43 protein-coding genes, 6 tRNA genes and 1 pseudogene are annotated in these 51402 nt (G+C 41.6%); 29 read left to right on the top strand and 21 right to left on the bottom strand.

Translation table 11 applies throughout. The annotated features are described in order from the left end of the window. Nucleotides 1-10 precede the first annotated feature (10 nt). From QNK26_RS08885 to hemB, 13 genes are all read left to right on the top strand, one after another. Nucleotides 11-87 (top strand) — tRNA-Asp (locus QNK26_RS08885). Nucleotides 88-619: 532 nt separating this feature from the next. Then, a complete protein-coding gene (gene codB, locus QNK26_RS08880; protein ID WP_319222311.1) occupies nucleotides 620-1894 on the top strand; it encodes a cytosine permease in 1275 nt (424 codons plus the stop codon). Continuing rightward, on the top strand, nucleotides 1894-3168 hold the full coding sequence (locus QNK26_RS08875; RefSeq protein ID WP_319222310.1) for a cytosine deaminase: 1275 nt from the start codon (nucleotides 1894-1896) through the stop codon (nucleotides 3166-3168). The genes codB and QNK26_RS08875 overlap by 1 nt, the downstream gene beginning before the upstream one ends. Before the next feature lie 140 nt (nucleotides 3169-3308). Then, nucleotides 3309-4064, top strand: a complete 756-nt coding sequence (gene ubiE, locus QNK26_RS08870; protein WP_319222309.1) for a bifunctional demethylmenaquinone methyltransferase/2-methoxy-6-polyprenyl-1,4-benzoquinol methylase UbiE — start codon at nucleotides 3309-3311, stop codon at nucleotides 4062-4064. A gap of 9 nt (nucleotides 4065-4073) precedes the next feature. Continuing rightward, nucleotides 4074-4685 carry an SCP2 domain-containing protein gene (locus tag QNK26_RS08865; protein ID WP_319222307.1) on the top strand — a complete coding sequence of 204 codons (612 nt, stop codon included), beginning with the start codon at nucleotides 4074-4076 and terminating at the stop codon, nucleotides 4683-4685. Continuing rightward, complete coding sequence (gene ubiB / locus QNK26_RS08860) at nucleotides 4686-6326, top strand: ubiquinone biosynthesis regulatory protein kinase UbiB (RefSeq protein WP_319222306.1); 1641 nt, start codon at nucleotides 4686-4688, stop codon at nucleotides 6324-6326. A 122-nt stretch (nucleotides 6327-6448) separates the two neighbouring features. Further along, a complete protein-coding gene (tatA, locus tag QNK26_RS08855; protein ID WP_319222305.1) occupies nucleotides 6449-6694 on the top strand; it encodes a twin-arginine translocase TatA/TatE family subunit in 246 nt (81 codons plus the stop codon). Between the two features lie 3 nt (nucleotides 6695-6697). After that, nucleotides 6698-7078 carry a Sec-independent protein translocase protein TatB gene (gene tatB / locus QNK26_RS08850; RefSeq protein WP_319222304.1) on the top strand — a complete coding sequence of 127 codons (381 nt, stop codon included), beginning with the start codon at nucleotides 6698-6700 and terminating at the stop codon, nucleotides 7076-7078. Further along, nucleotides 7079-7834 carry a twin-arginine translocase subunit TatC gene (gene tatC, locus QNK26_RS08845; protein WP_319222303.1) on the top strand — a complete coding sequence of 252 codons (756 nt, stop codon included), beginning with the start codon at nucleotides 7079-7081 and terminating at the stop codon, nucleotides 7832-7834. It begins immediately after the preceding gene. Next, nucleotides 7812-8615 (top strand): TatD family hydrolase, encoded by an 804-nt coding sequence (locus tag QNK26_RS08840; RefSeq protein ID WP_319222302.1) that lies wholly within the window; start codon nucleotides 7812-7814, stop codon nucleotides 8613-8615. Before tatC ends, QNK26_RS08840 begins: the two co-directional genes overlap by 23 nt. A 109-nt stretch (nucleotides 8616-8724) precedes the next feature. Further along, entirely contained in the window at nucleotides 8725-10173 is a 1449-nt protein-coding gene (locus QNK26_RS08835) for a coniferyl aldehyde dehydrogenase (protein WP_319222301.1), read from the top strand. 1 nt (nucleotide 10174) lies between these two features. Beyond that, nucleotides 10175-10753, top strand: coding sequence for a TetR/AcrR family transcriptional regulator (locus tag QNK26_RS08830; protein WP_319222300.1), 579 nt, complete (start codon nucleotides 10175-10177; stop codon nucleotides 10751-10753). A gap of 83 nt (nucleotides 10754-10836) precedes the next feature. Further along, entirely contained in the window at nucleotides 10837-11853 is a 1017-nt protein-coding gene (gene hemB, locus QNK26_RS08825; RefSeq protein WP_319222299.1) for a porphobilinogen synthase, read from the top strand. Between the two features lie 72 nt (nucleotides 11854-11925). Here the strand turns inward: hemB and gppA are convergent, their stop codons facing one another. Together gppA and rhlB are read right to left on the bottom strand one after the other, a co-directional pair. After that, nucleotides 11926-13434, bottom strand: coding sequence for a guanosine-5'-triphosphate,3'-diphosphate diphosphatase (gene gppA / locus QNK26_RS08820; protein ID WP_319222298.1), 1509 nt, complete (start codon nucleotides 13432-13434; stop codon nucleotides 11926-11928). Nucleotides 13435-13467: 33 nt separating this feature from the next. After that, nucleotides 13468-14763, bottom strand: coding sequence for an ATP-dependent RNA helicase RhlB (rhlB, locus tag QNK26_RS08815; protein WP_319222297.1), 1296 nt, complete (start codon nucleotides 14761-14763; stop codon nucleotides 13468-13470). Nucleotides 14764-14872: 109 nt separating this feature from the next. On the opposite strand from rhlB, the gene trxA reads away from it, so the two are divergent. From trxA to fre, 4 genes are all read left to right on the top strand, one after another. Next, on the top strand, nucleotides 14873-15199 hold the full coding sequence (gene trxA / locus QNK26_RS08810) for a thioredoxin TrxA (protein WP_319222295.1): 327 nt from the start codon (nucleotides 14873-14875) through the stop codon (nucleotides 15197-15199). 273 nt (nucleotides 15200-15472) lie between these two features. After that, nucleotides 15473-16738 carry a transcription termination factor Rho gene (gene rho / locus QNK26_RS08805; RefSeq protein ID WP_319222294.1) on the top strand — a complete coding sequence of 422 codons (1266 nt, stop codon included), beginning with the start codon at nucleotides 15473-15475 and terminating at the stop codon, nucleotides 16736-16738. Nucleotides 16739-16846: 108 nt separating this feature from the next. Then, entirely contained in the window at nucleotides 16847-18313 is a 1467-nt protein-coding gene (gene ubiD / locus QNK26_RS08800) for a 4-hydroxy-3-polyprenylbenzoate decarboxylase (protein ID WP_319222293.1), read from the top strand. 61 nt (nucleotides 18314-18374) lie between these two features. Beyond that, nucleotides 18375-19064, top strand: coding sequence for an NAD(P)H-flavin reductase (gene fre, locus QNK26_RS08795; protein WP_319222291.1), 690 nt, complete (start codon nucleotides 18375-18377; stop codon nucleotides 19062-19064). A gap of 81 nt (nucleotides 19065-19145) precedes the next feature. Here the strand turns inward: fre and QNK26_RS08790 are convergent, their stop codons facing one another. The 13 genes and pseudogenes from QNK26_RS08790 to QNK26_RS08730 all read right to left on the bottom strand — a co-directional run bounded on the left by QNK26_RS08790 (nucleotide 19146) and on the right by QNK26_RS08730 (nucleotide 31039). Next, nucleotides 19146-20318 (bottom strand): heme biosynthesis HemY N-terminal domain-containing protein, encoded by a 1173-nt coding sequence (locus QNK26_RS08790; protein ID WP_319222289.1) that lies wholly within the window; start codon nucleotides 20316-20318, stop codon nucleotides 19146-19148. A gap of 15 nt (nucleotides 20319-20333) precedes the next feature. Further along, nucleotides 20334-21473 (bottom strand): uroporphyrinogen-III C-methyltransferase, encoded by a 1140-nt coding sequence (locus QNK26_RS08785; protein ID WP_319222288.1) that lies wholly within the window; start codon nucleotides 21471-21473, stop codon nucleotides 20334-20336. Next, nucleotides 21474-22241, bottom strand: a complete 768-nt coding sequence (locus QNK26_RS08780) for a uroporphyrinogen-III synthase (RefSeq protein ID WP_319222286.1) — start codon at nucleotides 22239-22241, stop codon at nucleotides 21474-21476. Further along, nucleotides 22238-23176, bottom strand: a complete 939-nt coding sequence (gene hemC, locus QNK26_RS08775) for a hydroxymethylbilane synthase (protein WP_319222284.1) — start codon at nucleotides 23174-23176, stop codon at nucleotides 22238-22240. Before hemC ends, QNK26_RS08780 begins: the two co-directional genes overlap by 4 nt. Nucleotides 23177-23429: 253 nt before the next feature. Further along, nucleotides 23430-23963 carry a copper resistance protein CopA gene (locus tag QNK26_RS08770; protein WP_319222283.1) on the bottom strand — a complete coding sequence of 178 codons (534 nt, stop codon included), beginning with the start codon at nucleotides 23961-23963 and terminating at the stop codon, nucleotides 23430-23432. Between the two features lie 28 nt (nucleotides 23964-23991). Further along, nucleotides 23992-27137 (bottom strand): annotated as a pseudogene (locus QNK26_RS08765) (efflux RND transporter permease subunit). After that, nucleotides 27137-28624: an efflux RND transporter periplasmic adaptor subunit gene (locus QNK26_RS08760; protein WP_319222281.1), complete on the bottom strand. Its 1488-nt coding sequence runs from the start codon at nucleotides 28622-28624 to the stop codon at nucleotides 27137-27139. The pseudogene QNK26_RS08765 and the gene QNK26_RS08760 overlap by 1 nt, the downstream one beginning before the upstream one ends. A gap of 8 nt (nucleotides 28625-28632) precedes the next feature. Continuing rightward, nucleotides 28633-29889 carry a TolC family protein gene (locus QNK26_RS08755; RefSeq protein WP_319222279.1) on the bottom strand — a complete coding sequence of 419 codons (1257 nt, stop codon included), beginning with the start codon at nucleotides 29887-29889 and terminating at the stop codon, nucleotides 28633-28635. A 592-nt stretch (nucleotides 29890-30481) separates the two neighbouring features. After that, nucleotides 30482-30557, bottom strand: a tRNA-Lys gene (locus QNK26_RS08750). Nucleotides 30558-30606: 49 nt separating this feature from the next. Next, nucleotides 30607-30682 (bottom strand) — tRNA-Val (locus QNK26_RS08745). 39 nt (nucleotides 30683-30721) lie between these two features. After that, a tRNA-Met gene (locus tag QNK26_RS08740) sits at nucleotides 30722-30798 on the bottom strand. Between the two features lie 23 nt (nucleotides 30799-30821). Beyond that, nucleotides 30822-30897: transfer RNA gene (locus QNK26_RS08735), tRNA-Lys, on the bottom strand. Nucleotides 30898-30963: 66 nt separating this feature from the next. Next, nucleotides 30964-31039, bottom strand: a tRNA-Val gene (locus tag QNK26_RS08730). 430 nt (nucleotides 31040-31469) lie between these two features. On the opposite strand from QNK26_RS08730, the gene QNK26_RS08725 reads away from it, so the two are divergent. Continuing rightward, a complete protein-coding gene (locus QNK26_RS08725; protein WP_319222278.1) occupies nucleotides 31470-33956 on the top strand; it encodes a class I adenylate cyclase in 2487 nt (828 codons plus the stop codon). Nucleotides 33957-34892: 936 nt separating this feature from the next. Continuing rightward, nucleotides 34893-35549 carry a Qnr family pentapeptide repeat protein gene (locus QNK26_RS08720; RefSeq protein ID WP_319222277.1) on the top strand — a complete coding sequence of 219 codons (657 nt, stop codon included), beginning with the start codon at nucleotides 34893-34895 and terminating at the stop codon, nucleotides 35547-35549. 703 nt (nucleotides 35550-36252) lie between these two features. On the opposite strand, the gene cyaY is transcribed toward QNK26_RS08720, so the two are convergent. Continuing rightward, complete coding sequence (cyaY, locus tag QNK26_RS08715) at nucleotides 36253-36564, bottom strand: iron donor protein CyaY (RefSeq protein ID WP_319222276.1); 312 nt, start codon at nucleotides 36562-36564, stop codon at nucleotides 36253-36255. 76 nt (nucleotides 36565-36640) lie between these two features. On the opposite strand from cyaY, the gene lptM reads away from it, so the two are divergent. From lptM to QNK26_RS08675, 8 genes are all read left to right on the top strand, one after another. After that, the gene (gene lptM / locus QNK26_RS08710; protein WP_319222275.1) at nucleotides 36641-36850 is read left to right on the top strand and encodes an LPS translocon maturation chaperone LptM; all 210 of its coding nucleotides are present in this window, start codon (nucleotides 36641-36643) and stop codon (nucleotides 36848-36850) included. A 66-nt stretch (nucleotides 36851-36916) separates the two neighbouring features. Then, nucleotides 36917-38173, top strand: a complete 1257-nt coding sequence (lysA, locus tag QNK26_RS08705) for a diaminopimelate decarboxylase (protein WP_319222274.1) — start codon at nucleotides 36917-36919, stop codon at nucleotides 38171-38173. 39 nt (nucleotides 38174-38212) lie between these two features. After that, nucleotides 38213-39043 (top strand): diaminopimelate epimerase, encoded by an 831-nt coding sequence (gene dapF / locus QNK26_RS08700; protein WP_319222272.1) that lies wholly within the window; start codon nucleotides 38213-38215, stop codon nucleotides 39041-39043. Further along, nucleotides 39040-39765 (top strand): DUF484 family protein, encoded by a 726-nt coding sequence (locus QNK26_RS08695; RefSeq protein ID WP_319222271.1) that lies wholly within the window; start codon nucleotides 39040-39042, stop codon nucleotides 39763-39765. The genes dapF and QNK26_RS08695 overlap by 4 nt, the downstream gene beginning before the upstream one ends. Before the next feature lie 37 nt (nucleotides 39766-39802). Continuing rightward, the gene (gene xerC, locus QNK26_RS08690) at nucleotides 39803-40732 is read left to right on the top strand and encodes a tyrosine recombinase XerC (RefSeq protein ID WP_319222312.1); all 930 of its coding nucleotides are present in this window, start codon (nucleotides 39803-39805) and stop codon (nucleotides 40730-40732) included. Further along, a complete protein-coding gene (gene yigB / locus QNK26_RS08685) occupies nucleotides 40732-41448 on the top strand; it encodes a 5-amino-6-(5-phospho-D-ribitylamino)uracil phosphatase YigB (RefSeq protein ID WP_319222270.1) in 717 nt (238 codons plus the stop codon). Before xerC ends, yigB begins: the two co-directional genes overlap by 1 nt. Nucleotides 41449-41494: 46 nt before the next feature. Continuing rightward, nucleotides 41495-43663: a DNA helicase II gene (gene uvrD, locus QNK26_RS08680; protein ID WP_319222269.1), complete on the top strand. Its 2169-nt coding sequence runs from the start codon at nucleotides 41495-41497 to the stop codon at nucleotides 43661-43663. A 110-nt stretch (nucleotides 43664-43773) separates the two neighbouring features. Then, nucleotides 43774-44415 carry a chromophore lyase CpcT/CpeT gene (locus QNK26_RS08675; protein ID WP_319222267.1) on the top strand — a complete coding sequence of 214 codons (642 nt, stop codon included), beginning with the start codon at nucleotides 43774-43776 and terminating at the stop codon, nucleotides 44413-44415. Nucleotides 44416-44483: 68 nt separating this feature from the next. Here the strand turns inward: QNK26_RS08675 and rarD are convergent, their stop codons facing one another. The 3 genes from rarD to QNK26_RS08660 all read right to left on the bottom strand — a co-directional run bounded on the left by rarD (nucleotide 44484) and on the right by QNK26_RS08660 (nucleotide 48279). Next, nucleotides 44484-45389, bottom strand: a complete 906-nt coding sequence (gene rarD / locus QNK26_RS08670; protein ID WP_319222265.1) for an EamA family transporter RarD — start codon at nucleotides 45387-45389, stop codon at nucleotides 44484-44486. Nucleotides 45390-45485: 96 nt separating this feature from the next. Further along, complete coding sequence (locus QNK26_RS08665; RefSeq protein ID WP_319222263.1) at nucleotides 45486-45980, bottom strand: thioesterase family protein; 495 nt, start codon at nucleotides 45978-45980, stop codon at nucleotides 45486-45488. Between the two features lie 106 nt (nucleotides 45981-46086). Beyond that, nucleotides 46087-48279, bottom strand: coding sequence for a hypothetical protein (locus QNK26_RS08660; RefSeq protein ID WP_319222261.1), 2193 nt, complete (start codon nucleotides 48277-48279; stop codon nucleotides 46087-46089). A 208-nt stretch (nucleotides 48280-48487) separates the two neighbouring features. Between QNK26_RS08660 and recQ the strand changes: the two genes are divergently transcribed. Both recQ and QNK26_RS08650 read left to right on the top strand, forming a co-directional pair. After that, the gene (gene recQ, locus QNK26_RS08655) at nucleotides 48488-50308 is read left to right on the top strand and encodes a DNA helicase RecQ (protein WP_319222259.1); all 1821 of its coding nucleotides are present in this window, start codon (nucleotides 48488-48490) and stop codon (nucleotides 50306-50308) included. Nucleotides 50309-50341: 33 nt separating this feature from the next. Continuing rightward, on the top strand, nucleotides 50342-50635 hold the full coding sequence (locus tag QNK26_RS08650) for a DUF3630 family protein (protein ID WP_319222258.1): 294 nt from the start codon (nucleotides 50342-50344) through the stop codon (nucleotides 50633-50635). 13 nt (nucleotides 50636-50648) lie between these two features. Here QNK26_RS08650 and QNK26_RS08645 read toward each other — a convergent pair whose 3' ends face one another. Together QNK26_RS08645 and QNK26_RS08640 are read right to left on the bottom strand one after the other, a co-directional pair. Continuing rightward, on the bottom strand, nucleotides 50649-51014 hold the full coding sequence (locus QNK26_RS08645; RefSeq protein WP_319222257.1) for an STAS/SEC14 domain-containing protein: 366 nt from the start codon (nucleotides 51012-51014) through the stop codon (nucleotides 50649-50651). Between the two features lie 146 nt (nucleotides 51015-51160). Continuing rightward, nucleotides 51161-51292, bottom strand: coding sequence for a DUF3149 domain-containing protein (locus tag QNK26_RS08640; protein WP_101061649.1), 132 nt, complete (start codon nucleotides 51290-51292; stop codon nucleotides 51161-51163). Nucleotides 51293-51402: the final 110 nt, after the last annotated feature.

Raw genomic sequence — 51402 nt, 5'->3', positions numbered from 1 at the left:
CAGATTGTGCGGAGCGGTAGTTCAGTTGGTTAGAATACCGGCCTGTCACGCCGGGGGTCGCGGGTTCGAGTCCCGTCCGCTCCGCCAACAAACAACGAAAGCCTGAATCGAAAGATTCAGGCTTTTTTTGTGCCTGAAATTTAGAGGTTAAGTGCTATAGAGATTGTGCGGCGCAGTATTTCTAATGAATCGTATTCAGTTGGTGCTGAAAATATTGCCTAGATTTCTCAGCTCTTTGACCTCCCATTGCGGTGTCGACTCTCAATAAAAGGATTGGATATTACTATTCAGGCTTTTTTATACCTGAAATGCACTCTTAGTTTGGTGATAATATCGATGGAAATTTGTTCTTCTTATTACTGAAACATAATGGTCATGAAAATTCACTATTTGTTTTTAGGTAGTTAAATCCACCTTGCTCGTTTCTTTTGTTCTCTTGTTTTACTACTAAGCTGTTGAACTTGTTGTTGAATAATTTTGACTATAAAAATACATATTATTATCGATAGCACTCTCATACTCGTCTGTATTGTCTATGTTGCTATTTTATATTGACTTAAATATTTTGATCATTAGAATACCGCGCAATTTGTCAATAAAAAAATAAATTGGAGAGTTCGTGGCTGCACATAATGACTATTCATTAGGACCCGTTCCTAAATCAGAAAGAAAAGGTTTCATCGCGTTATCATTGGTTATGCTGGGGCTAACTTTTTTCTCTGCAAGTATGTGGACCGGCGGGACGCTGGGCACCGGACTTTCTTATGATGATTTCTTCTACGCAGTCCTTCTCGGTAACTTAATCTTAGGTATCTACACTGCATTCCTTGGTTATATCGGAACTAAAACTGGTCTTTCAACGCATTTGTTAGCACGTTACTCATTTGGTACTAAAGGTTCATACATCCCGTCTATATTACTTGGTGGTACTCAGGTGGGCTGGTTTGGCGTCGGTGTAGCTATGTTTGCATTACCGGTACAAAAAGCACTGTTTGGTGAAATGGGCGTAGTGCTAGATGTTAATACAATCATCGTGATTGCTGGACTGCTCATGACTGTGACCGTTTATTTCGGTATTTCAGCGCTGATGGTATTAAGCTTTGTTGCGGTTCCTGCGATTGCGATCTTAGGTGGTTATTCAGTTTATCTTGCGGTGAATGATTTAGGCGGTATTGCTGAAATGCAAAAAATCGTTCCTGCTGTTGATAAACAAATCGATTTTAATACTGCTCTCGCTTTGGTGATCGGGTCATTTATTAGTGCTGGGACGTTGACGGCTGATTTTGTTCGCTTTGGTCGTAAGCCAATGGCGGCTGTTGCGATCACGCTCATCGCTTTCTTCATTGGTAATTCATTAATGTTTATCTTTGGTGCTGCAGGTGCTGCCGCAACAGGCTTTGCTGATATTTCTGATGTGATGATGACGCAGGGGTTATTAATTCCAGCTATTATCGTATTAGGTCTTAATATTTGGACTACTAATGATAATGCTCTTTATGCGTCTGGTTTAGGCTTCTCAAATGTGACGGGTATTGATAGTAAGAAATTAGCTATGATCAATGGTGTTATTGGTACTGTATTTGCACTTTGGTTATATAATAATTTTGTCGGCTGGTTATCGTTTTTAAGTGCCGCTATTCCACCAATCGGCGGTGTACTTATTGCCGATTACTTCTTAATCCACCGTGGTCAGTATGCTGAATTTGCAAAAGCTCAATTCGAAACGATTCGCTGGCAGGCCTTAATTGCTGTCGCTGCGGGTATTGCTGCGGGTCAATTATTACCGGGTGTTGTTCCTGTTAATGCCGTCATCGGTGGTGCTATTGCTTACTTCGTTTGTTGTAAAATAATGGCTTCTAAATCAATTAATACTACTAAAAAGAGTAACGCGTAATGCCGACTTTAATTAAAAATGTGCAACTTTACCGAAATAACAAGTTTGTCGATATTCGTATTGAAAATGGTATTTTCTCTGCAATCAAACCGTGTGGTGAGTTAGATAGCACTGATTGCGATATTATTGATGGAGAAGGTGGTTTAGCGACACCTCCATTCGTTGAACCTCATGTGCATTTAGATACGACGCAAACAGCTGGCGAGCCTAACTGGAACATGTCTGGTACTTTATTTGAAGGTATTGAGCGCTGGTCTGAGCGTAAAGCCATGCTGACGCATGAAGATGTGAAGAAGCGTGCAACGACTACTTTAAAGTGGCAAATCGCTAACGGTATCCAATATGTACGTACTCATGTTGATGTTTCAGAACCTAATCTTATCGCACTTAAGGCATTACTTGAATTACGTGAAGAGCTGAAAGAATTCATCGAAATTCAAATTGTGGCTTTCCCACAAGAAGGTATTAATTCTTTTCCAAACGGTAAAGAAATTATGCGTAAAGCTGTGGAGATGGGGGCTGATGTTATTGGCGCAATTCCACATTTCGAATTTAGTCGTGAATATGCAATTGATTCGCTGCATTTCATTTTCGATTTGGCGCAAGAGTTTGACTGTCTTATCGATGTGCATTGTGATGAAATTGATGATGAACAATCTCGTTTCGTGGAAACAGTGGCAACATTGGCACATGAAAAGAAAATGGGTCATCGTGTAACGGCAAGTCATACGACGGCAATGCATTCTTATAACGACGCTTATGCATCTCGCTTATTCCGTTTGTTGAAAATGTCTGGTATTAGCTTTGTGGCTAATCCATTGGTTAATATTCACTTACAAGGTCGTTTTGATTCATATCCTAAACGCCGTGGTATTACCCGTGTGAAAGAGATGTTAGCGGCTAATATTAATGTTTGTTTCGGTCATGATGATATTTTCGATCCTTGGTACCCGCTAGGTACTGCGAATATGTTACAAGTAACGCATATGGGTCTGCATGTATGTCAGATCATGGGTTATGAGCAAATTGATCAGTCATTAAAATTAATTACCGATCACAGTGCACAAACATTAAATATTCAAGATCGTTATGGTATTGAAGAAGGTAAGCCAGGTAACTTAGTTATTTTACCTGCAGATTCGGGCTATGATGCGATTCGACGTCAGACTGCACCGCGTTATGTTATTCGAGCGGGTAAAATACTTGCTGAAACAAAACCGAGTGTAACCCATATCAATTTACCTGAGTTCGAAGCGATTAACTTTAAACGTTAATCAAGTTTACTCTGTTATATCTAATACCGCCCACTGAGGCGGTATTTTTTTGTCTTTTATAAATTTAATGATTTGTTTCGTTTCAGTTGGCTCTGAGTTGCAGTAAACTAACCGCTTAAACTGATATTAAGGACAGCTCGATGACAGACAAATCAAATAACACCACGCATTTTGGTTATAAAACCGTAGAATCTGACCAAAAGGTCGATATGGTTGCGAGTGTGTTTCATTCAGTAGCAGCTAAATATGATGTAATGAATGATCTTATGTCTATGGGTATTCATCGACTATGGAAACGTTTTACGATTGATTGCAGTGGCGTAAGACCGGGTCATAAGGTACTAGATCTAGCCGGTGGTACTGGAGATTTAACTGCTAAGTTTTCACGAATTGTTGGCGATACAGGTTCTGTTACGCTCGCAGATATTAATGATTCAATGCTAAAAGTAGGCCGTGCTAAATTACGTGACCGCGGTATTGTTGGTAATGTGACTTATGTGCAAGCAAACGCAGAAGAGCTACCTTTCCCAGATAATCACTTTGATTTGATTACTATTGCATTTGGTTTACGTAACGTAACAGATAAAGATAAAGCGTTAGCGTCGATGTTCCGTGTATTAAAGCCGGGTGGACGTTTATTAGTGCTGGAATTCTCAAAACCAGATTCTGAAGCGTTGAATAAAGTTTATGATTTCTATTCATTCAATATTTTGCCTAAAATGGGTGAATTAATTGCTGATGATAGCGATAGTTACCAATACCTAGCTGAATCAATCCGCATGCACCCAAATCAAGAAACATTAAAAGGCATGATGGAAACCGTTGGGTTTGAAAGTGTTGAATACCATAATTTAACAGGCGGTATTGTTGCTCTGCATCGCGGTTATAAATTCTAAGGAATGCTCATGCCAATCGAAATGCTTGTTACTGCTGGAATTGAAACGTTATTGAATCAATTGTTAAAAGCAGATACCAATGCCGTAGACAAGATCGCGTCATTAAAAGGTAAGGTGCTAAAGGTAAATATAGCCGAGTGCCCTAAGCCGTTGTATTTTATTTTTTCATCTCAGATTGATGTATTAGCCAAGTATGATGGTGATGCTGATTGTTGTATGGATATGAAGTTGTCGAGCCTTTCTCGCTTACAGGATAGCTCACAATTCACCGCGTTGATTAAAGAAGGTCAATTGGATATGAGCGGCGATCCTATGGTTGCAAGCAAATTTAGCATTATTTTAAAAGAGCTAGATATTGATTGGGAAGAGCACTTATCTCGTTATACAGGTGATATTGCTGCACATAAATTATTGCAAGGTGCTAAATCAAGCCAAACGTGGTTGCAAAATAATATGCTGATCGCGCGTCATAATATTACTGAGTATTTAATCGAAGAGATACGCTTGGCGCCAGGAGCGTTAGAAATCGCTAATTTCTGTGATGAGGTGGGCGAGCTAGAACAGCAATGCAAGCAATTCGAAATGCGTTTGGCCTTATTGTCACGTAAGGAAGATGCGTAAATGACCGTGGTTGAGCTAAAACGTTTTTATCATATCCAAAAAATTGTTTTGGAATACGGTATTGATGAGTTGTTGCCTACACAATTGCAACCACTGTCTGCACGATTATTGCGAAAATCTATTTTTTGGATCAAAAATCAACATGTCGACAAATCACCTGCGGAACGTATCAAGTTAGCATTACAGCAACTCGGTCCAGTGTTCATTAAGTTTGGACAGATGTTATCAACGCGACGAGACCTGTTACCACAAGCATTTGCTGAACAGCTCGCTATGCTGCAAGATCAAGTACCGCCGTTTGACAGTCAATTAGCGATGCAGCAAATTGAGTTAGCATTGGGCCAACCAATTGATGATGTGTTTGATGATTTTGATCCAGTACCGTTAGCATCGGCCTCCATTGCCCAGGTGCATACTGCGAAACTAAAACCTAATCATGCAGACGTCGTGATTAAAATTATTCGACCTGATATCGAACCGATAATTCGCGCCGATACTCAGCTGATGAAACGATTGTCAAAAGTATTACTGAAATTAGTTCCTGAAGCAACGCGGTTGAGACCGTTGGAAGTGGTTCTCGATTATGAGAAAACGATCCTTGATGAATTAAATCTCGAGCGTGAAGCGGCTAATGCTACGCAATTACGTCGTAACTTTCTTGATTCTAAAGAATTATACGTACCCGAAATTTATGCTGATTATAGTCATAAAAATATGATTGTGATGGAACGTATATACGGTATACCGGTATCTGATATTGCGGCATTAGAAGCGCAGGGTACGAATATGAAATTACTCGCGGAACGAGGTGTTGAAACATTCTTCACCCAGGTTTTCCGTGATAGTTTTTTCCATGCAGACATGCATCCTGGTAATGTGTTTGTTGATTATAAGACACCTGAAGATCCGCGTTGGATTGGTATTGATTGTGGCATCGTTGGTACTTTAAATCGTGAAGATAAACGTTACTTAGCGGAGAACTTATTAGCCTTTTTCCATCGTGATTATCGTAAAGTTGCGGAGTTACATGTGGATTCTGGCTGGGTGCCATCGCACGTGGATGTAAATGATTTTGAATTTGCGATCCGTACAGTTTGCGATCCTATTTTTGAAAAGCCATTAGCAGATATTTCATTTGGTCATGTGCTGGTGAACTTATTTGCTACTGCGCGTAAGTTTGATATGACAGTGCAACCACAATTAGTGCTATTGCAAAAGACGCTGTTATACATTGAAGGATTAGGTCGTCAGCTCTATCCTCAGCTAGACTTATGGGATACGGCAAAGCCATTTCTTGAGCGTTGGGTGAAAGAGCAAATGGGTCCTCAAGCGGTGTTTTCAGCAGTAAAACAACGCGCGCCATTTTGGGCTGAAAAGTTACCAGAATTACCAGAGTTAGTGTTTGATACATTAACTAAGGCAACTAAACAACAAGCTAAGTTAGATAAACTGTTCACTCAAGCGGAACAATTTACCCAAAACCAAGCGCAGTCAGGTAAAGGTCGTTATTTACTGAGTGTGGGTGGTGTTATTATGCTTTGCGCCGCAATCGTGTACAATTCGGATTCGACATCATTAGCATTGACGCTAGCGAGTATTGGCTCTGGAATCACTGTATTTGGTTGGTTCAAGCTTAAATAGTCGGCTCTAAAAGGTCGGTTAAATTTATCGTAGATCAGAGTGTAGTAAATATGTAGTCTATATACTGTATACTGATCAATATTAATAATGACGTATTCAATTACTTAAAATAAGGTTTTATCATGGGCGGAATCAGTGTTACTCAGTTAATTATCATTGCTGTAATTATTCTTTTGTTATTTGGAACGAAGAAGTTACGTAATGTTGGTGGTGATTTAGGTGCGGCAGTTAAAGGCTTCAAAAAAGCTATGAGTGACGACGCTAAAGATACCAAAGCAGAAAGTAAAGTATTAGAAGAGACTAGCGCAGCAAAAACAGATGTAACTAAAGAAACAACAGAAACAAAAAAAGATAAAGAACAGGCGTAATTTATGTTTGATATCGGATTTTGGGAGATTGTGGTTATCTCAGTTCTGGGCCTATTAGTATTAGGACCAGAGCGGTTACCTGTGGCTATAAAAACGGTCAGTGCTTGGGTGAAAACCATTAAGGGTGCAGCTAACTCAGTAAAAGATGAATTGTCACATGAATTGAAAATTCAAGAAATGCATGACAATTTGAAAAAAGCTGAGCAGCAAGGCATGAATAATATTAGCCCTGAACTGCAAGACTCTATTGACTCTTTACGTGATGCAGCTGCCTCGGTGACGCGTCCCTATGCGGATGCTGATACATCGACTGCAACCTCAACACCGTCGGTTGAGCAAGCGCCTAAAATAGCTGAACAGGCTATCGAACAGGATAAAAAATAAATGGCAGCAGATCCAAATACTCAGCCTTTGATTACTCATTTAATCGAGCTGAGGGATCGGTTATTGCGTGCGAGTGCCGCAATTATCGTAGTTTTTATTTCTTTGGTTTATTTTGCTAATGATATTTATCAGTTGGTTTCGGCGCCTTTGATTGCGCAATTACCGGCTGGCACAAGTATGATTGCAACAGATGTCGCGACGCCATTTTTTACGCCGATAAAGTTAACCTTGGTTGCTTCTTCGTTTATTGCAATTCCTTGGGTGTTATACCAAGTATGGGCTTTTATCGCGCCGGGTTTGTATAAACACGAGAAGAAATTAATTGCGCCGCTAGTGATTAGTAGTGCGTTACTGTTTTATCTGGGTGTGGCTTTTTCTTATTTTATTGTGTTCCCGTTAGCATTTGAGTTTTTTGCTGGTGTTGCACCAGAAGGAGTCACATTTGCGCCTGATATTAGCAGTTACCTTGATTTTGTATTAAAGATATTTTTTGCATTTGGTTTGGCATTTGAAATTCCAATTGCGACATTAGTATTATGTTGGACTGGTGCGACAACGCCTGAAAGCTTACGCAAAAAACGCCCTTATATTGTGGTTGCAGCTTTCATTATGGGCATGTTGTTAACACCGCCAGATATTATTTCACAAACATTATTAGCGATCCCAATGTTGCTATTGTTTGAGTTAGGTTTATTATTTTCTCGTTTTTACGTTAAACAGGACGAGATAAAAGATGAAGAAGCAGGAACTGATTGATATTGGCGTTAATTTAACAAACGCTGCTTTTCACAAAGATTTACCTGATGTTATAGCGCGTGCCTCTGCCCAAGGGGTGCGCCGTTTAATTGTTACTGGCACGGATATCGCCGAAAGCCAGCTTGCCTATCAGCTTACTCAAGATTATCCCCTACAACTCTATGCTACTGCTGGTATTCATCCACACGATGCACGCCATGTGACGGATGAAAGTTGGCTGCAAATTAAAACATTAGCGCAGCATGACAGTGTTGTTGCTATCGGTGAATGTGGACTTGATTTTAATCGTGACTTTTCGCCGCGTCCAATGCAAGAAATTGCTTTTGCAAAACAGCTCGAACTGGCCGCTGAATTAAACATGCCAGTATTCATGCATGAACGCGATGCTAATGAACGTTTTATTGCCATCCTTAAAGAGTATCGCTCTGCGTTACCAGCTGCTGTACTGCATTGTTTCACTGGCTCAGCAAGTGATCTTGCCGCCTGTCTAGAGTTAGATTTACATATTGGTATTACCGGTTGGATCTGTGATGAACGCCGCGGCGCTGAGTTATACTCGTTGGTACGAGATATTCCTGCCGATCGGTTAATGTTGGAGACTGATGCACCTTATTTGTTACCTCGAGATTTGCAGCCTAAACCGAAGTCCCGTCGTAACGAACCTTGCCACTTACCGCATATCGCAGAGACCATCGCCAGAGCGCGAGGAGAGGATATTGATACTTTACTGAGTCGCAGCTTACACGTGACGGAACAGTTCTTCCAACTACCGAAGGTGTGATGATTATCACTGCTATTCATTTTATTTTTGGGCTTATGTAGACAAAACCGACTATTCAGTCTATTTTAATTGACTAACTAGTCGGTTTTTATATTGAGGCATGAATCTTATGAGCGTAGCGGAAATTAAAATGAATGATAGCGATAGTATTGCTGAAATCACAGCGATGGAACATATCTTTAGTTCTCAAAAAGATGCCTATGTAACTCAGGCTGAATGGGATCTTAGTGAACGTAAAAAGCGTTTAAGCCAATTTAAAGCCGCTTTTCTTGCGAATAAAGATGCTCTTGTTACCGCGGTTTCTGAAGATTATGGTCATCGATCTCGTTACGATACGTTAATCGCAGATATATTACCGACAGTTGCGCAATTTAATTACACCCTATCGCGCTTAGCCAAATGGATGAAGCCGACGCGACGTAGCCCTGGATTATTATTAGCGCCAGCCAGTGTCACGATCCATTATCAGCCTGTAGGTGTTGTTGGTATCGTTGTACCTTGGAATTTCCCGATTAATTTGGCCATCGTACCACTGATCACCAGTATTGCAGCCGGTAATCGTGCGATGCTAAAAATGTCGGAATTCACTCCGAAAACGAATCAAGTGTTAAAGAAAATTATTGAATCTGTTTTTGATAGTAAAGATGTGGCGATTGTCGAAGGCGAAATGGCTTTGTCTGCTGCTTTTACTAAACTGCCTTTTGATCATTTATTGTTTACTGGGTCGACAGTTGTAGGTAAACACGTTATGCGTGCGGCTGCGGATAACTTAACGCCTGTGACGCTTGAGTTAGGTGGTAAGTCACCTGTTATTGTGGCGCCTGATATTGATATAAAGACTGCGGTTAATCGTATCATGCTGGGTAAAAGTTTAAATGCCGGTCAAATCTGTGTTGCACCTGATTATATTCTCTGCCCCCGAGCGAAAGTCGATGAGTTTGTTAGCGAATATCGTAATGAATTTAATCGTCGCTATCCAGCTGCAATGGATAATGATGATTACACTAACATTGTCGATGATCGCCAATATGCGCGCCTTAAATCCTGGTTAGAAGATGCGAAGCAAAAGGGTGCTAAAGTTGAAACTATGCAAGATGGCAGCAGTTGTGATGATCAAAAACACCGAATGCTGCCACATTTATTGTTAGATACAAATGAAGATATGCAATTGATGCAGGATGAAATATTTGGACCATTATTGCCAATATTACCTTATGATTCGATTGATGATACGATCCGCTATATTAAAGCGCGCCCACACCCTTTAGCGTTATATATCATGAGCTTTGATAATGCGACACAACAAAAAATTCAACGCGAGACTATTTCTGGTGGTGTCTCAATCAATGATACAATTATGCAGGTTGCAGCTGAAGATGCGCCGTTTGGGGGTGTCGGGTCAGCTGGTATGGGTCATTACCATGGTATCGAAGGTTTCCGTACTTTTTCAAAATCAAAAACGGTATTGAAACAAGGTAAGTTCCATTCAACGCGCTTCGTTCATGCACCTTATGGTAATTTGATACAAAAGATAATTTTGAAATTTTTCTTGAGATAATATGACTAAATCAAAAAGAACGCTGATCTTGGATAGCGCATTAGCGTTATTCACGGTCAATGGTTTTCATGGTACGACGACAGCAGCTATTGCCCGTGAAGCAAAAGTCGCTACGGGTACCTTGTTTCATCACTTTGCGACTAAAGAAGCTTTAATAGAGGCTTTGTATTTTGAGGTGAAAAAAGAATTTTCGCAGGGATTGATACAGCAGTATGAACAAAACAAGGTCCCCTTATTAGCTGATATCTGGGTTAACGGGGTTAATTGGTTAGTAAGTCACCCACAAAAAAGGGCGTTTATTTTATTGTGCAGTCATTCGCTGTATTTTGATAAAAAAATTCAGCTGGCGGTATGGCAAGAGGTCTTAGGTTTTTTCACTGAGTTACTAAATGCCGGAATTAAAGAGGGGACGATTAAGGATTTACCTATTCCGTACCTACTTAGCACATGTGAAAGTATCTTATTATCAACGGCGAGTTATGTGCATGCATTACCTGCTGCAGAGCAAAAGGCTGCGATTAATTCGTCAATTAATGTAATTGTTGATGCTATTTCAGTACAAAGAGCTGATATTCACTGACTCACGCGGTAAGATAAGCTCCTAACCAAGTATAATCCGTACTTGGTTGCCTAATGCGCATTCCTACCTCGCAAGGAGATATCGTGAGTAAAACTATTCTAGGTGGCTTCCCAAATCGCCGCCCTCGTCGTAATCGTAAAAATGATTTTTCTCGTCGTTTAGTCGCAGAGCATCAACTAACCGTTAATGATCTTATCTACCCTATGTTTGTACTTGAAGGTACTGATCGCCGAGAAGCAATTGCATCAATGCCGGGTGTAGAGCGTTTATCGATTGATTTGTTACTGAAAGAAGCGGCTGAGTTAGTTGCCTTAGGCATTCCGATGATTGCTATCTTCCCTGTGACGCCACTAGAACAAAAAAGTTTATTAGCTGAAGAAGCATATAACGCTAATGGTTTAGCACAAAAAGCAGTTCGCGCTTTAAAAGCATCATTTCCTGAACTGGGTGTGATGACGGATGTGGCGCTAGACCCGTTCACGACACATGGCCAAGACGGCATTATTGATGATAGTGGCTATATTCTTAATGATATTACCACTGATATTTTGGTGAAGCAGGCGCTTTCTCATGCAGACGCAGGTGCTGATATCATTGCACCATCAGACATGATGGATGGCCGTATTGGCGCTATCCGCATAGCGTTAGAAGACGCTGGTCATGTGAATACGCAAATTATGGCTTACTCTGCTAAATATGCCTCAAACTACTATGGACCTTTCCGTGATGCGGTTGGCTCTGCAAGTAATTTGAAAGGTGGTAGCAAGGTTACTTACCAAATGGACCCGGCAAACTCAGATGAAGCGCTACATGAAGTGGCGATGGATATCGAAGAGGGGGCTGATATGGTGATGGTGAAACCTGGTATGCCTTACCTTGATATTGTCCGCCGTGTTAAAGATGAATTTGGTGTACCGACGTTTGCTTATCAAGTGAGTGGTGAATACGCTATGCATATGGCCGCAATCCAAAATGGCTGGCTGAAAGAACAAGAATGTGTTCTTGAGTCATTACTATGCTTTAAACGCGCTGGTGCAGATGGTATTTTGACGTATTTTGCAAAACGCGTGGCGATATGGCTTAAAGAAAATAAAGCTTAATTATTTGAAATTTGATCTGTAGCTATAAAAAAACCGAGCCTTCATGCTCGGTTTTTCTTTTTGAGTTCGCTGCTATTGCTCTTGCTCTTGAATTTGTAAAACTAAATGGTGCTTAGCTTGTAGCTTTTGCTCAATGTCTAATGCTGCTGCGCGCAGAGGGTGCTGTGACAGCCAGTGTTTAGGCAGTGTTATTTGCAGACTGTTATCGTCAGCTAATACAACTGAAAACTCTGGAATCGTACCATCGGTACGGCGCAATGCTAATGAGTAAGAGACTCTTAAAATACGACACAGAAGTAGGGCAACAGAGTAGCTTAATGCCGACTGTTGTTCTAGCAAGGCTAAGTTAAGTTCATCGCGTTGATTTATGAGTAAAGCCGAAAGTAACTGTTTTTGCGCTTTGGTGAAACCCAGCATGTCAGTATTATCAATAATATAAGCAGCGTGTTGTGGTGCTTTTTTATAATCAATGGAAAGACCTATTTCATGTAAGCAACTGACATAAGCAAGTAAAGGCCCTGCTTGTGCATCATCTGCAGAAATAAGCATTTTGCTTTGATCGAAGGCTTTTAATGCTGTGCTTTTAACGCGCTGAGCTTGTTCTAGATCTAGCTGATGTTTTACCATCAAGCTCGTTACCGTTTGTTGACGTACATTGTGACTCGCTCGCAACCCCGTCATTTCGTAAATAACGCCTTCTCTTAACGCGCCGCCAGCTAAAAACATATTGTTAATAGCTAGACTTTCAAATAGCGCAGTAAGGATCGCTAAACCACTGGCGAAAACAGGCTTTCTATCACTCGCTAAACCTTTAATGTTGAGATTTTCAATATCCCCACAGGCAATCGCTTGCTGTTGAATACGGTGTAACTTTGCGAGTGTAATTTGCTCATTTTCACCCTGCACCACCATGATTTCTTGTAGTGCTTGGATTGTACCGGAAGCGCCAATACAGCTTTCCCAGCCTATTGTTAAGTATTTATCTTGCAGGGGCTTCAAGACTGCTTTTGCCGCATTAATTGCCTGCGTAAAGTTGTATTGATTAAGCTTACCGTCGGAAAAATAGTTATTTAACCAAGTAACGCAGCCCATTTTAAAGCTATAAAGTAACTTTGCCTGCGCTTGTTCACCAATAATAAGCTCAGTGCTTGCACCGCCAATATCTACAACTAAGCGATTACCTTGACCACTGCTGGTATAGGCAACACCTTTATAGATAAGGGCAGCTTCTTGTTCGCCGGAAATAATGTTTACCGGATGAGCCAATATTTTTTCTGCTGTGGCTAGAAACACTGCTACATTGGTGGCTAAACGTAGCGTAGCAGTGCCTACAATGCGAATATTCTTAGTCGGAATATCCTGTAATTGTTCTGCGAATAGACTTAAGCATTCCCAGCCACGTTGCAGCGCAGCTTGATCAAGATTATTTTTTGCATCAAGACCTGCTGCTAGTCTTACTTTACGTTTAACTTTCGCAACGGTTTGTAGACTATTATTAACCTCGCGAACAACTAGCATATGAAAGCTATTTGAACCAAGGTCAATGACGGCATATAAATTTGACGAACTTTTTATACTCACACTAATCACTTTATCTATAAACAAACGATTTAATTAATGGGTTTTGTTATGCGTATTATGCTGACGTTGGCCAGTGCGACGCATTTTGCTGCGATCATTCATTGTTCTTGAATTACCTGGACGTGCACGTTTGGTGTGGATTGGTCGTGGTAAGTCCGTTAACAATGCTGATTTATCATAATGGCAAACGGGGATCGCATTCTCAATATATTCTTCAATCGCGGGTAAATTATAAATGTATTTTTCACAAGCGAAGCTAATTGAATGCCCTTTTTCACCAGCACGGCCAGTACGACCAATTCGGTGTACGTAATCACCACAATTATCAGGTAAATCGTAGTTAAACACATGACTGACTAATGGGATATGTAGACCACGTGCTGCCACATCTGTTGCCACTAGAATGTCTAATTTACCTTGGGTAAACTGCTCGAGAATACTGTTACGTTTCTTCTGTGGAATATCACCGGTTAATAAACCCACGCGATGTTTATCCGCAGCAAGATGGCCCCAGATCTCTTCGCATTTGTGTTTAGTATTGGCGAATACAATGGCGCGATCTGGCCATTCTTCTTCGATTAACGTTTGTAATAAAGCCATTTTGTCATCATTTGACGGGTGAAATAGCTCTTGAGTAATGCTGCTGCCTGTTACTTTCTCTGCTTCCACAGTGACTTCTTCTGGTTCATTCATGTGCTGATAAGCTAGTTCACGAATATCCCAAGTAAAGGTTGCTGAGAATAGTAAGTTTAGGCGTTGCTTTGGCTCTGGCATTTTACGCATTAGATAACGAATATCTTTAATGAAACCTTGATCTAACATGCGATCTGCTTCATCAAGAACTAAAGCTTCAACTTCCGATAAGTCCATTGCTTTTTGTTTTTCAAAATCAATGATACGGCCAACGGTACCAATCACGATATCGACGCCATTGGCAAGGTTTTCGCGTTGAACATCGTAGCTTTCACCACCATAAACAAGTCCCATTTTTAGACCTGTTTGTTTGGCAATCGGTAGTGCATCTTTATGAATTTGAATTGCAAGTTCGCGTGTTGGCGCTAAGATAATAGCGCGAGGCTTATTTTTTGGACGATCTTCTGCAGGTGTTTTTTTCAATATATGATGAAAAACAGCGGCCAGAAATGCGATAGTTTTGCCTGTGCCCGTCTGGGCTTGACCAGCTACATCTTTACCTTGAATGGCAAATGGCAAACTAAGCGCTTGAATTGGTGTACAATATTCGAAGCCTGAGGCTTCTAACCCAGCAAGTACATTGGCATTAAGGCCAAACTGGGAGAACTTATGTTCTGTAAGATGTTTTTTGCTCATTTAATTAGCATATCAGGTTAAGCTTGCATTAAGAACTTAAATCTATTGAAATAGGGCAATGAGTGCCACATATATGTAGTAACAAAATTATTTTTTATTGGAGTAATAAATGAGTGACAAAATTATTCAGCTAACTGATGCTGCTTTTGATACGGATGTTTTACATTCAGAATTACCTGTACTAGTTGATTTCTGGGCTGAGTGGTGTGGACCTTGCAAAATGATCGCACCAATTTTAAGCGAAGTTGCTGAAGAGTACGCAGGAAAAGTAACTATCGGTAAATTAAATATCGATCAAAACTCAGGTACGCCACCTAAATTTGGTATCCGCGGTATCCCGACGTTATTGTTATTTAAAAACGGTGCTGTAGCAGCAACTAAAGTTGGCGCATTATCAAAAGCGCAATTACAAAGTTTTCTAGACGAAAACCTGTAAGTTGAAAATACTGACGAGATTTTGTTTTTTAATCTCGTCAGTATGCTATTATTCAGTGGACGAATAAAATTATAAATGCTAATTTCATTGTTCGTTTGTTGCTCTACATGCCGAGTCTGGCATCATAATCAATGATCCAATCATTGATTCGATTATTCAAATTATCGATTCATTACTTAGTGAATGACTCACACACTCGATCATCGATTCAAATCTTTTATCCTTGGTTGACATCCTGTTACGCAAAGGTCGCATAAGCTCGAACTCATCATTATGAATTTAACCGAATTAAAAAACACACCAGTTTCTGAACTTGTAAAACTGGGCGAATCTATGGGTCTAGAAAATTTGGCTCGCTTAAGAAAACAAGACATCATCTTCTCTATCCTAAAAGCGCATGCTAAAAGTGGCGAAGACATTTTTGGTAATGGTGTTTTAGAGATTTTGCAGGATGGCTTTGGTTTCTTGCGTTCAGCAGATTGCTCTTATCTCGCCGGACCTGATGATATATATGTATCGCCAAGTCAGATCCGTCGCTTTAACTTGCGAACGGGTGATACCGTTGGTGGTAAGATTCGACCGCCTAAAGATGGCGAACGTTATTTTGCCCTGTTGAAGATTGACCAAGTTAACTTTGACCGCCCAGAAAACTCTCGCAATAAAATCCTCTTTGAAAACCTTACTCCAATCCATCCGAATGAACGTCTTCGTTTAGAACGTGGTAATGGCAGTACCGAAGATATCACCGCACGTATTCTTGATTTAAGTGCACCGATAGGTAAAGGTCAACGTGGTTTAATTGTGGCACCGCCGAAAGCCGGTAAAACAATGTTATTACAAAACATTGCTTCTTCAATTGCATTAAATCATCCTGACGCAACATTGATGGTGCTACTTATCGATGAACGTCCGGAAGAAGTAACAGAAATGCAGCGCTTGGTTCGTGGTGAAGTAATTGCTTCAACATTTGATGAGCCTGCTAACCGCCACGTACAAGTAGCGGAAATGATGATTGAAAAAGCCAAACGTCTTGTAGAACACAAGAAAGATGTGATCATCTTACTTGATTCTGTAACGCGTCTAGCTCGTGCTTACAATACGGTAACACCATCATCAGGTAAGATTTTATCTGGTGGTGTTGATGCAAATGCACTGCACCGTCCGAAACGTTTCTTCGGTGCTGCACGTAATGTTGAAGAAGGTGGTTCTTTAACTATTATCGCAACAGCATTGATTGATACTGGTTCGAAAATGGACGAAGTAATTTACGAAGAGTTTAAAGGTACTGGTAACCAAGAGTTACACCTTAATCGTAAAATTGCAGAACGTCGTGTTTATCCTGCGATTGATTTCAATCGTTCAGGTACGCGTCGTGAAGAACTATTAGCAGATAAAGCGGAGCTACAGAAAATGTGGATCCTACGCAAAATATTGAACCCAATGGGTGAGATTGATGCGATGGAATTCCTCATTGATAAGCTGGCGATGACTAAAACGAATGATGAATTCTTCAACGCAATGAAGAAGCAAAAATCATAATCGTTTAAGCTAACTGTCTATGATTAATATTTAAAATAAACGCCATACATCTTGTTTTTATAACAAGAGTGTGGCGTTTTTTTTTCAAAAAATAGCGTGGACTTGTTCATGAAATATAAAGATATAAGAGACGTTATTGCTTTGGTGGAGAGTAAAGGCCAACTAAAACGTATCCATCAAGAAATTGATCCGTATTTAGAAATGACGGAAATTTGCGATCGCACATTAAAAGCTGGCGGCCCGGCATTATTATTTGAAAATCCCAAAGGCCATACTATGCCTGTATTGGGCAACCTGTTTGGTACACCCGATCGCGTTGCGATGGGCATGGGCCGTGAAAGCGTCAGCGAGTTACGTGAAGTTGGTGAATGGTTAGCTTATTTAAAAGAACCTGAGCCGCCAAAAGGTTTTAAAGAATTAATGGAAAAGGTGCCAGTATTTAAACAAGTACTGAATATGCCAACCAAGCGATTACGCAAAGCGCCATGCCAAGAAATTATATTAACGGGTGATGATGTTGATCTAACAAAAATCCCTGTTCAGCATTGCTGGCCGGGTGATGTAGCCCCTTTGATTACTTGGGGTTTAACAATCACTCAAGGTCCTTACAAGAAACGTCAGAATTTAGGTATTTACCGTCAGCAAGTGCTGAGTAAAAACAAAATAATTATGCGTTGGTTATCGCATCGTGGTGGTGCGCTGGATTTTAAAGAATTCCAAGAACTAAATCCAGGTGAAAACTACCCAGTATCTGTTGCGCTTGGTGCAGATCCCGCTACGATTTTAGGCGCTGTAACGCCAGTGCCAGATTCTTTATCTGAGTATGCGTTTGCTGGGTTATTACGTGGTAGTCGTACTGAAGTGGTTAAATCTATCTCAAATGACTTAGAAGTGCCTGCGGGCGCGGAAATTATTTTAGAAGGTTATATTGCGCCGGGTGAAATGGCTGAAGAGGGACCATATGGTGATCATACTGGTTATTATAATGAAACAGATTCATTCCCTGTATTTACTATAACGCACATAACCATGCGTAAAGATGCTATCTATCATTCTACTTACACTGGCCGTCCAGCCGATGAACCCGCAGTATTGGGCGTGGCATTAAATGAAGTGTTCGTACCTATTTTACAGAAACAGTATCCTGAGATTGTGGACTTCTATTTACCACCTGAGGGCTGTTCTTACCGTATGGCTGTTGTCACCATTAAGAAGCAATATCCGGGACATGCAAAACGGGTGATGCTGGGGGTGTGGTCGTTCTTGCGTCAGTTCATGTATACCAAGTTTGTGATCGTGTGCGATGACGATATCAATGCGCGTGATTGGAACGATGTGATCTGGGCTATTACCACACGCATGGACCCAGCACGTGATACTACCATGATCGAACATACGCCGATTGATTACCTTGATTTTGCATCTCCGGTATCGGGTTTAGGTTCAAAAATGGGCATGGATGCAACCAATAAGTGGCCTGGTGAGACAGATCGCGAATGGGGTGAACCGATTGTGATGGATGAGAAGGTTAAGCAGCGCGTCGATGATTTATGGGACGAATTAGCGATTTTGTGATATAAATGACCTAGATCATAAAAATTCGAGCTTGTCAGAGATTGAGATTGAAAGGGAATGTATGTTAAGAATTAAGTGTGAAGTGACATTATTAGAGTCGTATACAGAAACAGTATTTAACGTGAAGTTAAAGCCAGAACAAAAAGTTGAGTTCCAGGCTGGGCAATATCTAATGGTGGTCATGGCTGAAGACGACAAGCGCCCATTTTCGATAGCTTCAAATCCAAGTAATGATGATGTTTTAGAGCTACACATTGGTGCATCGGAACAAAATTCGTATGCAATGCAAGTCGTTGAAAGACTAAAAACAGGTTCTGTTGAAATTGAATTGCCGGGTGGTAATGCGGGTTTAATAGAAGAGTCTGAACGTCCTTTGGTATTGATTGCTGGCGGTACTGGTTTCTCTTATACAAAATCTATTCTAGAGCGCGCTATCGAAGTTAGCCAGCGCCCAATTTCATTATATTGGGGTGCACGTGAAGCATCGCATTTATATGCATTTTCATTAGCACAAGACTTAGCGGATAAACACCCACAGGTGACGTTCATCCCTGTTGTGGAAGTTGCTCCTGAGCAGTGGTCAGGTAAAGTTGGTCAGGTTCATAAAGTGGTGATGGATGATGTTGCTGACTTAGCTGCATGTGATATTTATATCGCAGGTCGTTTTGAAATGGCGGGTGCAGCACGTGCTGATTTTGCACCACTTGGCGTAAAAGAACATTTATATGGCGATGCATTTGAATTCATTTAAGTGATGATGAATGTATACGTAATAAAAAAGCCGTAACATCTGTTGCGGCTTTTTTATTATCTTCGATTCAACAACGGCTAACTAAGCTTGTTGGTGATAGCTTAAACTTTGCTTATAGGTTGTGTTGGCTTCGTTAACTCGGCCTAATTTTTCGTAAGATTGAGCAAGAGCAGCATAGGCAGATGTCGATGGTGATTGACTCATACCTTGGCTTAATTCTTCTACCGCTTCTCCCCATCGTCCTTCTTTTACCATTAACTGACCAATACTGACTGCCAGTAAGCCTGAACCTTCACGGCTTTGCTGCAGACGTTTAAGGCGCTCGATTAATGCATGGTAATCAGTCAGGTTTAATTTGGGCGTTAGACTGATTAATTCTGGATAGAACTCGTTACTTAACGCGTCCATTATCAGCAGATATGCGGATTGGTCATCGTTACGAGCCATCAATAAGTTTGCGGTTTCGGCTAAGTAGCGACCGTCATGCTTCAGTGTTTTAGGTAGGTTGCTCCAAGTATCAAGCAAGCCCGTACTGCCTTGTTGTTTTGCTACTTCACCTAAATGGTGGAAATGACTGTTTTTACGTAGTTCATCAGCTTCACTTGAGGTCAACAATTTTTGTTTTTGTAGTGATGGAATAAGACTGAGTAATTGACCCCATTCTTTTCTTTCAGTACACACGTCTTTAAATAAGGCTAATACGACTTTATTTTTTGGGTTTTTATCGTGTAATACCGATAACGAGGCAAATGCTTGTTCAAATTGTTGTTGTTCGACTTGTAATTTAGCCTGTGTCAATTCGACGGCAAAAGTGTCTTTATGGGCATTTTTGTGTGCTAATAATAGATACTCATCACGCTTTACTTCGTTACCAAGACCTTGTGCAGACTGTGCGGCAGCAAGATAGTTTAATACTGGTACTTGTGCTTTTTTCGCCGCTTTTAAGGTCAAAGTTTCAGCTTTTTTAAAGTCGCCACTGGCTAGTGCTAAGATACCTTTCTCGGTTTGTATTTTAGCGCGAGCTTGGTGATAGCGATTAAACCAGCCTAAGCTGTGAGTCAGTTTATTGATTAATGCTTCGACTGCTAATAACGCAAAGTAGAAACCCACCACCATGATCACGGCACTACTCACCGTGGCATCGATGACATAGTCTCCGGCCGAAATCATCACATAACCTTTATTGCCCATTAAATAAGGGGCGCCAATTGCGCCTGCAAGAAGCAGCGCGAGTAATACTATAAATCTAACCATTGTTACCGCCTCCGTTTATTCTGCGCCAGTGTTATTAGCTAATGCTTTGATTTTGCGATCTCTGATTGTGGTTTGAATCAGTGCTGCACTGTTTAGTTTTGCGGGATATGCTGTGGTGATCGTCGCTTTACTTAATGTTTCCAAACTCGCTAGCATTCCTTTTGTTGCAGGTTGGTTTACATCGTAATAGCGCTCAATCCAGCTTTTAGCTGTTTGCAGCGAGAGTATAAATTTAGCTTGGTCTTGACGGTATACTGCTAGCTCGGCTTGTAATAACTGTGTTTTAAGATTTTCAGTTAAATACCAGGCCGTTTGTGGGGATAGCAGGGCATCAACGGAATTGTCTTGGCGACGAATCGTGATAAAGTTAGCACTGAATGATTGCCATGACTTGGTGAGGTTTGCTTGCCAGTCTGCGCTATCACTTGATAATGCGGTGTCTGCTTTAATGACCTCTGGGCGGGTAAAGCCGGCTAAAACTAAGTTATCAACTTCTTGTGCTTGAATTGCCAGTTTTAGTGCTAAACCGTCATGATCAATACGTGGTAACTTAGTTAAGGTGGTGATGTCTTGTTCAATCACTTTTCGCAGTGGTAATAAGCTTGGATCATTTAATTGCGTTAAACGGCGACTGGCTGAAGATAGTAATGCTAAGCTGGTATCAATATCTTGCTCTAATGCAATTTTACGACCCGCGATACGAATTAAGTATTCAGCTTCAGCCAGCATCCATTCATTGGGATTTCGCATTATAAGAATCGCGATTGCCAATTGTACCGTTTCTAATTGTGCCGCATTTAATTTTTCGCTGTCTTGGATCTTAGCCAGTTGTTGTGTGGTTTGTGTTAATTGGCTGGCAACGGTTTGCTTGTCTTCGCTTAACTGCAGACGCAATGATTGCTGACTATCTTTTTGCTCTTGAAGTTGCGCTTGTAGTTTCGACAATACTTGCTGCTGTAGCTGGTTTTGTTGATGGCTATGATAATAAAGACCAGCGCCAAGGCCTAGCGTTAATAATATCGCTATTGCACCTGTAACAACCCCTGCTTTATTTGATGATTTATCTTGCGCTACCAGTGTATTTGAGGTGTCAGTCGTACCTTTATTTGTTGTTTTAGTATCGGCACTTTGACTGCTATTTTTATTGTCTGTCATTTAGCTTATTCCTATCTGCATATCCAATTGCTTAACAGCATTAAATAATGAATTATTCGATGCTCCACTAGCAATGGTGACGTGTTCTATTCCTAACTTATGAGCAAGTGCTGCTATACGTTGGCTAGGAACAATAAAATGTAAGTTTAATATCCAAGGTAACGCTGTGTAGGGTATCGTTTTTATTAGGTTACCTAGAATTTCACCACTTGTGATAATAACACTATTAATGGCGAATTGTTGCCACTTATTAATCAACAGCTCTGGATCATAAGTGGGAGCAGTGCGTTGATAAACTTCACAATATGTCACGTTAGCGCTACGTTTAATGAGATCTTCTGCCATGGTTTCTCTGCCACCATTACCCCGTAGGATGACAATATTTTTGTGTTCTACTGATGCATTCTGGAGTAATTTTAGTACCCCTTCACTATCATGTGTATTGGGTACGTTGGTGTTCTTTATACCGTGCAAGCGCCAGCATTTTGCTGTGGTTGGTCCGACTGCGATATAATTAATTCGCTGTGGCCAAGTCCTATGTTCGTTGATTAAACTGGTATTCGCATAATTTACAGCATTATCGCTTATGGCAATAATATAGTCATCGGGCTGTAATTTTTCCAGTAATGAACTTACTTTATTGAATTCTGATCCTGCGGAAATATCGATAAACGGACAGCATAACGCTGCCCCATCGGCAGCCTCAATTTGACGAGCAAGTTGCTCGCCTTTAGCGCGCGGGCGCGTGATTAACGCCCTTATTTTCATGCGTCTGCGGTATTGTAAACTTCAGTTAAAATTTCTTTTGCACCTTGTGTAAGTAGAGTATCTGCAAGTGCTAAGCCTAATTGGCGGGCATTTTTACGATCGCCACGAATTTCGGCGCGAATTACTTGCGTGCCATCAGGTTTACCAACCAGTCCGCGTAACCAAAGTTCATCACCGTCGATCAGTGCATAACTACCAATTGGCACCTGACAACCACCTTCAAGCGCTAAGTTCATTGCGCGTTCTGCCCATACGCGATCACTGGTTAATGCGTGGTTTAATGGGGCTAGTATTGCTTTTACACGTTCATCATCAATGCGACATTCAATGCCAACGGCGCCTTGGCCAACTGCTGGAAGACTTTGCTCTGGTTCAATATAGCTAGCAATACGGTATTCCATATCTAGACGTTTTAGACCTGCAGCAGCTAAAATAATTGCATCGTAGACTTTGTTATCAAGCTTGTTTAAACGGGTATTTACATTACCACGTAAATCCATGATTTTTAAATCTGGACGCGCTTCACTTAGTTGGCACTGACGGCGTAAGCTACAGGTACCAACGATAGCACCTGGTGGTAATTCTTCGATTTGACGATAGGTATTAGAAACAAATGCATCACGTGGATCTTCACGTTCACAAATCACTTCTAAGCCTAAGCCTTCTGGAAATTCAACAGGTACATCTTTCATTGAATGTACGGCGATATCGGCGCGATCTTCAAGCATTGCAACTTCAAGCTCTTTTACAAAAAGACCTTTACCACCCACTTTTGCTAAAGGCGTATCTAAAATAATGTCACCTTTCGTTACCATTGGAATTAGTTCAACGGTAAGATTTTGATGGATCGCTTCTAGACGTGCTTTTACATATTCAGCTTGCCACATTGCCAGTGGACTTTTACGGGTTGCAATTCTTAGCGTTTCAGTAGCCATGTTATTTCCAAATTTAACGAGATTGACTAAATATTAACAGATTTCCTTGATTAATGGTTGATCTAAGATGGGCTTATTTGTAAAAAAGCAACCATATTTAACTAGGCTGTAACATAAACAATCATGCTTAAAATAAGCTGCTATATATGGGGTGTTCGATAATATTATGGGGAGATGATGGAACATGACTTGTTTATTCGAATATGAAGCTACAGTAAGGACTACTGTAGCTTCATAACAGGGCTAGGGGTAATTAGTCGCAGCTAAGACGAAAACTCCTATGACTCTTTTTAATGTGCTGTTTGATATTGCCAAGCACTGTTTTAACTTCGCTTTTCGAGCTTGCGTCTTGCAACTGCTTAAAAAGCTGAGTTAGTTTTTCTATACCTTGTTGGTAAGCCATATGTTGCATATGCGTCGCATGATCCATGCCTGCCATATTAGCCATATTGCTGTGGTCCATATTTTTCATGTCTGACATATTAGCCATGTTGCTATGATCCATACCTTCCATACCTTCCATACTTGGCATGCTTTGTTGTAGTTTTAATGGTATTTCAGCTGTAGCTTTGCTGCTATTACTGATTAATTTGGCCACTTGCGCTTGCATCAAAGCCTGATCACTACGCTTAAATGCACCAACGTAGGTTTTTAAATCATCACTCATCGTGGTCATGATATTGCCGAGTTGGGTATCTTGGCAGTGTCCATTACCATCGCCATGGGCAAATACTGGTGAGCTGAGTGCGCTGCCAAGTGCGATTGCTAATGTGATCCGTTTAAACATATGTTGGTTTCCTTTTGATAAATCTATTTTATTTATTGGTGTTGTTAGCATCTTGATCTGCAACCATTACCGATTTTAAGCTGATTGATTTCCACAGATAGAAGCTTGCCGGTAAAACTAATAAGGTCAGTATGACCGCAGATACCATGCCACCAATCATAGGTGCGGCAATACGTTGCATAACTTGTGAGCCGGTACCATCACCATACATAATTGGAATTAAGCCGATGATCACGGTTGCTACTGTCATCATGATGGGGCGCACGCGTAATCCCGCGCCATCCATTACCGCTTGTTGTAACTTGGCTTTGGTTAAATTACCTGCCGTTTGTACGCTGGCTAGTGATTGGTTTAAATATACCAGCATGATCACGCCAATTTCGACCGCGACCCCGGCAAGGGCAATAAAGCCAACCCCGACGGCGATGGAAAAATTGTAGTTGAGTAAATACAACAACCAGATACCGCCAATCATGGCTAAGGGCAGGGTGGCTAAGATCAGGAGTACTTCACCCACGCGTCTAAAGGCGAGGTAAAGTAATAATACGATGATCGCCAGTGTGGCAGGGATCACCACTGATAAGGTTTCTTTAGCGCGTTGCATATATTCATATTGCCCTGACCATGTCAGTGAATAACCCGCGGGTAATACTAACTGTTCGGCAACGGCTTGCTGAGCATCTGCCACGTATGAACCAAGATCGCGGCCTTCGATATCAACGTAAATCCAGCCATTGGGACGGGCATTTTCGGTTTTAATCATCGGTGCACCGTCTTCTACATAGATATTGGCTACATCACTTAGGGCGATCCTTGCACCTTGTTGGGTGATTATTGGCAATAATTTCATTTGCTCAATACTGTCGCGATAAGACTGTGGGTAGCGGACATTGACTGGATAACGTTCTAATCCTTCAATGGTTTGAGTGACATTAACACCACCGACTGCGGTGGATATCACGCCTTGTACATCCGCAATATTCAGTCCGTAGCGAGCCGCTTTTTCACGTTTGATATCAATTTTTACATAACGTCCGCCAGCTACCCGCTCTGCATAAGCAGATGCGGTGCCGGGAACATCCTGTAATATGGTTTCGATTTGTTTACCGATTTTTTCAATCTCAACCAGTTTTTCGCCTGCCACTTTGATGCCTATGGGGGTTTTGATCCCTGTCGCTAACATATCAATACGGGTCTTAATTGGCATCACCCAAGCATTGGTGAGTCCGGGGAATTGCACTAACTTATCCAACTCTTGACGTAAACCCTCAGAAGTCATCCCTTCACGCCACTGGGCTTTTGGCTTTAAGGTGATGAAGGTTTCAATCATGGTTAATGGCGCTGCATCAGTGGCGGTTTCGGCGCGACCAGCTTTACCCCATACCCGTTCAACTTCGGGTAAAGTTTTAATCAACTTATTGGTTTGTTGTAATAATTCTCGCGCTTTACCTATGCTAATACCGGGGTAAGTGGTCGGCATATACATCAGGTCACCCTCATCCAACGGTGGAATAAATTCACTGCCGATCTTATTGACGGGATAAAAACCGACCGCGACTAGGCCTATCACGATGCAAAGTAGCAGTACCGGTGCTCTGAGACTGAGTGCTAATACAGGACGGTATAAGGCGATCAAACCACGGTTGATGGGATTTTTCTGCTCAGGTAATACTTTACCGCGAATGAAGTAGCCCATTAGTACTGGTACTAACGTCACCGCTAGTCCTGCCGATGCCGCCATCGCATAGGTTTTAGTAAACGCCAGTGGGGCAAACATTTTACCCTCTTGGCCTTCTAGTACGAATACCGGTACAAAGCTAAAGGTAATGATCAGTAACGAAAAGAATAATGCCGGTCCAACTTCTGCTGCCGCTTTACTGATCACTTGCCAACGGTTGTCATCTGTTAACGGGGTTTTCTCTATGTGTTTATGGACATTCTCAACCATCACAATAGCACCATCAACCATGGCACCAATCGCAATGGCGATACCACCGAGTGACATGATATTAGCATTGATACCTTGCCACGACATCACAATGAAAGCGACCAAAATACCAATAGGCAAACTGACTAACACCACTAATGAGCTGCGAATGTGGAAGAGGAATAAAGCGCACACTACGATCACCACCAAAAATTCTTCCAGTAATTTCTGGTAAAGATTTTCGACCGCATTATCGATTAATGTTGAACGATCATAAGTGGGCACTATCTCCACGCCTGCTGGCAGTGAGGCTTGTAATATTTGCAGTTTTTGTTTGACCGCGCTAATGACTTCTCGGGCATTTTCATTGTAGCGCATGACAATAATGCCACCCACCACTTCACCTTTACCGTCGAGTTCGGAAACGCCACGGCGCATTTGTGGACCAAGGACAATATCCGCGACATCACCTAATAATAACGGCGTGCCGGTATTACTTAGCTTTAAGGGAATATTTTTTAAATCAGCAATTGAGTTAATATAACCATTGGCACGTACCATGTATTCGGCTTCGGCCATTTCAATGACACTCGCGCCTGCTTCTTGATTACCTTGTTTAATGGCGTTAGTGATTAATGATAACGGTATTTGGTAACTGCGTAATTTATCTGGGTTCACGGTGATTTGATATTGCTTGACCATGCCGCCGACAGTGGCCACTTCTGACACACCTGCAACAGTTTGCAATTCATATTTTAAAAACCAATCCTGGATACTGCGCAGTTGGCTTAAATCGTGATTACCGCTGGTATCGGTTAGTGCATATGAATATACCCAGCCTACACCCGTGGCATCAGGTCCCAATGCTGGTTTTGCGGTACTCGGTAGATTGGGCGTCACTTGTGATAAATATTCTAATACTCGTGAACGCGCCCAGTACATGTCAGTACCATCAGCAAAGATAATGTAAACATACGAGTCACCAAAAAAGAGTAACCACGTACTGTTTTTGCCCCTGGGACTGACAGCATGGCAGTAGTCAGTGGGTAGGTAACTTGATCTTCAACCACTTGTGGCGCTTGGCCTGGGTAGCTAGTTTTAATGATTACTTGCACATCGGACAGATCGGGGATTGCATCAATGGGGGTGTTTTTGAGCACAACACTACCGTAAATAAGCACGACTAGGGTGGCGAGTAAGACCATGATCCTATTGTCTATCGACCATGTAATTATTTTTTTGATCATTACAGCGCCCCCTCATCATCAAAGTCTAACCAAGATAAATCATCTTCTGAATTGGCTTGGTTTGATTGCGGCACCACATCTGTATTCATGTCCATCTTACTATGCTCCATTTGCATCATGTCATCGTGGTTCATATTGCTATGGTCCATTGCCATGTTTGCTTTTGACTGGCTTTCTGGTGCGCCGAGACGACTAAAATCGGCGGTTAAACTTGATTCTGAATCCAGCAGGAACTGCGCACTCGTTACCACGTTATCACCGTCATTAAGTCCCGCTAATACCTCTACATACCCTGCAGCTTCTCTGCCGATGGTTACCTTAATTGATTGATATTGGCCGTTGCCTTTAGCCAGTACTACCCGATCAAAAGAGCCAGAACGGATCACTGCTTCACGTGGTATCTGGAGTGAATTTTGTTGTTGTTGACTGCTTAGTGTTAATGTCGCAAACATGTTTGGTTTTAATGTTTGATCGGTATTCACTATTCTTATTCGGGCTTTTAGGGTGCGAGTTGCGGTATTTAATTCTGGATAAATATAATCAACTTCACCTTGCCAAGCTTGGCCGGGAAAGCTGTCTATTTGTATTTGTGCTTTATCGCCAATCTGCACTAAGTTAGCTTGCGATTCAAAAATCTCGGCTTGCAGCCATATCTCGGTTAATTGTCCCGCTTCGATAATCTGAGTCGCCGGGGTTATATAGGCACCTTCACGGATAGCCAACTTCGTTATATAGCCTGATTCTGGTGCCGATATGGTGACATTTTGGATGGTTTTTTTATTGCTAACGAGTTGGTCAATTTGTGCTTGGTTAATCCCTAGGGCTGATAAACGCTGGGTTGTTGAAGCGATTAAGGTTTTATTGCCAATGCGTAAAGTATTGAGTAGCTCTTCCTGGGCTTTAATCAATTCGGGTGAATATAAGGTTAATAATGGCTGACCTTTAGTGACGAACTCGCCAGTGTTATTGATGTAAAGCTTGTCTACCCAACCAGAGACTCGGCTGTTGATTTGCCACAGTGTATCTTGATTAAACTCCAGCATACCGACAGTATTTATTTGGTTGGCGAAAGGACGGCGTTGGGTGGCTTGGGTTCGTACCCCTAAATTATTTTCTACTCGTGATGAGATAGTCACTAAGCCAGCATCACTTTCTGTTGAGGCATCTTCATATACAGCCACTAAATCCATCCCCATTGGTGACTTCCCGGGTTGGTCACGGCGGTAGTTCGCATCCATAGGCGCAACCCAATACAGTGGTTTTTGATTTTTTGCACTAGCAGTGGGCTCTGCATAAACAGGGACAAGATCCATCCCCATTGGTGATTTCCCTGGGGTATCACGGCGGTAATTGGCATCCATAGGTGCTACCCAATAAAGTATTTGTGGTTCTGCGCTGGTTACATTGCTGGCTGTTTGTGTCACGAACCAAGCACCGGCGGCAATACCGAGCGCTAATGTCATTGAGCTGGTAAGTAATGTTTTCATGTCGACCTCTATAATGCTTGGAAATAACGAATGCGGGCTAAAGTTTTTAAATTTTGAAAGCGTAGTTGCTGATATTCAAGCGACAGTGCTTGCTCATCCATTAAGGATTTGATGACTTGTTCAAAATCATTGGTATTGGCTTGATAACCTTGTCTTGCGGCTTCACTATTTGAGTGTGCTTGGACGAGAAGGGTGTCTTGGTAGCGCTGCATTCTAGCGGTGGTATTGTTGAAGTTGGCGATAGCGCCATTTAATATGCCATTGAATTTAATCAGTAGTAGATCTTTTTCAGCTTGTTTCATTCCTTTACCTTGAGTCGCAGCAATGACGACTTGGTCTTGGCGATTATGGGTAAATAAGGGGATGTTGAGAGTAACCGAACCACTGAGCAAATCACTGCGACTCGAACCAGTATTCATGTCTATTGCGTCGCGGTGACCATAACCAATGTCAACTTTAAATGCCGGTTTATAAGATTCATTGGCGGTAGCAATATTGTTCTGCGCTACATCAATGGCTTGTTGTGCGGCTAAAACCTGTGGGTGATTGGCGAGTAAGGCATAATGAGAGATACTTTTTTGCTTCGAGTATTCAACACTTTGTGGCCAAGTGGGCTGTTGCGGATCAAGCTCATCAAATGCTTGTGGACCAACCCAAGTAACCAGTTGTCCACGTAATGCTTGCTCTTGCTGCGCAAAGGCGGCAATTTTGTCATCAAATTTAGCCAGTTCCAACTCCGCTTTAATTAAATCTTGATTCTGGCGATAGCCTAATTCAAATTCACGGTAAAGATTACTCACATGTTGGCTAAACAACTGCTTATTTTTAGTCAATATGGTTTGCGCTATGTTGGTAAAACGAATATCAAACCATAATTCTCGGATTTTAAGTTGCAATTCTAACTGGCGGTTTTCTGCTAGTTGTCGACTTTGTTGAGTCTGTAAGGTAAAACTTTTGGCATTTAACGCCAGCGTATCACCGCGTGAAAATTGTTGTGATAGACCAAGACTAAATTGGGTCATGGGATCATCGGACAATGACAGACTATCAATCGGTACATTGGCTAATCCGAGCTTAATCATTGGGTCGGCAAGTTGTGATTGACTGATTGCTTGGGCTTGAAAGCTTGCTTGCTGCGCTTGATATAAGCCTGCCGATGGATCGCGTTGTAGCGCAATATCTTCGGCAACAGATAGCGTTAGTTGCTGGGCATTGGCATTTACGGTCAGTAATGCTAATAGCCCCAAATAAATTTTGGATGGCATTGTATTTCCTTAATTAATTGATTTAAAAGTTATTTAAAAGTTATTTAAATCAGCTAATTAAAGGAGGTCGATAGAGGTTATCTGGATATTTTATTAAGAGGTTTTTTGATTCTTTACGGACGGCGTTACTTTGTTTATGGCTGTCTATGATCAGTTTATGGGTATGAATAAAAGAGACGACGCTGATGCTAGTACAGTCGTTACAGGCATCGGTTTTACAACAATTAGAATGATTATTTTCGTTTATTGAATCGATTGGATCTAGGCAATGGCTAGTTTCAGTCATTGCAACTGTCATATGCTTTTGGCTTGCAGACATTGCTTGCATATCACAAGAGATATTTGCGGGCATAGTATGTTTGCTCATTGCCTGAAGCGGTAATGAGAATGTGTTGATTAAGATTAATAAAATCAATAATACTATACGCATGAAAAGTTCGACATCAGCAGTAAATAAAAATGAATAGGCTAGAGATGGTAATCGTTACCTTAGGGGGAAGGTCAAGCATTGAGATTATAATTTCGGACACTAAATTTTAGGTATAAAAAAACCTCGATAAACGAGGTTTTTTTATTTATTCTTATAAGAAAGTGGTGGGCTGTGAAGGATTTGAACCTTCGACCAATTGATTAAAAGTCAACTGCTCTACCAACTGAGCTAACAGCCCCCGTAGTCTTTCTTTTTATAGTTATGTCTTATGACATACACCACAATAGTGGTGGGTCCTACTGGGCTTGAACCAGTGACCCTCGCCTTGTAAGGGCGATGCTCTCCCAACTGAGCTAAGGACCCACATTATTTTTTAGCGATAGTTGTGGCTATCGTTTTAACTGGTTGCGGGAGCAGGATTTGAACCTACGACCTTCGGGTTATGAGCCCGACGAGCTACCAAACTGCTCCATCCCGCGACAATGCTGTGTAATAAAGAAAGTGGTGGGCTGTGAAGGATTTGAACCTTCGACCAATTGATTAAAAGTCAACTGCTCTACCAACTGAGCTAACAGCCCCCGAATTCTTTCTTCATAGTAAATCCCGTTACTTATCTTATAAAAGATATAACCAGATTTAATATATGGTGGGTCCTACTGGGCTTGAACCAGTGACCCTCGCCTTGTAAGGGCGATGCTCTCCCAACTGAGCTAAGGACCCCATACTTTCGATTAATTTTGGTGACGTTGTTTTAATGCAGCGCCCCTAATCGAGGTGGCAGATATTATCCAGATCTAAATGTTTATGCAACCCCTAAATCAATTATTTTATTTAAATTGTTTAGGGGCGATCTTTTTTACTTCTTTTTGTTTATAAAATGCACGCAATTGGATTGTGCCAGCCGAAATTTTAATATTAGATAACAAATTTACGAACTGCCACAATAATTATAATGTAACGATCTATATGATTTTAATCGACCCTCAGCCTAATCCATATTAATAATGTGACTATTTTGGCGCTATAAGTTTACCATTATCTAGAAAACTGTTAGCATCATCACACTTCAATGCCCACCATATAAGCGACTTTTGAGTGCTTAAAAGTCAATTAATAGTAAGCATAGTTTTCTCTCATGTAAGGTTTTATTTTGCAGAATAAAATTGCTGAACTGAAACAGAAAGCTAAGTTGTTTAATCAGCTTAGACTAGATCGCGCCTTGTCCATAATGGATGATAATGGCCGTGAAGTGACAGCTATTTTACCTCTATTATTGCATTGTAATCACCCTAACCTACCTGTTTATCTTGATACTGAGGTGCCATATGGTATCTGTTTATTTACCCCCGATGAGCAACAGCAAGACTATTTAACCGCCTTAAATGTCGAATTAGTTGATGATAAATGTATCACTTGCTCGCCGATATATAGTTTATATGCCATGGGCAGTACCGGATCTATCGGTCAGAATTGGCGTAGCGATCTCGATATTTGGGTTTGTCATGATCCAAGCATGAGTGCTGAGCAAGCTGATTTATTAGAGCAGAAGTGCACGTTAATAACCGCGTGGGCTGAAACCTATAATATTGAAGTTAATTTCTTTCTGATTGCCGAAGATAAATTTCGAAAAGTAAACAATGCGGTGATGACAAAAGAAAGTTGTGGCAGTGCCCAACACTTTCTTTTGTTAGATGAGTTTTATCGTAGCGCTTTACTGATCGCGGGTAAGCCAAGTCTGTGGCATATTTTACCGGTTGAGTTTGACAATAATTATGATGATTACGTTGATAAACTCGTCGCTGATGGTGTACTTGATCGTAAAGAATGGGTTGATTTAGGTGGTTTTCCACGTATTCCTGCTGAAGAGTATTTTGGTTCTGCATTATGGCAGCTGTATAAAGGTATTGATTCTCCTTATAAAGCGGTATTGAAAACCTTATTAATGGAAGCTTACTCGGCTGAATACCCAAATAACCGCTTGTTATCGCAAATAATGAAAGAAAATTTTCAATTGGCGTCTTCACAACAATTGGAATTGTCGCACGATACTTATTATCAGATCTTAGTCAAAGTAACCGCTTATCTCGAAAAAATTGGCGATAAGGCACGCGTTGATCTATTGCGTCGCTGTTTTTACTTAAAGATGTTCAGTGGGAATTGCGCGGACGAAAAATTGGTACGTCCAGAATGGCATCGCATTGCTGTTGCTGAGGTTATCAGTGAATGGAACTGGCATCCTGATCGTATTGCCCATCTTGATAATCGTGATAATTGGAAAATTGAACAGGTACAAGAAGCGCATCCCGAATTACTTGATGCCATGATGAAGGGTTACCGAAACTTGATTGGTTTTGCGCGCCGCAATAATATTAGTGAATCCATTAATCCTGCCGATATTGGTATTCTCTCGCGTAAGTTATACGCCGCGTTTGAATCCTTGCCCGGCAAAGTGACTTATATTAATCCACAGATCTCTCCGGACCTATCCGAACAACAACTTAGTTTTGTGCAAGTTCCGGACGGTCGTTTTAATAATTCAGGTTGGTATTTATATAACTCGTCATTAGAGCCTATGCAGATTGTTGGTCGTAAGCCTTTAGAGCACAACGGTTATCTGAGTAAGTTGGTGGCATGGAGTTATTTTAATGGATTAATGGTGGATAGCACTCGAGTTGATATTTTCAATCAAAATTCAGATATGAATATCGATGTATTGAATTCATTCTGCAAAGATTTAAAAAATAAATTTCCGATCAATGCCAAACCCGCTTCTAATCAAGCATTGAGCCGCCCATGTGAAATCCGTGATTTATCAATTTTTCTAAACTTAGAACACGATCCGACTAATCATTGGGGTGGTCGAATTATTGAGTTTGATACCAATACCAGTGATGTATTTTCATTTGGTGATTGTAAAGCTTGCTTAGTGGGTAGTATTGATCTGATTTACCGTAATTCTTGGAATGAAGTGCGCACCCTGCATTTTTCTGGTGAAGAACGTATTGTTGATGCATTAACGACGATCATGGGAAAAATGCATCAAGACGCAAGGGAACCCGATTCGATTAAAGTATTCTGTTATAGCCTACATTTTCGCGGTTTGATCCGTCATAGCTTTGAACGTCTGGTGCGTGATTGTATTAGTACTCGATTACAGCGTGATAAAGGGCAAATAGTTAAAATGCTGGCCATTAGTGATGAACGTTTTGGTATTTATTTCGAACGTCGTGGTGTGTCTATTCGTAAAGTTGAAACGTCATTAGATCTGTATCACCATATTTCTGAGCGTAAACTTGAACAAATGCCGCTACGAATAGATAAAACTACCACTGCTGAAGGTACGCCTTTAGCGGTTGAATCGCATTCATCAGAAGGTTTAGTACAATTCTTTTTTGAGAATTATAAAAATGGTTTCAACGTTTATATCGTTGACGAAGCCAATCGTGTGGAAACCTATCAGCATTTAAGTGGCAATAAAGATGAGCTGATTAAAGGTGTGCACCGTTTCTATACCAACTCTCAAGAAGAGTCACGTAATGAAGGTACATTTGCCAATTTCAATTTACCGCAATTTTACGACATCGTACATTCTGAGAATAAAGAATTAGAAGTAATTCCTTATGTATCGACGAAATAATCGCTCTTTTTTATTCTAAGTTGTCATCTCTTTAGTATATTTTCATCAAACGACAAATTTCATTTTCAATCTCGGGTTTTAGTGTGTAAGAGATTGCCCATTAAGTTTGTGCGACTATCCTTGTCAATTATTGTGGTTGTATTCTTTTTTAGTCATGTGATACACCTTGCCTTTGATTTTAAGTTGTTGATATTAATGCGATGCATTTATTTTGTGACCTAGATCTTGTATTTTTTATGCAAAAAAATCGATTTATGCATTGCAGCAAAATGGGATATCTCTATAGTAGGTATCCGTAAGGACGCAAACGTAGTTGGTAAGGATTACTAACTAGATATGGATTATCGAATAGGATTTACCACAGGATGTGGCCGCAAGGAAAAGTCTTCAGGATGAAGATGCGATGGACACTCAAAGGATATGAGTATAAAGGACACCTCCAGGATGGAGAGGAAATAAATCGGAGTGATTTATTGTACCAGGATGGTAATAAAAAATACCCGATGGATTGGGAGTTAAACCTAAAGGAAATTAGGTCAGTCAATTTGCAGGGAGCAAAATTAGTTCAAGGATTGGGCTACGTGACTATTTAAGGACGGCATTTATGCCGTCCTTTTCTTTTATCTGCTGTTTTATTTTTTCTCTTCAATTTTCTTTTCTCACTTGAGTACGCTGCTTTTTCACCCCTTTTTTATCGGTAATTGCTTATTTATTATCATGCCCAATAGCAGCCCCAGAGGTTACTTGTGTTAACCGTTACTGAAGATTCGACTGCCATGTAATTATATCCATTTTATCTTCTTAGTCGTCTCATTATCCCTCTTAAAATAGCAATTATAATCAAGTGCTTTTATTTCAAAATAGCACAGTAATAGTGCTAGATCTGATGGCTATATTGGTAGTAATCTGATGTTAATTCGAGCAAGGAACAACATAATGAAAACGACCGATAGCACATTTATTGAAGCCGACTTTGTAGATCAAGATTTAGAATCAATGATCTTTACTCGCTGTACATTTCACCGTTGTGATTTTAATCATGCGCAATTAACTGATGCAGAGTTTATTGATTGTAAATTTATTGAACGTGGCGATATTCGCGGTTGCCGTTTTGATTATGCGGATTTAAAAGGCGCGAGTTTTAAAAATTGTGATTTAAGCATGGGTCTGTTTATTGGCGCTGAATGTTTTGGTATTGAATTTCGCGGTTGTAATTTAAAGGGGGTCGATTTTAGCCGTGCCAGTTTTGCTAATTATATAACCCAAAAAATCTTCTTTTGCTCTGCCTATATAACGCAATGTAATTTGAGTTATGCCAACCTGGCTGAGGCGCGGCTCGAAAAATGTGAGTTATATGAAAATCGCTGGACAGGCTGTAATTTATTGGGGGCTTCATTACAGGGTTCTGACTTGAGTCGCGGTGAATTTTCACAAGAGAGTTGGTCGCAGTTTAATTTACAGCAGTGTAATTTAAGTCATGTCGATGTTACTGGTTTGGATCCAAGACGGGTAAACTTACAAGGTGTGCGTATTTGCAGTTGGCAGCAGGAACAACTATTAGTGCCTTTGGGATTAATTATTCAGGGTGATTAATAAGGCCAAGTGATCAAGATCACAGATTAACTGCTGCTGATTTACACAATACAAACGGTGAGTTTATCCGCTGAAATTGGCGTGTAAGAGATCGACTATTCACGTTGGGGGACATCGTACTTATATTGAGGTGTGATCCTAGACGATGAAGAAGTTTACGTCGCTAATTATGATGCCTAAAGCCTATTCTCACGGCATTTATAGCGATCTACGCTGATTTTTTAGTGTTATAGCACTAATTTAATTTGTTTTTGGTTGCGATTAATTATTTTTAGATTTGTTATATTTGTTCCCAGAGAAGCAGGAAGCTCATCAGGATGATGACTTGGCTCTCTACTGAAACCGCAAGGATGGGGTGGATGACAAGGATAGCACTCACGGATTTAGAGTGAATGAAGGACACCTCCAGGACGGAGACGAGAAACAGGTTAGGATGACTTGTTAGGCTAGGATTGCCAAAGGAACAACTCAAAGGATTGGGGAAAAGTAAATCACCTAATGGATTAGGTAAAATGTCTAAGTGCAGGGAGCACAATAAGTTCAAGGATATGAGCTATTACGACAACGTAAAAGGGCTGCACTAGTTACTAGTGCAGCCCTTTTCTTTGTCTAAAATTTACTTAGCATATAATTTATAGCGATCAAATCTATCAGCTAAATCATACCAATCACGACTAATTACGTGATTGGCATTCACTTCGCGTTAGAAACTAACGTCTTCACCGCCCTGATTTTTAACCGCGTCGGTCAATACTACGGATAAAGACTGCTGCGTGCGGTTATCAATCCATACATCATTAATAAATTCGAAATGATGACCGTTGGCTTTTGTTGCTACCCACAGCTGATGTAATGGCGCTTGTTTGTTTAAAATAATCTGTGAGCCATCACGGCAGTATAAAGTCAAAATGCTGTTGCTGTTTTCATAATCGAGTTCAACATCACTGTCATCAATGATCTCTTCAAAGCTTATTAATAGTTCATCTACCTGTTGGTGGAATTCTGAATCAGTCATTTTTTATTAATCCTATTGCTTTTAATTTTGTCAGTGCGATTATAAGGGATAGAATTAATTTATCATTGAGTCGGTTATGAGCCAAGTAAGAAAAACAACATTTATTACATTAGCCTTGTTATTTAGTGCTAGCTTGTTGAGTGGTTGTGGTATTTCAGGTCCTTTATATGCACCTGGAACTGGACCTGATGCGGCGAAAGCCAAGCCAAAACAGGTAACAACACAGGCAGCGACAAGTGTTGATAACAATACCGCAAGTGAGACGCCAAACGCTGCAGCAGAATAAACAAACATTGTTGCATGATGGACAATGAATGGATGTGTTTACGAATTAAAGAAAAGGAATAGAGCATTGGATTATTTTAATTATCAGGATGATGGCCAGTTATTTGCAGAGCAGTGTGCGATTGCAGACGTTGCAGAAAAATTTGGTACGCCAACGTACGTATATAGCCGAGCGACAATTGAGCGTCATTGGCATGCATTTAATGATGCGGCTGGTGAGCACCCGCATTTGGTTTGTTATGCGGTAAAGGCTAATTCGAATATTGCAGTGCTTAACGTGATGGCGCGTTTAGGTTCAGGTTTTGACATTGTTTCTGCTGGTGAGTTGTTACGGGTAATTGCTGCCGGCGGTGACCCAAGCAAAATTGTATTTTCGGGTGTCGGTAAAACGGTCGCAGAAATCAATTTAGCACTCGATCATCATATTCATTGCTTCAATGTTGAATCGATGCCTGAACTCGAACGTATTAACGACGTTGCGGTGAACCGTGGGGTGCAGGCGCCCGTGTCTATTCGTGTGAACCCTAATATTGATGCCGGTACGCATCCTTACATTTCTACAGGGCTGAAAGAAAATAAATTTGGTATCGATATTGATCTTGCTGAAGGTGTTTACCAAGCTGCCAGCAAAATGCCGGGGATTAAATTAAAAGGTGTTGATTGTCATATTGGTTCTCAGCTGACTGAACTGTCACCTTTTTTAGAAGCCGTAGATAAGCTTTTGGTATTAATAGATAAACTTTCATCACAAGGTATTATACTTGCACACCTTGATGTCGGGGGGGGATTAGGTGTGCCTTATGAAGGCGAAACACCACCGCTGCCTGCTGAATATGCACAAGCATTAAAAGATAAGTTAGCGGGTCGTAAACTGGCGCTTATTTTTGAACCTGGTCGTGCGATCATGGCCAATGCTGGTATTTTGGTGAGTAAAGTTGAGTATATTAAACTTACTGAACATAAAAACTTTGCTATCGTCGATGCGGCAATGAACGATCTTATTCGTCCGGCGTTATACAGTGCGTGGCAAGCCATTGCGCCAGTGAATAAATCATTAGTGCGTGAATCTCGAAACTACGACGTGGTCGGCCCTATTTGTGAGACCGGTGATTTCTTAGGTAAGAACCGTGATTTAGCTATCGCCATGGATGATTATATTGTTGTTCGCTCTGCGGGTGCATATGGCTCAACCATGAGTTCTAACTATAATTCGCGTAGTCGCCCTGCTGAAGTGATGGTTGATGGTGATGTGGCGCATTTAATTCGCCGCCGAGAAGAGCTTGCAGAAATCTGGAAAGACGAAGCAATTTTACCTACCGCATAAAATTTTATCTGCAGAATAGAATAAGGGTTACAGGTTCATATGTTTATACAGTTTTCAAAGATGCACGGTCTGGGTAATGATTTCATGGTTGTAGACTGTGTTACCCAAAATGTATTTTTTAATAATGATAATATCCGTCGCTTGGCGGATAGAAATACCGGCATTGGCTTTGATCAACTACTCGTGGTTGAAGCGCCTTATGATCCTGAACTTGATTTTCATTATCGTATTTTTAATGCTGATGGTAGTGAAGTGGAACAGTGTGGCAATGGCGCTCGCTGTTTTGCCAGTTTTGTGCGCCATAAAGGTTTAACCAATAAAGATAAGATCGCGGTAAGCACCAGTGCCGGTAAGATCTCTTTGCAGGTTGAATACGATGGTCAGATCACGGTAAATATGGGGGTGCCAGAACTTGCCCCAGATAAAATTCCGTTTCGTGCTACTAAGCAAGAAAAAACCTATATTTTACGTACGCTAGACAGTACGGTGTTTTGTGGTGCAGTGTCGATGGGTAATCCGCATTGTGTCACGTTAGTGGATGATATCGATACCGCGCCATTAGCCGAACTTGGGCATGCGATCGCGCATCATGAACGTTTTCCGAATCGTGTTAATGCCGGTTTCATGCAAGTATTGTCACCGGATCATGCCAAGTTACGTGTTTATGAGCGTGGTGTTGGTGAAACACAAGCATGTGGCACGGGGGCGTGTGCGGCGGCGGTTGTTGGTCAACTGCAAGGTAAACTGGGTCAAGATGTGTGTATTGAACTGCCTGGCGGAAAATTACAAATATCATGGCAAGGTCCAGGTAAACCGGTATTTATGACCGGTCCTGCTACACATGTCTACGATGGGCAAATTAATATATGATCGATGTTAAAGCCTCGATGTTGATGACCGAAACGCCTGCTATTTCAGAACAAGATGTGATTGATTTTTTGCAGGCGGAACCAGATTTTTTTGTGCGTAATCATGAATTAGTTGATTCCTTAGCCATTTCTCATGGCGCGCAAGGTAGCGTGTCTTTAGTGACTTTACGGTTAGAACGACAGCGACAACGCATTGCTGATTTAGAGCTGCAGTTACAGCAATTAGTGGCGATTGCCGCTGACAACGATAAATTATTTCGCATCTATGCGGATATTTACACGGCACTGTTTCATTGTACTTCAGTGATGCAAATGCAACGTATCTTAGTCAATCAGATCCAATCGCAACTGCCTTTGGCTGCTGTTAATTTACATCTTAATGAAGCCTATTTTCACCTTAAGTCACAATATTTACCTTTAGCTATTTCAGCCGGACAATTGATTCGGATCCGTCAGCAACAGTTTGCAGGCGGCGATCACTACTTTGGTCCCGTTACAGGTGTGGATAAAGCTTTGCTGTTTGGTCAAGATGCTTTGGTTAACTCTGTCGCTTTAATGGCATTGGGCGAACGTGGTGAATACGGCTTACTCGCTATCGGTAGTGCCAACGGCGAACATTACCAATCGGGCATGGATAACTTGCTGTTAGGCCAGCTTTGCCGCATTATCTCTACCCTGTTACCGCAACTGATGCCTTTACGTGACCACGCCATCAAAAAATAATACCGCTGCAGGTAATGACTTACCTGCACCATGCGATCTGCCAGCACAATTGCTGAAACCGATTGAACGTTTTTTACGTTATATCACCAGTGAGCGGCAATTGAGTCTGCACACTGCGCGTAACTATCGCCGTCATCTGACCTTATTCGCCGCGCAAATGCTCACATTTCCGCTCACCGAGTGGCGCTCGCTTGATGCTGCACAAGTACGTAAGCTCGCGACCTTAAATCATAAACAAGGCCTTTCTCCGCGCAGCTTAGCCACTAAACTATCCGCATTACGCAGCTTTTGTGATTACCTGGTATTACAGGGCGATTTGACTGCTAACCCAGCTAAAGGGGTATCTGCACCGCGTCAGCATAAGTCGTTACCCAAAAATCTGGATGTTGATGAAATTAACCAATTATTAGCTGTATCCAATACGGAAGAAAAAGATGCTCCGTTTTTAGTGTTACGGGATAAAGCCATGATGGAGTTGATGTACTCCGCTGGTTTACGGTTAGATGAACTGGTTAATTTAGATTTGCAGGACGTCAAGTTACGGGATAAAACCATGCGGGTAATTGGTAAAGGTAATAAACAGCGCCAGTTACCTATCGGCAGTGTCGCGATCACCGCATTAAAAGAATGGTTAGTCGTACGAGGTGAATATGCTGACAGTGCGCAACCAGCATTATTTGTCAGTCAGCTGCGCCGTCGGATCTCGCATCGCAGCGTGCAAAGTCGTATGGCGAAGTGGGGGCAGCAACAAACATTAACCAGTCATGTTCACCCGCATAAATTACGCCATTCATTTGCCACCCATATGCTTGAATCAAGTGGCGATTTACGTGCAGTTCAGGAATTATTAGGGCATGCTAATATCAGTACCACCCAGATCTATACCAGTTTAGACTTTCAACATCTGGCTAAAGTGTATGATGCTGCTCATCCTCGCGCTAAAAAGAAAAATACAAAGGAAGACTGATGAAGTTCTATCGACGATTACAGCCGATTAAGGCCATGAGTTTTGATTTAGACGATACCTTATATGATAATTATCCGGTGGTTCGTCGCGCCGAAGCGTGGATGCATATGCATTTACGCAGCCAATATCCACATATCACTCATTTAGATAATAATGGCTGGTTACAGTTAAAACGCCATGTGATTCATCTCCAGCCCAGTTTGGTACATGATGTCAGTGCGATCCGCATTGCTTGTTTAACCACGTTATTTTTACGCCACGGTTACAGTGACGCTGAGGCTAATTCAGTTGCGCAGGGGATCTTTGCGCAAGTACTGGCCGTGCGCAGTGACTTTGTCGTGCCAGAACAAACCTTTGCGGTATTATCTGCACTCGCCAGTAAGATCCCATTGATTGCGGTGACTAATGGTAATGTCGATACCGATAAAATTGGCTTAACGCCGTTTTTTACCGCGGTAATAAAACCGGGTAATGGATTGAGAATGAAGCCATATCCAGACCTATTTTCACTGGCGGCAAAAACCTTGGAAGTACCACCACAACATATTCTCCATGTTGGTGATCATCTTAACTCCGATGTGGCAGGAGCGATCCGCAATGGTTTCATGTCAGCTTGGTTTAATGACCAACAACAATCGCTAATGACGAGTAGTAAAGCCAGTCATTTACCCGATATTGAAATAACGCACTTGGATGAATTAACAAGCCTGTTATAATCCCTCTATTCTACTGATTAAATATACAGTCTAAGGTGACTAAATTATGGATGTATCTCTCTTACTGGACGGCCTCAACGACAAGCAGCGTGATGCTGTTGCGGCACCACCATCGAGTATGCTGGTTTTAGCGGGTGCTGGTAGTGGTAAAACCAGAGTATTGGTACATCGCTTAGCGTGGTTAATGCAGGTTGAGCAATGCTCACCTTATTCTTTATTAGCGGTGACCTTTACCAATAAAGCGGCAGCAGAAATGCGTGGTCGTGTGGATAAATTATTACAAGGCCGTCAGCAAGGTATGTGGATTGGTACTTTCCATGGTATTGCTCATCGTCTATTACGCGCGCATCATTTAGATGCGGGTCTGCCTGCTGAATTCCAAATTATTGACAGTGATGATCAACTGCGGTTATTGAAACGGTTGATCAAAGCCATGAACCTCGATGAAAAACAATGGCCAGCGAAACAGGCAATGTGGTATATCGGTGGTAAAAAAGATGAAGGTCTACGTCCTGAACATTTGCAAGCCTATGATCCGATCGAACGTAACTGGATCAAGATTTATCAAGCTTATCAAGAATCTTGTGATCGCGCTGGTTTAGTCGATTTTGGCGAACTGTTATTACGTTCGCACGAGCTGTGGTTGCACAAACCGCATATTCTCGCTCATTATCAAGATCGTTTTTCCAACATTCTGGTCGACGAATTCCAAGATACCAATAACATTCAATATGCTTGGTTGCGTATGCTCACGGGCGATCATGGCAACTTGATGATCGTAGGTGATGACGACCAGTCTATTTATGGCTGGCGTGGTGCGCAAGTGGCTAATATTCAACGTTTCTTGACCGACTTTAATGGTGCTAAAACCATCAAGTTAGAACAAAACTACCGTTCGAGCAGTAATATTTTGAATGCCGCCAATGCCCTTATTGTTAATAACAGTGAACGCATGGGTAAAGAGTTATGGACTGAAGATAGCGAAGGCGAACCGATCTCTTTGTATGCCTCATTCAATGAAGTGGATGAAGCGCGCTTTGTGATCGGTCGTATTAAAGAATGGCAAGATCAAGGTGGCTCACTCAGTGACTGCGCGATCTTATACCGTAGCAATGCTCAATCGCGTGTGCTCGAGGATGCGTTACTGCAAGAGCAACTCGCGTATCGTATTTATGGTGGTTTGCGTTTCTTCGATCGTCTTGAAGTTAAAGATGCGATGGCGTATATGCGTCTGAAAAACAACCGTGACGATGATGCTGCATTTGAACGTATTGTCAATAAACCTACCCGCGGTATTGGTGAGCGTGCATTATCCTTATTGCGTGATGCGAGTCGTGAACAGGGGTCAACCTTGTGGCAAGCCGCGATCTATTTATTGGACAACAATTTGATCGCAGGCCGTGCGGCGAGTTCGATCCGTAAATTTGTAGAGTTGATCACCGAACTTGATAATGATGTTGCTGAATTAGCCCTGCATGAACAAATCGATCATGTGGTTTTATACTCAGGCTTGAAATCTATGTATCAGTTAGAGAAAGGTGAAAAAGCCCAATCTCGTATTGAAAACTTAGAGGAACTGGTTTCTGCAGCGCGTGGTTTTAAGATCCCAGATGATAGTGAAGAGATGACTGAGTTATCGGCATTTTTAGCGTTTGCAGTCTTAGAGTCTGCAGAAGGCCAAGCGGATGAGTTTGAAGATGCTGTGCAGTTGATGACATTACACTCAGCGAAAGGTCTGGAATTCCCTGTGGTATTCATGGTGGGTGTTGAAGAGGGCATGTTCCCAAGTCAGCAATCGACTGAAGAAGCAGGGCGTATGGAAGAAGAGCGCCGCCTTTGTTATGTCGGTATCACGCGTGCAATGAAAAAACTATATATCAGTTATGCTGAATCACGCCGTTTATACGGTAAAGAAATGAATCACCGTCCATCACGTTTCATTCGTGAAGTACCAGAAAAGTACATTGAAGAGATCCGCTTAAAAACCCAGATCCGCCAACCAACGCAATTTGGTCGCTTTAGTGCGGGTGCTGAAAAAATGTCATTTGAGTCGACCGGTTATCAATTAGGTCAACGAGTGCTGCATGCTAAATTTGGTGAGGGTATTGTGATGAACTATGAAGGTAGTGGTCCACAATGTCGTATTCAAATTGAGTTTGATCAACTTGGCAGTAAATGGCTCGTGGTTTCTTACGCGAGATTGCAGGCTCTATAGTAACACTCAACTTTTTGTAGTATAGTTGCGCGATTTTTTAGGATAGTATCACTGCATATTAACCGCTAATGTGGATGTTAGCGCTGCCTATGTGGCTACAGGGAGTTATTTTGATATTACGATTAATCGTCGCGCTTATGTGCTTATTCAGCTCATTTGCTTATTCTGCTTTATTTAAATCAGAAAATACGGCGTTATTAGGGCAATGGCTATCTGGGATACATAGAACAACTAACGATGTTATTCAAGGACGTAAAGTTCACATCGGCCTGCAAGTATTACCTATTTGGCAAGATAGTATTGATGGTGAGTGGTTATATATCGAAAGCCGTATTATTGGTTCTTCAAACAAACCATTTCGCCAGCGTATTTTACAACTAGTCGCCAGCCCGAATGGTTTTATCCGTTTATATAGCTATTCAATTCCGCGCGCCTCTGATTTTGCTGGCGCTTATTATTTTCCCGAAGTATTGCAGAGTTTAACTCAGTCTCAGCTCAGTATTAATAATAACTGTGAGTTATTGATTGAGCTAAAGGTGACCGGTACCTTTGTGGGGGAAACCGATTCGGATTCTTGTATGACCAATACCGGCATACCGTTGATGACGACATTTTTTGCAGTCTCTGAAGTGAATATTTCATTTTTAGATGGCGCTTATGACAAGTTTGGCAATTTAATGCCGGGTCAACTTGATAAACCAGTGACGTTTTTGAAACTTGAAGATTATCATGTGGGTCAATCAGCGAATTAAATTAGCACCCTCTTGAAGGTTAACATCGGGTGCTTAATAGGTCATTTATGTTGATAGGCCTGAGGCTATTAGGATTTTAGTTTTATCCGTTGATGGCGATTATGTTTAAGACCATCAACGCTAAATATCAGCAGCCCTGCCCAAATAAAGGTAAACGTCATCAGTGTTTCTGTGTTTACCACTTCTTCATACAGCGTCACACCAAGAATAAAGATCAATGTTGGACCTATGTATTGGAAGAAGCCTAATGTTGATAGCGGTAAGCGTACGGCAGCATGATTAAAGCATAATAGCGGCACCGTCGTGACAAACGCCGCACTGAGTAGCAGTAGATTAAGGTGTAAGCTATTGGCGCCGAGATTGGATGTCGCAGAATCTGCAAAGATAAATAAATAAATTGCAGCGACAGGCAGCATGATCATGGTTTCAATCAATAAACCCACCAGTGCATTAAGGTGTAACTTCTTGCGTAGCAAGCCATAGAAACCAAAGCTACAGCTTAATACCAAGGCTACCCAAGGTAGATAGCCTAAAGTGATGATTTGAATTAAGATCCCCACTACCGCAAATAAAATCGCCAACCACTGCAATTTACGTAACTTTTCAGATAAAAAAACCATGCCAAGCAAGACGTTTATAATCGGGTTAATAAAATAACCTAAACTGGCATCGAGTAAATGATCATTATTAACCGCCCAAATATAAGTTAACCAGTTAATACTGATCAGTAATGATGTGCACAGCAGTAATAACACATTCTTAGGTACGGATAATACCGACTTTACCATCGGCCATAATTTAAATAAGCTGAGTAATGCGGCGATTAAAATACAAGACCACAGCGCACGGTGGGCTAAGATCTCATAAGCTGGTACTTGCTGTAACTGTTTAAAGTAGAGTGGAGCCATGCCCCACATTACATAAGCGAGGATGGCAAATATCACCCCTTGCTTAGTATCATTGTTGGTTGTCATTGATTATGCCAGCGGTTTTTATAGGAATAAATAGGCCGGCTAGCATAACAATGATGGATAATCAGGGATAGTGATATTAATTATCTTTGTGGTTGGTTAGCCGACTAAATAGGTACCAGTACCAAAAGCGATGTGAACCCCTTCTTGATTATGTAATTCCATACGGGTGACGGCCACTTTATTGCCTGAGCGAATGATTTGCGCTGTAGCAGTGAACTCATCGCCCCAACCGGGACGTAAATAATCGACGCGTAAGTCGATGGTACCCAGTGATTTGAGGTTTTTATGGAAGTTGGCGGCACTTTTGGTGGCCATTTGTGGAATCGCTGCCGCGGCAACCAACATGCCGCCAGCGACATCAAGCAGACTTGCCGTCACACCGCCATGCAGTATTTTACGGATGGGATTACCAATCAACTTATCATCCATATTGATACATAGCTCAATGCTGTCAGTGGTGTAGCTGGTGATCCGCATGCCGAGCAGGTCGTTAAAGGGCATTTGGTTCATAAACATATCACTAATGAAATCCAACATTTGCTGTTCCGTGAGTTCTTGATCAATTACATCTTGCTCGGTCATTGTTTGCATGCATCCTGCTTAAGCTTTGTTGCTGTTAATTAATTAGTGAGTTACGTTAAGGTAGCTCACTTTCAAGCTAAATACACTTGAAATTGCATATTTGGCTGATTTTATTTTATGTGGATTTATTTTCTGGGATCAAGATGACACCTTGATAACCGCTTAAGGTGATCTTATCGATGACCTTACCAAGGCTGCCATCGGCATTCAGCCTGCGGTATTGACCCGGTAACTCAACGGTCGCTGTGGCCTGTTGGCTGAATGTTTTATTTTTACCATGCCGGTCGGTGTAGTAGAGGATTAACCCTTGTTGGTATTGTCGTGCAATTACCGCCGTCTTAGGGGGTTGTTCTTGTTGCCAAGGGAGTGTGCTCGCCGTTTGCTGGTGCAGGTAAAACCAATGGCTCGGGGTAATCGATAACAGCTGATTATTGACGCTGAGTTGGCTATCAATACTGCTAGCGATAATATTATTATCCGCATCGACATAACTGACAGCCGGGTAATTAGCCGGTGCAGCAATAGGTTTACCAATGTCATGGCGTAACATGCTGGTTGGTTGGTAAGCTACATTTTTAGGAATACCTGCTTGATAGAAATTATTGCTCTCGGTATTGGCACTAGAATAGTAAAAGCTATTATTCCATTGCTGGTAAAAATCGAGGCTTGGATTATTAAATAAATAAAATATCGCCAGATTGGTACTTTTATCATGTTCCCAGTTGGCTGCCGTATGACCTTGCCAGCTGACTCTGCCGCCTTTGCGGGTGTTTGCCATTAGTATGTTACGTTTCCCTTGCGCTGCTAGAACAAAGTGCTCCCAGTGTTGGAGTAGCCCATCCTTGTGAATTAAGCCCATGCTCGGGTGAATATAGTCTTCACGGACAAAGAAATTAAAACCGCTATTCACCGGCAGCAAGTCTGGTTGGGTAAATAAGTTCAAGTTGGAAATATTAGCACCTATCCAGCGTTCAGTGCCTGCTTGCTGTAATTGCTGGGTAAATGCACTGAGCTGTTGCCAATAGTGTGGACTGACTTGTTTGATTGGCAGTTGTAATTCCAATACCTTACCTTCATTGCTACTCGGGAATTGTACTTTTCCTGGGATCCGATATAAATCATCATTGTAAGCGCCGACAAAACCCTGTGCTTGCCAGTGCTGCTCTAGGTATTGAGCAAATAATTTACGGTTGGCGACGGTGAATAAATTGGTATAACAAAAGGAAGATTGTGGACTCCACATACGTCCCAGTGGTACGAGGCGTGCTTGATAGGGAAAGCGGGCACTGGCTTGTTGATTCTGACGCTGGGTATATTCCCGATCATCAATATAATTGTCTTTATTGGTATCGTTAATTGGATCCCAACCTGGAATGGTGACCTGCTGTTTATCCCCATTTTGAATGATGTTATACCAAGACGGTAGATTTATTGCCGAAAGTTGCAGTCCTGCGGATGGGGTATTTATAGTTATTTTGAGTGCAAAAAAACGGGCGTGTGCCACCGACGTTTGTTGGTTTAATACCGGGCTAAATGCCACTCTTGGCCAGCTCTTGGGTGGCAGCCAGTGCATTTTGGTTATATTACTCAGGGCACTTTTAGTTAATAGTTGCCAATTGGTGTCTTCATTTTTTGGGTGAGAGGCTGAACCGTCTACGGCACTATTTATAGCATTCGTCGCATAGGCAATATTAACGCTGGAATTGGCGAGTTGCTGGCCTTTGTCTTGATGATTAAATTGCAGGGTTAAGCCATCGAGCTTTTCTGATGAAAGCAGATACAGGGTCTGTTGGTTAACCAGTGTCACCGCTTGTTGCAATGGCATCGCTAGCAATTTAATTGGTGTGGCGTGTGAGTCGTTATTTTTAATTGCGACCACTTCTGGCACCCCATAAAGAGGGGTTAGATGGCCGTTGGTGTTTTTCGGTAATGCTATTTCAGTATCATTTTGGAAGTGTAAAAATAGTGACTCATAGTGTTGCTGAGATTGGGCGAGTTGGTGGCGTAAATACTGCTCTTTAACGCCCATTTTCCACTCTAATTTTTGGTTATACATATAATCGATTCTGGCGACCTTGGTGGTGGCGTGTTGATAATGGCCGCCAATACTAATATCAGCGTGCGCTTCTTCCCAACGAGAGACAATTTCAGGTGTGCTAAATTGTGGTTGCCAATCAGGCGCGGTTGCACTTTGTTGCTGGCCCGTTAATACCCAGGCTGTGCCTGCCGATGGAAATACTTGGCTGTTAGTTATCGGTGCGATAATAGTAAAACAAATAATTAAAATAACCTGTTTTAATATATTCAAGTTGAATGTCCTTTTCGATTAGCGAGTTACTACCTATTAACTACTTAGTTTAGGCCAATTTTGTTGACTGGATTATTTTGTTAATGCCCACATGCTTATTTTGTTTTTACTAGTGTTTGTTTACAGCATGTATATACTGCTAAAATCGTGGATTCGCAGATTCGATGAACTGCGCACACCAAATTATTTATATTGAGATCGAACCACCATGACTGCATCCGTTTCCCCTCTGCCATCAGCTCAACACGTGCTTGAAACTGTCTTTGGTTATCAACAATTCCGTATGGGTCAGGAAGAGGTGATCGCACATGCGGTTGCAGGTCTCGATAGCCTCGTTATCATGCCCACGGGTGGCGGTAAATCATTATGTTATCAAGTACCGGCATTGGTACGCGGTGGCTTAACGATTGTATTGAGTCCGTTAATTTCATTAATGAAAGATCAGGTCGATGCATTACGTGCTAGTGGTGTTGCGGCGGCGTATATGAATTCCACTTTGGCCCGCCAAGAGTCGGCGCAAATATTTAGTGATTTACACAATAACCGCTTACAAGTGTTGTATTTATCTCCGGAACGTTTGATGGTGGGGGATTTTTTACAGACCCTACAGCAGTTGCCAATCAGTTTGTTTGCCATTGATGAAGCCCATTGTATTTCTTCTTGGGGTCATGATTTTAGACCTGAATATAATGAATTAGGTAAGTTGAAACAGTTATTTCCGCATGTTCCTTTGATGGCACTAACGGCCACTGCAGATGATGCCACGCGCTTAGATATTCTTAATCAATTGCAAATGCATGATCCGAAAGTGAGTATGTCGAGTTTTGACCGACCTAATATTCGTTATTCGCTAGTGGAAAAATTTAAAGCATTAGATCAACTCAAACGTTATGTCAAACAACAAGATGGTGTCAGTGGCATTGTCTATTGCACCAGCCGTAAACGGGTTGAAGAAGTCGCGGAAGGGCTAAGTCGCGCAGGCTTTGATGCCAAACCTTATCATGCTGGTTTATCGCAGCAAGAACGCCAAGATACCCAAGAAACATTCATCCGTGATGAACTCGATATCGTGGTGGCGACCGTGGCATTTGGTATGGGGATTAATAAACCCAATGTCCGTTTTGTGGTGCATTATGACTTACCAAAAAATATCGAATCTTATTATCAAGAAACCGGCCGTGCGGGACGTGATGGTTTACCTGCCGAAGCGTTACTTATGTTTGATCCGGCGGATATAATGCGGGTGCGTTATATGGTTGAACAAACAGAGAATGAACAGCAGCAGCGGGTTGAAATGCATAAGCTCAATACCATGGTGGCCTTTGCTGAAGCACAAACCTGCCGTCGTCAGGTATTACTGAATTATTTTGGTGAGTTTAATGATAAGCCGTGTGGTAACTGCGATATTTGTTTGGATCCGCCGAAGCGTTATGACGGTGCCAAAGATGCGCAGATGGCGTTGTCGTGTGTATACCGTGTCGGCCAAGCCTTTGGTATGGCATATGTTGTTGATGTCTTGAGAGGCTCGCAGAACCAACGAGTGAAAGAACGTGGTCACGATAAGTTGTCGACGTTTGGCATTGGTAAGGCAAAATCGCAAGAACATTGGTTAAGTGTGTTACGCCAACTAATTCATAGCGGTTTATTACTGCAAAATATTACCCGCAGTTCGGTATTGCAGTTAACCGAAGCAGCACGACCGGTATTACGTGGTGAACAGGAACTCGAATTAGCCGAACCGCGCTTACAACCGATCACCAATGTCGATAAAGCGCCAAAACGCAGTAGCCGCATTGCTAACTTTAATTATGATCGCAAACTGTTTGCTGCCTTGCGTAAGTTACGTAAAGACATTGCGGATAGTGAAAATATTCCCCCGTATGTGGTGTTTAATGATGCGTCATTAGCGGAAATGGCCGAGATCAAACCGCAAAATGAAGCTGAAATGCTGGATATTAACGGGGTTGGCCACGTCAAGTTGGAACGCTTCGGTCGTCAATTTCTAACTAAAATAGCGGCTTACGATTAACAATACAGAGCAAACGTATTTAAGGATAAAACCATGAGCTGGACTCTCGCAACACAACAAGCAACGGCTAATATTTTGATGTTAGAGCATGCGACATTGAATTTTGAAAATTTTACCACCCTAGCGCCGACATTGGTTGAGTTAATCGCCGCGCGCGTATGTGATAAAAACTGGGGCGCTGATCGTCACGCTTGGGTATTAGAATACCAAGATATTAATTTGTTATTTGAATTTGAAGACTACACCGGCAGTGCATGGCTGGCGGTGGCCCGTGAAGAAGAGCAGGGCATGCTTGTTGAAATAGCAGCAAAGCTAACGCGCAGTTAGTTGTTCTTCGCCACTAAAAGATTTCTTCTTCGTTAAACCATAATTCAGCCTGTAAAGTCGTTGAAAAACTTTCAACTGCGATCGGGTTGATTGCTTCAAATTTTGTCATCACAGTATGCAACCATTTCGGTTCGGCAATAAACGCTATTTTATGCCAATACTGCCAATACTTTATCCCCATCATCGCATCATCAACTAACGCATGTAGCTCGAATCCGACAAAGTCATTGGCGAATATAACGCAGACATTCACTTGCTGATGCTGTTTGAGGATATCGGCGATCACTGGCGCTAATACGTTTTCGTAATCATGGTGGGTAATGGTTTGTGACAGGTTAATAAACAGATTGGCTTCAGATAGATTGATGATAGTGATCATGGACATCTCCGGGTGGCTGAATGTCCTGAGTTAGTGCACTAAGACATTAATTCGGGGGCGCAAAGCGGCTAACATTCATGATGATGCACTAATTATAGTCGCTATTTGCTGATAATTATTAATGTGTCGCGATTAGCCCGTAGCTATTATCTACTTTTCACAATAAACATACTGATCAGTACGCTAACAATAATAAAGGTCAGTGCAATCACGCTAAATGAAGCAATGCCAACAGTATCAGAGAAAAGATCGCTTAAAAGTTTAGTCCAGATATCCATCGTGTCATCCTTTATTAGTCAGTGATTATGTTATTGGTTACTTATTTATGGATAATCATAACAACTTGAAACACAAGGAAACTGATCCAGATCAGTGAATGGTTTTGTTA

The organism is Moritella sp., from assembly GCF_033791185.1.
In the GTDB taxonomy this organism is placed as follows: domain Bacteria; phylum Pseudomonadota; class Gammaproteobacteria; order Enterobacterales; family Moritellaceae; genus Moritella.
This window is presented reverse-complemented; position numbering and strand designations above follow the sequence as displayed.

What these genes read in the sequence shown, in the direction of transcription:
- QNK26_RS08760 (WP_319222281.1), bottom strand. Translation starts at nt 28,624, where the DNA reads ATGAAAACATTACTTACCAGCTCAATGACATTAGCGCTCGGTATTGCC.
- QNK26_RS08785 (WP_319222288.1), bottom strand. Translation starts at nt 21,473, where the DNA reads ATGACAGACAATAAAAATAGCAGTCAAAGTGCCGATACTAAAACAACA.
- ubiB (WP_319222306.1), top strand. Translation starts at nt 4,686, where the DNA reads ATGACCGTGGTTGAGCTAAAACGTTTTTATCATATCCAAAAAATTGTT.
- QNK26_RS08875 (WP_319222310.1), top strand. Translation starts at nt 1,894, where the DNA reads ATGCCGACTTTAATTAAAAATGTGCAACTTTACCGAAATAACAAGTTT.
- QNK26_RS08830 (WP_319222300.1), top strand. Translation starts at nt 10,175, where the DNA reads ATGACTAAATCAAAAAGAACGCTGATCTTGGATAGCGCATTAGCGTTA.
- tatB (WP_319222304.1), top strand. Translation starts at nt 6,698, where the DNA reads ATGTTTGATATCGGATTTTGGGAGATTGTGGTTATCTCAGTTCTGGGC.
- trxA (WP_319222295.1), top strand. Translation starts at nt 14,873, where the DNA reads ATGAGTGACAAAATTATTCAGCTAACTGATGCTGCTTTTGATACGGAT.
- QNK26_RS08835 (WP_319222301.1), top strand. Translation starts at nt 8,725, where the DNA reads ATGAGCGTAGCGGAAATTAAAATGAATGATAGCGATAGTATTGCTGAA.
- ubiD (WP_319222293.1), top strand. Translation starts at nt 16,847, where the DNA reads ATGAAATATAAAGATATAAGAGACGTTATTGCTTTGGTGGAGAGTAAA.
- recQ (WP_319222259.1), top strand. Translation starts at nt 48,488, where the DNA reads ATGACTGCATCCGTTTCCCCTCTGCCATCAGCTCAACACGTGCTTGAA.
- rhlB (WP_319222297.1), bottom strand. Translation starts at nt 14,763, where the DNA reads ATGAGCAAAAAACATCTTACAGAACATAAGTTCTCCCAGTTTGGCCTT.
- dapF (WP_319222272.1), top strand. Translation starts at nt 38,213, where the DNA reads ATGTTTATACAGTTTTCAAAGATGCACGGTCTGGGTAATGATTTCATG.
- cyaY (WP_319222276.1), bottom strand. Translation starts at nt 36,564, where the DNA reads ATGACTGATTCAGAATTCCACCAACAGGTAGATGAACTATTAATAAGC.
- tatC (WP_319222303.1), top strand. Translation starts at nt 7,079, where the DNA reads ATGGCAGCAGATCCAAATACTCAGCCTTTGATTACTCATTTAATCGAG.
- QNK26_RS08865 (WP_319222307.1), top strand. Translation starts at nt 4,074, where the DNA reads ATGCCAATCGAAATGCTTGTTACTGCTGGAATTGAAACGTTATTGAAT.
- QNK26_RS08640 (WP_101061649.1), bottom strand. Translation starts at nt 51,292, where the DNA reads ATGGATATCTGGACTAAACTTTTAAGCGATCTTTTCTCTGATACTGTT.
- rho (WP_319222294.1), top strand. Translation starts at nt 15,473, where the DNA reads ATGAATTTAACCGAATTAAAAAACACACCAGTTTCTGAACTTGTAAAA.
- QNK26_RS08780 (WP_319222286.1), bottom strand. Translation starts at nt 22,241, where the DNA reads ATGAAAATAAGGGCGTTAATCACGCGCCCGCGCGCTAAAGGCGAGCAA.
- fre (WP_319222291.1), top strand. Translation starts at nt 18,375, where the DNA reads ATGTTAAGAATTAAGTGTGAAGTGACATTATTAGAGTCGTATACAGAA.
- QNK26_RS08840 (WP_319222302.1), top strand. Translation starts at nt 7,812, where the DNA reads ATGAAGAAGCAGGAACTGATTGATATTGGCGTTAATTTAACAAACGCT.
- QNK26_RS08695 (WP_319222271.1), top strand. Translation starts at nt 39,040, where the DNA reads ATGATCGATGTTAAAGCCTCGATGTTGATGACCGAAACGCCTGCTATT.
- QNK26_RS08720 (WP_319222277.1), top strand. Translation starts at nt 34,893, where the DNA reads ATGAAAACGACCGATAGCACATTTATTGAAGCCGACTTTGTAGATCAA.
- tatA (WP_319222305.1), top strand. Translation starts at nt 6,449, where the DNA reads ATGGGCGGAATCAGTGTTACTCAGTTAATTATCATTGCTGTAATTATT.
- uvrD (WP_319222269.1), top strand. Translation starts at nt 41,495, where the DNA reads ATGGATGTATCTCTCTTACTGGACGGCCTCAACGACAAGCAGCGTGAT.
- rarD (WP_319222265.1), bottom strand. Translation starts at nt 45,389, where the DNA reads ATGACAACCAACAATGATACTAAGCAAGGGGTGATATTTGCCATCCTC.
- QNK26_RS08790 (WP_319222289.1), bottom strand. Translation starts at nt 20,318, where the DNA reads ATGGTTAGATTTATAGTATTACTCGCGCTGCTTCTTGCAGGCGCAATT.
- QNK26_RS08665 (WP_319222263.1), bottom strand. Translation starts at nt 45,980, where the DNA reads ATGCAAACAATGACCGAGCAAGATGTAATTGATCAAGAACTCACGGAA.
- QNK26_RS08650 (WP_319222258.1), top strand. Translation starts at nt 50,342, where the DNA reads ATGAGCTGGACTCTCGCAACACAACAAGCAACGGCTAATATTTTGATG.
- QNK26_RS08770 (WP_319222283.1), bottom strand. Translation starts at nt 23,963, where the DNA reads ATGTTTAAACGGATCACATTAGCAATCGCACTTGGCAGCGCACTCAGC.
- ubiE (WP_319222309.1), top strand. Translation starts at nt 3,309, where the DNA reads ATGACAGACAAATCAAATAACACCACGCATTTTGGTTATAAAACCGTA.
- lptM (WP_319222275.1), top strand. Translation starts at nt 36,641, where the DNA reads ATGAGCCAAGTAAGAAAAACAACATTTATTACATTAGCCTTGTTATTT.
- QNK26_RS08755 (WP_319222279.1), bottom strand. Translation starts at nt 29,889, where the DNA reads ATGCCATCCAAAATTTATTTGGGGCTATTAGCATTACTGACCGTAAAT.
- QNK26_RS08645 (WP_319222257.1), bottom strand. Translation starts at nt 51,014, where the DNA reads ATGATCACTATCATCAATCTATCTGAAGCCAATCTGTTTATTAACCTG.
- yigB (WP_319222270.1), top strand. Translation starts at nt 40,732, where the DNA reads ATGAAGTTCTATCGACGATTACAGCCGATTAAGGCCATGAGTTTTGAT.
- hemC (WP_319222284.1), bottom strand. Translation starts at nt 23,176, where the DNA reads ATGGCTACTGAAACGCTAAGAATTGCAACCCGTAAAAGTCCACTGGCA.